This is a genomic window from Subtercola sp. YIM 133946 (assembly GCF_036553535.1).
GTDB lineage: Bacteria > Actinomycetota > Actinomycetes > Actinomycetales > Microbacteriaceae > Subtercola.
In genome coordinates, this window is the sequence record NZ_JAZHPE010000024.1 from 1 (window position 1) to 57,671 (window position 57,671).

The window sequence follows — 57,671 nt, forward strand, 5'->3', positions numbered from 1 at the left end:
ACCAGCGTGCAATGGGTCTCGCGTAGAACTGGCGCATCTGGAATCAGTGACGTGTACATCGACAACAGCAAGGTCGCGACAGTCGATCTGTACGCCGCGTCGGCGCAGTACCAACAGGTTGCTTTCTCGACAACCAGCCTCAGCGACTCGAACCACACCATCACCATCCGGGCCACCGGCACCCAGAACGCCGCCGCTAATGGTTCCTTGATCATTCTCGACGCTTTTCGCATCCCGAAGCCGACCGCACCCGCGGCATTAACATCTTTCAGCGCTACTGATACCGCGACAGGCGTTTCGCTGAAGTGGGCGGCATCAGTCGACCCTGACGTCATCAGCACCCAGATCTACCGGGCCGTCGGAACCTCCGGCACGTACGCGCTCATCACGACTCTCCCCGCGGGTACGACGTCGTACATCCACTCAAACGTCTCTGGCCCCTCCACCTATAAGTATTACGTCAAATCGGTCGACTACATTGGCAGAACGTCGAGTTCATCGACATCGAAAAGCGTAACGATACCCTCGGAGACACCCTACGACTACGAACGGGCTGCTGACTGCCCAACTGCAACGGCGACGGTAAGCACGGTCGCCGCCTTCAAGGCAGCTCTGCTAGCGGCCGCGCCGGGAGATGTCATTCGTGTTCTTCCCGGTACGTACAACGCTCAATTCGTCATCTCCGTCAAGGGAACAACCGCTAAGCCGGTCTGGGTCTGCGGTTCGAGCGGCACGATCATCAAAGGCTTCGGCGACGGAGGAGGAAACGGCTTCTACATCAACAAATCCTCAAACGTTGTTTTCGCCGGGTTCACGCTCACCAAAAATCTTCGGGGTGTGATGGTCGAGAACAGCACAAACATCACGGTCTCGAACAACTCGATTCTTGATGCCGGTCAAGAAGGGATACATCTCCGCAGGAATACAACGAATTCCACAGCGGGAGGTAACACCATCACCAACACCGGGCTGAAAGTCCCCGAGTATGGCGAGGCCGTCTACATCGGCTCCTACAACGGCGACTGGTGTACGTACACAAGTTGCGACCCCGATCAGTCCAACGGCAACATCGTCGTCGATAACACTATGAACAACAACACTGCCGAGGCCGTCGATGCGAAGGAAGGAACGTCAGGTGGCTTCATCCTGGGCAACACCATAGATTCGACGGGGTCCACGGCCACCGACAGATGGATTGTCATCCGTGGCAACGGCTGGTTCATCGCCGACAATCACGGCAGTACCACTGCGACCGCTACAGGGAGCGGAAATGGCATACTCATCGCTCAGCCCAACATCCCGGGCTACGGCGTAGACAACATCATCGTGCGAAACAGTGCCGAGCTTCATGGAACCGGATACGCCGTACAAGTCGACAAAGATGACAACATCGTCGGCTGCAACAACACGGTAAGCGGCACGGCGAAGGGTACGACTAATGTCACATGCCAGAAGTGATGGCAACAACGCAGTTAGACCCGAGAAAATCACTTCGCGGTGTTACCCCGCGACCGCGGCGTAGCCCAGCCGGCTAAGGTCGGCCCAGACCCTGGTATGTCCACCCGGCAGCACGCCACGCCGTCGCATCGAGACAATTGCGGCCGTCTATGATGACCGAGCCACTGGCGAGCTGCAGTGCCCGGGCCGGACTGAAAGCCCTGTAGAGTTTCCATTCGGTCACGACAACGACAGCTGCCGCTCCAGTGAACGCCTCTTCGAGGTCTGTGGTGTAGGCGAGCTGAGGGTGAGTTCTGCGGGCGTTATCGATGGCCTCAGGGTCGGTGGCAATGACGTCGGCGCCAAGCCCCTTGAGTTGCGCGGCTACATCGAGTGCGGGCGAATCCCGGATGTCATCGGAGTCCGGCTTGAACGCAAGACCAAGCACTGCGACACGCTTGTTGAAGACGTCACCGTCAAGAGCTGCGACAACAGAATCGACTACTTTCTGCCGGCGACGCAGGTTGATTGCATCGACCTCTTTCAAGAATGCCACCGACTCACCGCGCCCTAGTTCTTCGGCTCGAGCAGTAAAGGCGCGGATGTCTTTGGGCAGACAACCGCCACCGAACCCGACCCCTGCGTTCAGGAAGCGACGGCCTATGCGTGCGTCATATCCGATGGCGTCGGCAAGTTGTGTGACATCGGCTCCTGTCACCTCCGCAATCTCAGCCATGGCGTTGATGAAGGAGATCTTTGTAGCAAGGAACGCGTTCGCGGAGACCTTCACGAGTTCTGCCGTGGCGTAGTCCGTAACCACCAGCGGTGTGTCTTTCGACAGCGCTGTCGCGTACACCTCGTCGAGATGATCCTTGGCAAGCGCATGCTGCTCGCCCGACGGCAGTCCGTAGACGAGGCGGTCGGGGCTGATCGTATCGAGTACGGCGAACCCCTCTCTGAGAAATTCCGGATTCCACGCAAGCATCGCACCCGACCCCGCATCGGCAACCTTCGACGCAAGCCGCGCAGCCGTTCCGACTGGCACCGTCGACTTTCCCGCGACAAGGTCGCCCGCACTAAGGTACGGAATGAGACTGTCTACCGCAGCATCGACATAGGTCAGATCGGCGGCATGTTCACCCTTACGTTGCGGGGTGCCAACGGCTATGAAATGAACTTTAGCGCCCTTCACCGCAGACATATCGGTAGTGAAACTCAAACGTCCCGATTCGACGCCCGCCAGAAGAAGTTCGGGCAGACCCGGCTCGAAGAAGGGAGCCCGGCCTGCTGCCAGGGCCGCAACCTTGTTGGAGTCGACGTCGATGCCAACGACCTCATGGCCGAGCTCGGCCATTGCAGCTGCATGGACGGCACCCAGATACCCGCATCCGATGACAGAAATTTTCATATGTGGTTCCCCATGAGGTATAGATGACGTTCACTGCGACATGGTGAACGTCCTATTCATACCACAGCCGTGTAACCGGAAAATTTCACGATCGCTTGCCGCATGATGACAATGAAGTTCGATATTCTCGAGTAGTCGAGGTCAGAGAAGCTCTTGTCACTGTTCACTGCGGCCCGCACTCCGCCATCCGTCCTGGGGGCCAAGCTGACGCATTCAGCTTGTTCGGGCCGCGCAATTCAGGATGGGTAAGCTTGGGGAAGACGTTGGCTGATTCAAGAACGCAGAAAATGCTGCTGGTGGCGTCGACCGGCGGGCACCTCGCCCAATTAGTGCGGCTGGCACCAGGCCTCGGGGCGTCCGACGACTCCGTCTGGGTGACATTCGAGAACTCTCAGAGCATATCCCTGCTCGCTGGCAAGCGAGTCGTGTACGTGCCCTACGTTCGGCCACGCGATCTCAGAGGTGCGATTGGCGCGGCGCGAATCCTCCGGGAGGTCATGAAGTCTGAGCACTTCGACCTCGTGGTGAGTACCGGAGCGGCGATTGCTGTGTCGGCGCTTCCCATGGCGCGTCTACGCGGACTGAGAACCCTGTACATCGAGAGCGTTTCCAGGGTGCATGGCCCGTCCCTCAGCGGTCGAATCATTGCTCTGACGCACGCCGCGGAGTTGCGAACTCAACACCCATCTTGGGCTGATTCCCGATGGACGACACAGCCGAGCGTATTCAGCGCCTTCACTCGAGTACGACGGCAGAAAAAAATGAAGCCGACGATCTTCGTCACTCTCGGAACGATCGAGGGATATCGGTTCGACGCCATGATCGACCGCGTTCTGGCGACAGGGTTGGCTGACGAGTCGACCGTGTGGCAACTCGGCAGCACGACAGGCCGCACCGACCTCCCGGGCACAGTGCGCCAGGAGATGTCTTCTGACGAGTTCGAAAACTATGCCAGGGCCGCTGATGTGGTTCTGACCCACGCCGGCGTGGGAACAATGCTCGGACTCCTGGACATGGGGATCTATCCGGTGCTGATAACCAGACGCAAGCACCGTAATGAGCATGTCGATGATCACCAAACACAGATCGCCGCGTTGGCGAATGAGCTCGAGGTCGCTCTGGCTGTAGATGCGCTCGAGCTGGACAGAGATGGCGTCATCGAAGCTTCCGGTTGGACCATCGTGCCGAATCTCGCTCAGCTTCACACCTGATCGCCAGCGTTTGCACAAGTCAGCGTACTTGGGTTCATCCATGAATGTGCCTCCTGCAGTGCGTGCGACCCTTCAGGTCACGCTGATCGCTGGGTGCCTTGCCGCGCTGGTCTTTGCGGTCTTCATCCTCTATTTCCAAGCGCGGACGCCTTATGCAGGTCCTGGCATCTACGGTCATGACGACAGGGCCGTTGCATACTCGGGCAGCTGGAAGACCGCCGATCTCACCGACGTAGGCGGCGGCATCGTCTCCGAAAGTACTTCCGCAGCGTCGAAAGTGACGTTCACTTTCGCAGGACCTGCCGTGCAGTGGCTCACCCGTCAGACGCCGGGGGCAATGAGTGCCCGTGTGCAGATAGACGGAGGCTCTCCAGTGACTGTGTCGCTCGATCACGGAACAGTGGTCGAGGACTACGTAGGGTACCAGGCGACAGACTTGGGCGCCGGCAACCACACAATGACCATCTCGCCAGTCACCAAGGACGGCGGGGACGGTAAGAGCAACAAGACCGTCGGCATCTATGTTTCCGGGTTTCGAGTGCCGGCTGCGACGGCCCCTCCTGTTGTGACGGGGTTGCGCGAACAAAAGAGCGGGCGCGGAATCACGATGAGCTGGGATGCCCTTCCCGATTACGTGGCCGAGAGTTACGCCGTGTTCGCGGCTACGGGTGATGGGAGTTTCGAGCAGGTCGGCACAACGGGCCAAGGCGATACCGAGTACCTGTACGCTCGAAGCGCCACATCAGCGCAGACAGTCAGCCTTTACGTAGTCGGAACTGATTACCTCGGTAGAACTTCCCGGCCATCCGATACGGTGACCGCCACCGTTCCCGCCTCTCAGGTTCCTGACTACGAGTCGGTCAGTGACTGCCCGAATCCGACGACAACGGTGAGCACGAGTTCCGCATTGCAGAGGGCGCTCGGTGCGGCGAAGCCGGGGACCGTGATCAGGATTCAGCCGGGAACCTACAACCACGTGTTTACCGTGAAGACAGCCGGAACGGCAGACAAGCCGATATGGATCTGCGGCTCAGCGCGGGTGATCATCAACGGCGGCGCGTTGACGAGCGGCTACGGCATACACATCGACAGTTCCTCCTACGTCGTACTCACAGGGATGACCGTTGAGAATGCGCTCAAGGGCATCGTCGTCGACAACAGCCAGCACATCACGGTTTCGGACGTGACGGTGCACGACATCGGTCAAGAAGGTATTCACCTGCGCACTAACACCACCGACTCAGTTGTCGCGGGGAGCTCCGTGAGCAAGACGGGTCTGCATACCCCGATTTACGGTGAGGGGGTCTATGTCGGGAGCTACTACGGAAACTGGTGTGTCTACACCGACTGCCAGCCCGACCAGTCTGACCGTAACCTCATCGCCGACAACACCATCTTTGCAACGAAAGCCGAGGCAGTAGACGTCAAGGAGGGCTCGACGAACGGATCGATCGTGTGGAACACCGTGAATGCCGACGATTCCACATCGACTGACAGATGGATCGTTATCCGGTCGAACGGCTGGTTCGTGGCCGACAACGCGGGAAGCTCGGATCGAGGTGGGAGCGGTATCGTGGTCTACTCACCTCCGCCGTCGGGCTATGGCAAGGACAATGTCATCACGCGCAACGCGGCGGACTTCTCGGGCAAGCCTGGCAGCTACGCCGTCGAGGTGCGGAATGGAAACAACACCGTATCGTGTGACAACACAAGTGATGGCCAGCTGGAGGCGACGACGAACGTTCAGTGCTCTCCCTAGAACGTGTGCGCAGATGATGTGCCGTATTCTGTAAGCGACGAGGGGGCGATTTCCGGGGGGCCAATCTATGCGCACGCCGGCATCTGCGTCCAAACGACGATGAGAGTATTGGAGCATATGTGAGATATCTGGTCACAGGCGTAGCAGGATTCGTCGGGAGCAACATCGCGCGAAGCCTCCTTATGAACGGGCACGAGGTTGTTGGAATCGATGCCATGACCGACTACTACGATGTCGCGATCAAACGCCGGAATCTCGCCTCACTTCAGGTCGATTACTTCACATTCGTGGAAGACGATCTGAACTCGGCAGACGTGGAATCACTGCTCGACGGAGTCGACGTCATCTTCCACCAAGCAGGCCAGCCGGGTGTCAGGAAATCGTGGGGACGAGACTTCGACATCTACACCGAGGCGAACGTCAACGCGACACAGAAACTACTCGAGGGGGCACGAAACGCCAGTGGGTTGAAGCGGCTGGTCTACGCATCGTCATCATCCATCTACGGAGACGCCGAATCTTTCCCCACCAAAGAAACCGATCGTCCCGCGCCTCTCAGTCCGTACGGTGTCACGAAGCTGGCCGCAGAACATATGTGCACGCTTTACGCCAAGAACTTCGGTCTGCCTACCGTTTCGCTCCGCTATTTCACTGTGTACGGCCCAGGGCAGCGGCCCGACATGGCCTTTACTCGATTTGTGAAATCGGTAGTGCGAGATGAGGAGATCACCGTCTTCGGCAGCGGCGAGCAGATCAGAGACTTTACATTCATCGACGATGTCGTTCAGGCGAATCTTCTTGCAGGAGGCTCCGACTGCGAGCCAGGCTCGGTCTTCAATGTGGCCGGCGGCAGCAGTGTCTCAGTGAACGACGTTCTCGACATACTGGCGGAACTCAACGGTTCGCCACTGAGGGTAACCCGCACGGAGAAGGCTCTCGGGGACGTCTTCCGTACGGGTGGATCCACCGAAGCGATCACAGCAGCGCTGGGCTGGATGCCCAAGGTCGACGTGCGCGAGGGACTGAAGCGACATCTCGCCTGGGGCCGCGACGTCTTCTGATTCGAGAGGACGGTTCAGTGAGCGGGCCGCCGCCCCGTGACCCGAGGCGGGCCGGGACGGTTCGGGGAAGCGTCTCGATGGGTAGACAGAGCAGCGTCGTCGGGTTCCACCGAGTCGGCAAACGCCTTGTCGGCGCCGCTTTCCGCACCCGACTCGACGCGGTGGGACAGAGCACCTCCCAGACCGATGAGGATGAGGAATCCGATGAGGGGAATGATGATCCTGATTCCGTCGATCGAAGCGTAGCCACCCATCGCAACGAGCAGGCTCACTAGACCTCCGGCGACGGCGATATCGTGCCGCCGGAGGAGCATTGCAAACACCGCAGCGATGAGAGCGGCAAAGAGAATCAGACCGGGAATCCCGATACTGATGAGCAATTGAAAGTATGCGCTCTCAATCGGGAGCAACTGATAGTTGTAGGGAATTGCGGCCAGACCCGACGTTCCCGGGCCGGAACCTCGCCAGTGGAACGCGCTCGCTGTCGTGGTACTGATGTCGAGCAGGCCGTCACGGCCTGCGATGGAACCCGCACCTTCTGCACTCGTCGAGCGCTCGACGAATGTGTCGGAGCGGATTGCAAAGTACGCGAATACTCCGAAGAGAATGACGATCAGTCCGAGCCTGCCACGGCCGAATCGGCGCCCGCTTACCATCGCCAGAATGAGTACGACAGACACACCGATACCGGCAGCTACATAAGCGCCGCGTGAGACCGTCACCACCACGCCCAGACCAGCTACCAGGGCGACTACCGCGTAGATGCGGTTCCTCGATTGAATCCACTGCCCCACTGCAAGCGCCAGCGTGGTGGCGAAGAACAGTCCTGCTGTCAACGGGTGACCCAAGGAGACATCGGCTCTATACACAACCCAGTGCTGAATCGGCCCCAGCTTGAGAGCCCCATAGATGGCGTCGTAAATGGGGTTTGCTTGAATGAGGGATTGCAACAGCGCATACAGCGCCAGAATCGATCCTGTCCAGAGCCAGACTCGCGCTAGAGTCGCCGACTCTGCTCGCACGTCCCTCACCAGAATCGGAAGCGCGACGAAAAGGCCGAACGACAGAGTCCACGCGATGGAATTGGAGGTGTTGATCGAAAGGAAGGTCAGGATGACGAGCCAGGCCATCATGGCGATTACCGCGAATCGCAGGAGGCCTCGTCCTGTCGAATCGACGTCAGCAGGCTTGGCTGCGAATACCTTCCGAATCACCCAGACGACCATGAAAAGAGTCTCAGGCGGCACGACGTGCAGGGCTGGGATCACCAAGACCCGGTCAGGTACGAGCACCAAGCACAAGAATGCGAACGCCGGAAGCAAATCAATTCTGACCCAGAAGAGAAACGCCAGACCAACCAGAGCGAGAAAGAACAGGGCGATGCCGGCCCCGGCAGAGTCTCCGCCCCAGATGATCAGCGCCATGACGATGCCGAGCACAACAACGCCCCCGACGACGACCTTCCACCCGTTGGACGAATTCTGCAACAGTTGCTTCCCCTCTGTAGCCCCAACGACGCACCGTGACGCTGCCAGATCCGATAACCAAGTCTGCCATATCGCCCGTAACGAACCTCAACACCCGATATTTCGAACGTGTTTCGCCTTACGCCACATGACGGATAATTCTGAGGGAGTGCACCGCCTCAGCGTCGCGAGCAGAAATCTCCAACCGAAGGCCCTGATATCGTGAATGGAAAACACACTCGCGCGTCCCACGAATCACATGGAGCAGAATGGCGAGCACCACAGAACGCTTTGTCGATGTCACGTGCGTAATCCCGACCCATGGCAGACCACATTTCCTCGAATCTGCAGTCGAGTCGGTCGCCGCGCAGTCAGCCCTTCCCAGCAGGCTGGTGATCGTCTCAGACGACGTCGATCCGGAATCAGCGTCGTTCGTCGCCAGCCTGTCAACATCTATGGTGATCGACTCGCAGTTCGTTCGCAGAGAGGGTGTTCCGGGAGCTTCGGCGTCACGTAATCGCGGCGCCGCCGAGGCAACGACCGAGTACCTCGCATTCCTCGACGATGATGACCTGTGGACGCCCGACTATCTGGAAGCTGCTATGACAGTGTTCGAAGATAGGAGTGTCGATGCCGTCGTGTCCTCGCTCTACCGCTTCCGGGACGGTTCACGCCTGGATGAGAGCCATCCGCGCGAAGGTTTGAACGCCGAGGACGTCTTTCGATCAAGCCCGACAGTCACGGGAAGCAGTCTCGTCATCCGTCGCGAGTATTTCAACAAACTCGGGGGCTATGACCCTGGATTGCCGGTGCTCAATGACACGGACTTCTTCTTGCGTTTCCTCTCCTCCGGCGGCACTTACGCAGTCATCGACTCAGCCAACGTTGGGGTGCGAAAACACAGCCAGGGTCAGCTCACCGACAATTCGCCGCGTCGCATTGACGGAGGATGGCTCTTCCTGAAGAAGCATCAGGCAGACTTCCCGCGAGCCGCAGCGCGACCGCGTAAGTATTGGCAATATCGAATGATGTGGCGGTCCAAGGGGGCCTCAATAACGGTGAAGGCGAAGGCTCTCGCCGGTATGGCCGTCAACTGGTCCACTGCACCGAACAGTTGAAGCCCCACTTTCTCCAGATCTGCCCCTACACCTATTTTCCAGAGGAGCCGCGAACATCGTGACGAACCTTGTATCCGACCGAATCCAGTCCAAGGATGACCTTCGCGCGTTCCTGAAGGCCGACTACTTGGCTCAGTCGGCCGACAAACTTCGATTCGAGCAGCGCTTTCGGAAACCGACGCTGAGGTTCACCCGAGCGCTCAGAAGGATGGAGTACTACAACAGGCCATCGCGACGGATGTACGAGTTGCCTCTGCGAGCGCTTGCGGTGCTACGCCTGTCACGAATTTCAGTATCAACGGGCATCTCGATCCCGCCGGGAGCATTCGGCAAGGGTCTGGGATTGCCTCACTATGGAAGCATCGTGGTACACAGCAAGGCGCGTTTCGGGGACTTCTGCTGCATACAGAACGCCACCAACATCGGCATGCAGGATGGAGGGGTGCCGTCGGGTGGCGATTTCATCTACATTGCTCCCGGTGCCGTCATATTTGGCGATGTGCACATCGGCTCGAGATCTGTGATCGGGGCTAACGCGGTCTTGAACAAGAGCGTTCCGGACGGAACCACTTGGGCGGGTGTACCAGCGAGGCAGTTGTCGCAGACAGACTCCGCCCCGATGATGGTTCCTGCTGTTGCCGCTCTGATGGCCGCGGTGTCGAACACAGGCCAAGGTGATATCCGGCTGTGAAGCAACAGTTCATCTTCCTCGTGATCTCACGAGGAGCCGCCAGTGTCTTGAATGCACTGTCATTCGTCTGGCTCGGCCGTCTCGTGGGAGTCGAGCTTGTCGGAATTCTCGGCATCGTGACCAGTGTCACTGCGTTCATTTTCGTTCTCGCCGACTTCGGAATGGCGACCTACATTTCGCGTGAACGAGCGCGCGGCAATGATGACGTCGTCATCGGCGCGTTGCGCTTCAACGTCGCATCAACCGTCTCTGTGGGCGTCCTTCTCACCATTGCTCTCGCCACTTTCGCCGCCGCCAGCGCCCTGCCGTGGTCGACTGTGCTACTGGGTCTCGCGTCTGCCCTAGAAAAGAACACTGAGACTTCTTTGAGTGTGCCTATCGCCGACAAGAAGAAGTTCGTTCCGGCATTCAATGTGCTGCTGCGGCGCGGCTTCACGCTCATTGCGTTCGGCGTCTCACTGTGGATTGGCCTGGACCCCGTGCTGGCATTCTGTATCGGTACAGCTTCTGCTGCGGTCGTTGGTCAACTCAACATACGAACATGGATGCGGGGCAAGGTGAAGTCGACGACGAAGTGGTCGGCCGCTCAACTCCGCTCAGTCGCCGGGGCAGCATGGCCCTTCTGGATCAGCAACGTGACTGCCACCGCACGAACACTCGATATATCGATCGTCGGTTGGGTTGCTTCCCCGTATTCCGCTGGTCTCTATTCAGCCGCCTCGAAAATCATGAATCCCTTTCGACTGATTCCTTCGACACTGACAGCACTCATCGTGCCGTACGCAGCCCGGCAGGATTCCGCTACGGCACGCAAGACCTCACTCAAACTCGTTGCACTCTTCATGAGCAGCCTTGTCATCGTGATCCCCGCCTCCTTCTTCAGCAACTATCTCGTGGTCTTCCTTCTCGGTGAACCATTCAAGGGCGGCGGCCTCATCTTCGCCCTCATGCTGGTCGGGCTGCCATTCGTCGCGCTTGCGCCGCCCCTCGGTTCTGTGTTGCAGAGCCAGGGCGAAGAGAAATTCGTCAGCTTCAACGGCATCGTATTTGCGGCGGTCACCATACTCATGGTGGCGGTCGGAGCGCTCATCTCCGGCGGCGAGGGGGCCGCGCTGGGGCTCGGTATCTCATACGTGCTCAAGTGCGTTTCCCTTCTACGGCGAAGCCTCAAGGTGCTGCACTAACCTGCTGGACGATCAGGTGACCTTCTCCACAATCGGCGCGAGCTTTGCATCGAGGTATGGAGCTAGTGATTGTGAGTAGGTTGCGGAGAAATGGTGCTGATCGCGCCAGACCACGACGCCTCCGGTTTCGGTCGGTATCATGTTGCCGACGGTGAAGTACTCGTTCATATTGATCTCCGTCGACCCCGGCACCTTGGTCACTGCATTTTCGATGACGGCCCTAGCTGGCGTCTCGGCGGCGAGAGGACTTGCACAATCTGCTGGCGCTGCGCTCGAATCAAAGAGACAGCTGAAACTTGTCGGGCTGATCTGAGGGGTGTCGTGTAGCGCGACAACCTTCGTTCCGACAGCCTCGACCGGCGACCATGCGTCGGCGAAACCGTCAGCCGATGAGACAGTCGTCGCAGGGCCATCACCGAATCGGAACAAAGAATCGGTGGCGAAGTAAGAGGTCACGACAATATCGAACGTTGCGCTCGAGAGAATCGGTTCAATCTCTTTGTTCCACTCCGCACACGAGCTGACTGTCAGGGCATCGCTACCCCGTGTGCCCGATGACCACGCGCAGGATGACTTGAAGAAGGTCGTCAGGCTCCATCCCCGCTGGGTTGCTATTTGCGCTAGGGCTGGAAACCACGATGCTGAATGGGAATCGCCGACCAGAGCTAGCTTGAACTGTGAACTCTTCTCGCCGTATTCACATGTCTTTACGACTGCTTCACGAGGAGCGCTCTGGCACCTGCTGTCGTAGATCTCGGGGAGATCGTCCATAGCCAAGACGGGAGTGAGCAGAACAGGCAAGGTCTGCGTGCACCCTGTTGTCGAGGCAAGCGAAGGCAACGACGGCGCTCCGATACACCCAGGTTCGGAGGCGACGAACTGCTTCATCGTCGCGGTCATCGTTTGTGTCGTGAGGTTGAGCGCTAACAGGCCGGTAGATGCTACCGCTGCGACCGCGACTGTAGCGACGAGCGCGAACCCGAACGTTCGCAGCTTCGTGGCTCGAAGAAATGAACTGGATCGAATCGGATCTTCGACAACCACCTTCGTCGCGAACGCGAGCCCGAGAGAAAGGATCACGATGGTCAGCGCCGTTAGTAACGGAACCTCGATTCCGAGAAATCGGGAGAAGGCCAGCGGGAGAAGAACTACTAAAGGCCAGTGCCAAAGGTAGAGCGAGTACGAGATGTCGCCCAAGAACTGAACGGGCCTTCGGGCCATCAGCCAAGAGGGCGACCATCGGGCCGTCGAGGTGCCACCGGCGATGACAAGCGCGGTGCCCACGGCGGGCAGAAGGGCGAGGTACCCGGGGAATTCGGTATCTGCTGTGAAGGTGACCGCCGTGATGGCGATACACACTAGCCCGAGCCAAGAGACTGCTCCCCCGGCGCGCGGTCCTAATCTCCTCGTGGAAATGAGCGCCAGCAGGCCGCCAAGCCCAAATTCCCACGCTCGGGTGAACGTCGCAAAGTAAGCCACGGACGGGAGCACGTGGGTGACGACGACGCTAAGTCCAAACGATACGACCGTGACGACTGCCACAACGACGACGGCGGATCGCCTTGTGTTGCGTTTCAGGCGAGCGACGATCCCGAGGCTGAACAGCAGAATGAATGGCCAGATGATGTAGAACTGCTCTTCGACTGACAGCGACCAGTAATGCTGCACAGGCGAAGCAATGTTGTTGGCGGCAAGATAATCGACGCTGTCGACAGCCAGCTGCCAGTTCTCGAAGTAAAACCCAGAGGCAACGACCTCGCGAAACGTCGGCCCCCACACTGTCGGAGGTGCGATCAATAGCGTGGCGACGACAACGATCGCGAGCACGAGGAGTGAGGCGGGAAGAAGACGCCGGATGCGTTTCGCCCAGAACAATGTCACCGAGAAACGCGCGGATCCCGTCATCGAGCGGAAGAGATGACTCGTAATCAAGTAGCCGGAAATCACAAAGAACACGTCGACTCCGGCGTAACCGCCGGGGACGGCTCCATCCGGCCACAGGTGGTACACGACGACCAATGACACCGCAAGCGCACGAAGCGCTTGAATATCAGGTCGAAAGCCGCTCTGCTGCTTCGGTGCCGTCTGCGTCGTGGTTATAGACGGAGAGGTCGTTCTAGAACCCGCCGATTCGAAAGCCATCGGAGGCTCGTCACTCGCCTGTTTTCAGCGATGAGATCAGCCTGGTCATCACCGCGATGCTGTTCTCAGCGGAGAATTCGTTGAGCCACGACGTCGGTGAGTTTCGTGGCAGGGCCGCAGCCCGTAGCACCGCATCTCCAAACTCCTTCACCGTGTCTGCGCGGGCGAAATAGCCGCTGACACCAGGAACAACGGCGTCAGCGCTGCCGAACGCCGTCGAAGCGACAACCGTGGGTACCCCACGCGATGAGGCCTCAAGGAGCACGTTGCCGAAACCCTCGACAGCAGAAGGCAGGAGAACCACCGCGTCATCAGGCAGATCGTCAAACCAGTGCTCCACCCGACCTCGCAATTCGATCGGATACGGCCGCTCGATTCCAGCGATCGTCTCGGACAAGTCTCCGACGCCGAAATAGATCACTCGAATCGACGCGAGTTTCTCAGTCAGGCTGTCCGCGATCTCGATGGCTAGCCTAGGCCGCTTCTTGTCGACGATCCGGGCCGGTACGACAAGCGATACGCTCACGCCGTCTCCTACCGAGTCGGTCATCGTCCCGATACCCGACTTGGCGATTGCCGGATTCGGCACGACCCAGATCCTCTTTCGATCGAGCCGAGCGGCGTACTGAAAGACAGCGCCCACGCTGTGCGAGATGGCGATGAAGGCGTCAGCTCGGGGATACAGGGTTCTGAACGCCCTGTCTCTCGTCATGACGTGCGCCATACTGTGGTGTGCCTCGACGAAGGGTATGTTCCGTTCGCTGATAGCGACCCGCGGACGCTGGCTTTTCGGAAGCGTCCTGACGACTGCCAAGACCTGGAAATTGGCGCGCGTCATCATCCCGACGACAACGTCTGGCAGGCTCTGTTTGAGATGATTGCGTAGCGCGCTCATTTCGGCTCGCCGCCCGGCGCCCTCGGTTGAAGCACGAATTACATTCACTCCGTCGATCTGAGGTTCGGTCTGGCGGGCCCTGAGAAGCACAACCTCCGTCTCAAAGCCTTGATCGGCAAGACCTGCCGCCCACACCTTCGTGACGAATTCTGCACCCCCGCCCTGCAGCGAGGGCAATACGAATGAGACCTTCAACCAGTCACCTCAACTTCGCTGACCTCGCGGCCCAGCACGTACGGCACCAACAACGAGGCCTTCAACGCGGCGACCGATTCGACGGCCACGCCGACCTCAAGCCCCGAGGCTCGCTTGATGGCCTCAGCCGCGCTCTTTGCAGTGCGTTCGGTAATGCGGGTGCCATTGATCCCTTCGACCACGAGCCCATTCGGCTCACCGCCGGCGGTTGCCACGACAGGCACGCCTGAGGCAAGCGATTCGACCACGGCGCGGGGGAAGCCTTCGTGGTGCGACGTCATCAGCAGAAGGTCATGCGATCGCAGATAGTCCGAGACTTCACGTTTGCCGACAGGGCCGACGATGTTGATGCGGTCGGCCACGTCAAGGTTCTCGGCTAGTGCACGAGTAGCTTGATGCAGCGACCCTCCTCCGAGCATCGTCAGAGTGTACGTCGAGTCGGTCAGCGCCACTGCCCGAACCGCGAGCTCGGGATCTTTCGTCTCCTCGAATCTACCCACCCACAACACTTTGCCAGTCTGAACAGTCGGAGGTTTCGTCTCGCCAGGATAGAAGTACTCGTCGTCATACCACGTGGGCGAAAATCGAACATTGTCACCCCACCGCCCAAGACGCTCCGCGGCAGACCTGTTGAAGATGACGACATCGGATGAATTCTTGACCGCGCTTTTCTCGAGAAACCTGAATACTCGCGTGAAGCGCTTGAAATAAGACTCGTTGCCCAACGCAATGCTGTCTTCGCCGTCGTTGTGGAAGAACTGAACGTGTGTTGCTTTCCTGAAGAGGTTGCGCATGACGAACCCACTCGTGATCCGATGGCTCTGAATAACATCAGCTTGTATCTGCTTGCGATACTTCAGCACTCCCCACATCATGAGCGCAACATGAGGTATCTTTGGCCGCATCACTGTGTTGTCGCCCCGATACACCGGCAGGAAGTTCACCGGATGACCATCGATCTCTTCAGTGCGCCACACGCCGATTTCGGCGTCGCCCACAGCATCGAGTCCGATGATCGACAGCTCCATGTCGTCAGGATGGTACTTCACCAAGCCGCGGATGCACGTATCCACTCCGCCTGGCTTCGGCCTTCTCGGGTCGACGGGCTCTATGACGATGCGCTTCTCGTTCACGCTGACCTTTCGCGTTGTCCAAGGGAAAATCGGGCTCGTTGAGATCGAGGCGTCACTGACGTCAATATGCTCCGCTACTGCCGAGCACCGCGCGCGCGGTCTTCAAGAGAATCAGCAAGTCTCCGACCATCGACCAGTTCTCGACGTAGTACAGGTCGAGCCGAACTGAGTCCTCCCATGAAAGATCTGATCGCCCGCTGACCTGCCACAGGCCAGTGATACCCGGCTTCATGAGGAACCGCCGATGCACGTGGGTTTCATACAGTTCGACCTCGCGTTGAAGTGGGGGCCTCGGCCCGATGAGTGACATTTCACCCCGCAGAACGTTGAAGAGCTGAGGAAGCTCATCGAGGCTGTATCGACGCAGAATTTTACCAATAGGTGTAACCCGAGGGTCATCCTTCATCTTGAACAGCACAGCGTTGCCTTCGCTACGCTTCTCATCTTGAAGTGCGTCAAGGAGGTCTTCAGCGTTCGTCACCATCGACCGGAATTTCAACATGTAAAAGGTGGATCCGTTCAGACCGACGCGTTCCTGTCTAAAGAAGATGTCACCGGGTGTGCTGAGCCGAACAATGATCGCGATTCCTATGAGCACTGGAGATAACGCCAAGAGAAGCAACGCCGACGAGACTACGTCGAAGAAGCGTTTCTGGTATCGCTTGAATCCTTCGTACCTGGGCGTTTCCACATGAATGAGCGGTAGGCCTGCAACAGGCCGTGTGTGAATGCGCGGACCGCCGATGTCAGTCAGGCTGGGCGCAACCACAAGATGCTGTCTGCCTGGTTCGAGCGACCAGCTGAGCTCGCGGATCCGGTCGGGAGACAATTCGTCCGAACTGGTCACCACTATGGTGTCGGCACCTGTGGCCATGAGCGCCGCTTCAACCCTGCCCACATTTCCGGCGATCGGAATAGACGTTCCCTCAAGGTAGTCCGCGATCTTTCCACTCGGAACGCACGCGCCCACGACGTTGTAACCAGCCTCTGGATGCTTAGCCAACTCTCTGGCCGTATGAAGCACTGAAACCTCAGACCCCACAAGCAAGACCTGCGCACTGAAATCGCCCTTGCGGCGGTGTCGGGTCAACCAACGACGCCACACGTTGCGCGAGATCAAAAGGGCCGCGAGTCCGAGGGGAAGCGCTACGACAAAGAAGCCGCGGCTGAAGTCGATCTGAAACAGGAAGGCGATGATGGCGAATATGCCGAACAGCCTGAGGCTGGCGTCCACAACGATGCGGTACTCGGTGGTACCAGTTCCGATCACCCTGTCTTCGCGAGACCCATAAACACCGAGAACGGCGACCCAACCGAGGATCATCAGGATCGAAATGAACGAATAATTGACGACGATTGAATTCGGGTTGGTTGTCGAATTTCCGACGATGCTGACAGACGAACGAGACGATCCAAACCAAGACAACTGGGCGATGACGACCGCGGCAGTGATGATCAGCAGATCGGTGAGCCTGAGACGCGCGGCGTACTGTCGGCGCCAATTCTGAGCTTTGGCAGCGACGGCCGGTGTTGACCCGAGTCGCCTCTCGTCAGTCGTCATAGCCTTCACCCCCCCACGCGTACATCGATTCTCTAGGTCTGCCCGGCAGAAGCTGGACAAGCACTACCGAGACTACGGTGTCGTGACCTTGCCTTTTTTCTTACCCTTCGGCTGGTCGAATTCCTCCCCATAACCATAACCGTACCCGTAACCGTACCTCGCATAACCATACGAATCCGGACCCTTGGTTGGGAGCATCGTCAAGACGGCGCCGGCGATGCCAGATCCAACATTGAGGAGCGCGGCCACCGCACCCTTCAGTTGCCCGCGATGCACTCGGCCTGAGCCGACGATCAGCAGCGCCCCTCCAGTGTGCTTGGCAAGGATCGCGGCGTCGGTGACCGGAAGCAGTGGCGGGGCGTCGAACAGTACGAGGTCGAACTCCCGCTCGAGAGTCTCGATCAAATTGATCATTGCCGTCGATCCGAGCAATTCACTCGGGTTCGGTGGAATGCGCCCAGCCGGCAACACATAGAGGCTGTGGGTACCCCACCGCTGCATGACGTCACTCAATTCTGCGCGCCCGACCAGCACATCGGTGAGACCGACGCCGCCTTCTATGCCCAGATACTCCGACATCTTGGGTTTGCGCAGATCGGCATCGATGATTATCACTTTCGTACCAGCTGAAGCGGTGACGATTGCGAGGTTCACTGCCGTGGTGCTCTTGCCCTCGCCTGGTATGGAAGAGGTGATGACATAGCTCGTAGGACGATCTGACGCTACGAGAAACTGAAGATTCGTACGAAGCGTTCGGAAGGATTCTGCCCGCGGACTGCGAGGATCGTCTTGCACAACCAACGGGCGTTCGGTCGCCCTGGCGTCGAAAGCGATACCTCCGAGCAGCGGCGCCTCGGTGACGTTCTCGACATCGTGCTCGTTGCGCACTCGGGTATCGAGTGTCGATCGGAGCACGGAGATCGCCACGCCCAGCAAGAGACCGATGATTCCGCCAATGAGGAGGTTCAGCTTGGTGTTCGGTGCGTAAGGCGCCGCGGGCACGAGAGCCTGTTGGAGAACCGTGATCTTGACTGGGGAGACGCCTGTCGAGTCTGCCGGAACGAGATTGCTGACCGTCGTGGCGAAGCTGGCAGCAATCGCGTTGGCTATGTCTGCAGCACCCTCCGCAGTGTCATCTGACACGGCTATGTCGACGACAACGGTTCCCGTTGACGTGGTAACGCTGACCCGGCTCGCAAGCTGATCCGACGTGGTGGAGAGTTTCAGCTGATCGATGACGGGTTGAAGCACAACGGGTGTAGTGACGACGTCAGCAAACGACTTGACCTGGTTCTGGGCGAAGTTGCTGCCCTGGGTCAGCTCGGCGACTGTGCCGGCAGAAGATACGGATACGAATACCTTGCTTGACGCTTCGTATCTAGGTGTCGAGAGGATAGAAACTACTGACCCTACTGCGATGCCGACAAGCACCAATGTAACGATCACAATCCAGCCTTTGCGGAGAATCCGTATATAGTCGCGAAGCTCCAAGTGGACAGCCTTTCTTAGGACCTAACCCATTATGGTCACGGTTCATTGGGAACATACTGCCACACGATGATTGCGGGCCACTCGTCGCTAAGTTACGTGCGCATTACAGTCATGAAAGCGTTGTGTTGCAATTCAGCGCTTATTCACCGCCACTGTGTCAGAGATCAGCGTGAGGACTCGCTGAAGCTCGGACAAGGCGGGAAGCATCTGAGTTTTTGAGAGCTGGTACGTCTCGTCGTCACGCTTGTACGGGTCGACGACGTCGTCGTCACTCGCGTTCCGCAACACGGCTGATTGTCCTCGGCGCGAGGAAATCACCTTGAGCACTGCGTTCAGGGCGCGCTTGTCGTCGAGGCTGGTCTCGGCTAAGAGGATGATCTCAGCATCTGTGACCTCTGACGCCAAGTGCGCGAATTCGCGAAGTGTGAACGTCGAGCCGATCTTTCGCGGCACCATTTCGACGATCGCCCGACGGTGACTACGGGTCATCGCGATCAGCAAATCGCTTTCTGCCACAATCGACTCCGATAGATAACGGGACCGATGATGTGACGGATCGAGGCCGATGGAACGCGCGATCTGGGCCAGCTGCTCGGTGACAGGGTCTCCTTCGGCCGCAACGACGCCTGCGCTAGCAGCTGCGATGCCAGATGTGGCGCCTACGTTGGCCGACAACCATAACTCGGCGAGCGGCGAGCGGCAGATGTTTCCTGAGCAGACAAAAAGCACCGACATGCTCAAGACAGGAGCTCCTCTGAATCGAATCGGAATGACTAGCCATCCCTTAGCCTAGGCGTATTGCGCACTCGGCCCGTGGCTGGCGCCGCGGCCGCAACGCTAATCTGATGTCGACGGCGGGAGTGGGGATGTACCAGGTGAGTAGTTTCGTTGACTCGTCTTATTGCACCGCGCCGAATGTCGCTTGGGTCGATTCTGGTCGTGTGGTCGTCCTGCTCCTTGACAGCACCGCGCCGTCGGCCCCGTTCGTTCTCAATCCCTCCGGAGGTGAGATCTGGCGACGATTACAGCGCAACGCGACCATCTCAGATCTCGTTCGTGAGCTGGCATTGGAATACTCAGTCTCCGAAGACGCGATTGCACCTTCAGTTCGATCCTTCGTGACAGAGCTGCAGCACGGCGGACTGGTGACGGAAGCATGAACAACCCGGCGCCGATCACGAGGGCCCACGGAGACGAGCGTCTGCTGGTTCACGAGGCGGTCGCCCTCGGTCACGCCTTCGTCTCGAGCGTCGCTCAGGACCACGGAATTCGGGCGCTTCTTATCAAGGGGCCGATACTGAACCAGCTGAACCTGCGAGAACCACGCGCGTCATCTGATGTCGACGTGCTGGTCGATCCGGCTCGCAGGGATGAGTTTGTCTTGCTGCTCCGCCCGCTGTTGTGGGTGGAGCGCCCAGTGGATTATTCGGGCAAGGCGTTGCCGACCCATGCCATTCATCTCATCAACGAGTCTTGGCCATGCGACATCGACGTGCACGATCACTATCCTGGTTTGTTCGCCGACAAGCAGGCGGTGTTCGATCGCCTCTGGAACGACCGAACTCTGGCGACCGTCGCCAATCAGCAGGTGCCAACCCTGAGCCTGCTCGGTCACATCGTCATCGCCGCCCTGCATTCATTGCGCGATCCGACCGCTGGCCGAAGCGTTCGCGAACTCGCGTTCTTGAACGACCGTGTTATTCCGATGCTGAGCAACGAACAACGAACCGAGCTGCTGTCGCTGTGTAAACAGTTCCGCGCACTCGAGACAATGCGGCCCTTCCTGACGGGTCTCGGTTTCGCAGGTATAGCGCGAGACCTTACTGCGGTAGAGCGAAAGATGTGGCTGATTCGTATCTCCGACCAACAGCAGAGTTTTCGTTGGCTGCGGCGTTTTGCTGACACGCCGCTGACCGAAAGACCCGCCCTCGTACGTCAAGCGCTCTTTCCCCCAGGTACGGCGTTCCGCGCCCACCATCCAGCCACTCCTTCTGGAAAGGTGGCACTGCTCGAAGCCCGGATCAGCTTCATCGTGGCCAGAGTTGCAGCACTCAAACGCTCGTACTCCCTGTACCGAAGGAATCGAAGGCTCTGAGACAGATCCCGGTGCGAGTCACTCGGCGTCGAACGACGAATCGAACAGCTGCAGAGCGAGACAGTCGACCGACTCGGAAATGATTTCAGCGACGTCGCGATGCACTTCGTCGGACCGTTTGAAGGGGTCGGGAACGTCTTCATTCGCGCGGCTATGTGCAACGATGGCGCGGCGTCGCATCGACTCGTCGACGAAGCTGACGCGTTGTGCGAGCGTCGTGGGGACGCCTTTGAGACTCGACACTTCAGATGCAAGTGCCATGAACTCGCGAAGCAGGAATGTTCGTTTCAATAACGGCGGATAGCGCTTGATGAGGTCTACCTGCTGGTCTCGAGTCATGGTGAGAATGAGGTTGCCGTTCATCGCTATCGGCCTGGTCAACTTGCGACTCTGGAACCCGGTGGAGTCGCCACCGCGCGCCTGGAGTTGCCGGACCGAGCTCTCATCCATCGGCACCCCATCGATGGTGGCGAGACCCGCGCTGGAGACATGCACCATCTGAGACGCCGCGGATCCGGAGCTCTTGAGGGTACGGCGAAGCAGTCGTTCCGCCATCGGCGATCGACAGATGTTACCTGTGCAGACGAACAGTACCGAGAAGATGCCGGATGCATCTTCAGCTGGTTGCGGGGCCGCCGCTCTCCGAGCGAAGGGAGCGGTCCGTGCCGAATGAACGCCCATTGCCCGGTTTCCTATTCGCTACCAGTGCCAGTGCGGATAGGAACCACGTTGTTGATGACATCGGCAGTGTCCTCGGCGGAGATCGATCTGTTCGCGTGTTTCGTATCGGACTCTCCGTAGTACGAGCCGTAGTAGTAGCCGTAGCTGCGACCCAAGGCTCCGCGTGTGGGCACACGATTCAGGATGACTCCGAGGGTCTTCCCATTTGTCTTGCCGATATTGTCGAGTGCCTTCGCAAGTTCATCGGTCGTCGTCTTGCCCGCGGATACTACGACGAGCGCCCCGTCTCCCCGTGCGGCGAGAATTGCCGCGTCGGTGACCGGAATCAACGGGGGGGCATCGACGAAGACTATTGCGTCTTTCGACAGCTCGTGTAGGAGCACGTTCATACCTTCAGAGCCGAGCAGTTCGCTGGGATTCGGAGGAATCGAGCCTGCACCGAGAATCAGCAGGTTTCCGGTCTCGCCCCAGGGTTGGAGTACATCCTGAATCTCAGCCTTCCCGATGAGCAGGTCAGTTATGCCCACACCCGGCACCAATCCGAACGCCTTGGTCACAGATGGCCTTCGAAGGTCGCCGTCGACGACGATTACTTTCTCGCCTGCAGCAGCGAGAGTCACGGCCAAGTTCGCCGTGACAGTGGACTTACCGTCGTTGGGCATCGGGCTGGTCACGATGATGATCCTGGGTGGATTGTCCACATTCATGAACTGAAGGTTCGTACGGAGTTCTCGGAGTGCTTCTGGTAGAGCGTGACCGTCGCCCTTCTTGGAGTAGTCGGTGTTCGCAGCTGTCGGAACGATCCTGTTCTCGTCTGTCAGGCGCGAATCACGCGGCAGGGTGCCGATGACAGATAGACCGAACAGACGTTCGATGGCCTCGCTCGCGCGGATTCGCCGGTCAAGGATGTTCCGGATGATGGCGAATGCCACTCCGAGGAGAAACCCGATAGCGAGGCCCGCTGCTAAGGCGATGCGCACGTTCGGCGAAATAGGCTGCGATGGCATGACGGCTGATTCGACCGGCACCAGCGCAATGGTCGATGCATCGGCTCCCGAAGTCGGATCTGCTGCTTGGGCTGGTCCCTCGATAGTGGTGATCTGGGCGGCCAACGCAGTGATCCAACCGTCCGCCAGCGCCTTCGCCTTCTCCGGCGAATCGGCTTGGGCCGTGACGCTGAGCGTTGGCGTGTCTTTCGTGTTCACAACCGTCACGTGGCCCACGAGCTGCTCGGGCGTCGTGGTTAGGCCGAGTGTGTCGATAACTCGCTGCGCCACGGCACGTGACTCCCCAAGCGAGACGTAGGTGGTTGCCTTCGACTTTGACAGTGAATCTCCGACCGAGATGGAACCGATGCCTCCGCCCGCCGACGAGATCGCGACAATGCCACTCGAATCAGCTTGGTAGACCTTCGGCTGAGTAAAGGTCCAGCCCCAGCCGAGCAGTGCACCTAGGACCGTCAATGCGATGATCGCCACCCAATGCGAACGAAAGATACGAAGATAGTCCGACAGGTCCAAGAGAATCCCTCACGCTTCGATCACACCCACCGACGGCTACCCGATCGAGTGTCTCGCATAACCCCACACATCAGCGTCGAGGTCGGAGATACTCGGCCTCGACGCCATTATTCACAGTGGTCGACGCAACCGCAAACCTATGTCGCGATTAAGACGTTCGTCCACATCGACCACGCCTTCAGCGCCGGTCGAGGTGATACATACCTCGAGCACGGAGAGACCGGAGACACTCTTGGTACTGAGGCCGAGCGGTGGCTTGGGTGAGGTGAGGTACTTTGACTTGATTATCGACGGTGATGCCGTCGTAGGTATCGGTCACTGAACGCGCTTCCAGTCTGCGGAAATCAGGAGGTCGTCCCATTCGTGTGCGAAGACTACGTCGCTCGAAGGCGCGTGACTGGTCTTGCAACGCGGGGTCAGAAGCTGAACTCAACCCGCGCGCGGTCAGGCGCGAAATCGTCGGCGGCGCTGTCGAAGGCCAGCTGGAGGAGGCCGACGAACGGGGTCGCACGAAAGCTCAGCGTGCGATCGGAATCGATGGGGCAGTCGAGCGTTCCATGCAGGCTCGTCTCCGACGCGCTGAAGGTGAGGCTGATGTCGGAGCGGCTGATCGAGGGCTGGTCGGCGAGGAACGACACGAAGGCGCGCAGCGCCGTGCGCTGGGGTTCACTCAGGCGGCGGGAGAGGTGTTGGGGGTCGTCGAGTACCCCGACGAGGTCGTGAAGGGGCTCGGCAGACAGCCTCGCGACGAGGGAGGCTCGCAGACTGGTCTGCAGTTCGGCCGCTCGTTCGATGTCGGCCTCTGACAGGGCATCCCGAATTCGAAGTTCTCTGAAGAAGGGAAGCACGTCGGCGCGAAGGGCCTCGACGTCGTGGCCGAGAAACTCCTCGATGGCTTCGCGGCGGTCGCTGGTGTCTCGCAACTCCCGGGCCTTTGCGGCGCGCCCCCGGTCGGCCCTGAGTCCGGCGATGAGGTAGCCGGAGTAGATCGCGGCGCCGATTCCCAGGGCAAGGGAGGGGGTGACGGCGGTCACTAGCGCGATGACCACCGTGTGCCGCGTCGCCGCCGACTCCTGCATCATGACGATGGCGGCCATGGCGACTAAGGAGATCGCGGTGAAGACGACGATCTCGAGCGGGGGGCGGTACGGGCCGGCCACCATGAGTACCAGGGCGACGCAGATCGGGCCCCAGTCATCGCGGATGTGCGCCTCGGTGCCGAGCTGGCTCAGAGCATCGAAGAGGCTCGCGACGATGACGAGACCGAGAACGATCGCGTAGGTCTTGCGGGTGACGCGCCGGCGGTACGGCTCGGCGGCGATCACGAAGAAGACATAGGCGGCGAGCAGGATGACCAGGCCGACGATCTGCAGAACCGGCTGGTTGATCTGTGCACCGTTGCCGACAGCCAGGGCGACCGCGCTGGCCACGCTGACGAGGCCGACGACGGCGACGAAGATGCGCGCTGTGATGCCGCTCAGGGGGTCGATCTCCTGGGCGGTGTCTCGAGTGCGGTTGGCAGCGATGAAGGGGAAACCGGAATTCGGCATGGTCACGCGGTCAGGCCGTACTCGGCCCGGGGGATCGACATCAGAACGGCGGTTCCGGCACCCGGGGTCGACCAGACCTTGACCGTGCCGCCGAGCGACTCGATGCGCTGGTGCACCGAGACACGCAGGCCCATGCGCTGTTCGTCGACCAGCTTCGGGTCGAAGCCGCAGCCGGCATCGGAGACGACCACGTTGATCGAGTCGACGCCGGCGACCACCGCGAGTTCGGCGACGTCGATCTCGGCGTGCTTGCTGACGTTGACGAGAGCCTGGTCGATGGCTTTGACGACCTCGGCGATGGAACCGGGCTCGAGTTCGGCCAGGATGCCCGGGTCGCCGCTGATCGTGACGCGCAGCCCGCGGGCGCGAGCCGACTGCACGACGGGGGCGAGGCCCGAGGTGACGATGGCCCGGCCGCTGGCGCGCACCTTCAGCATGGCCTCGTCGACGAGCAGGCCGGGGTGGGCGAGGGCGGCGATGTCTCTGACCAGGAACGCGCGGTGGGCTTCGGTCAGCGAGCCGGGGGCGGTGAGGGTCAGTGCGTGCAGGTCGTTCAGAACGGTGTCGTGAAGGGCGGCTGACGCGCGAGACGCGATGCGGGAGCGTTCGATCATGCGTTCTTCTGCTTCGGCCGCCGCCTGCATGGTGGCTGCCCCTCGGGTGGACTGACGCCGGCCGAACCAGAGGGCAGCCAGCAGGAGGATGAGGCCGAGGCAGGTGGCGATGGCAGGAAAGTCGAGCGCGAACGGAATGCCGACCATCCGTGCGGCGACCTGTACGGCGAGGGAGGCGAGCACGAAGCCGCCGAGACAGCGGGCGATCGCCGAGCGGAGGGTGCGGCCGGCGACGCCGATGACGGTGAGGGCGATCTTGGGCAGGGAGAAGATGAGCGCGTCGGAGGTCCAGTTGAGGGTGACGTCGCCGCCGATCTCGTAGGTGAAGACGAACAGCCCGGCAGCCGCGACGATCATGAGGGTCGCGACGGCGAGGCGGTTGGTGAGCAGCAGTGTTCCGGCGACGGAGACCCCGGTGATGGCGAGGCCGGCCAGGGCGATGGCGATCTCGGCCTGGGGTATGACGATCTTGAACGCGACCACCAACACGAACGTGACGGCGAGAAACACGCTGCTCACCCAGACGGCCGCCTTCCCGAGGGCTCGACTGGTGACGACCCCCTCGACGTCGGTAGGTAGAACGAGAGACATGTAACCCTTCGGTGCTTTCGCCGTTACCCCCGAATAGGGCAGAAGTCACTGCGATCAGTTTAGGCGTGTCGTGCAGTGCGCGGCTATTTTTCGTGCGAGTGCTCGCGGGGGCCCCGCGGCGGGGCGAGGGCCCGAGGTGGGGCGAGGGCCCGAGGTGGGCGCGTTCGCGTCGTCAGACGTGTGATTCGGAGCGGCGGCGGCAGCGGTTTGGAGGCACGGGTGCCAGCCACGGGCGGCACGTGTGCCAGCCACGAGCGCTGCCACCCTCTGCCTTGCGACATGGTTGCGCGTCGAGACGACATAAGCCGCTCATTTCGAGCGCCGCATTCGGCGGGTGAGTTTTCATCGGTGAACGGGTTGGGATCACCCTGGCCCTGCTTTCACTCGATGGAGGAACCATGTCTGAAGAACTCGAAAAATCTGAGCGTCGACCGGGCGTCGAACGACGCACCCTGGTCAAGGGCGCGGCGTGGTCGCTGCCCGTCATCGCCGTCGCCGTGGGCACCCCGCTGGCCAGCGCGAGCCAGCCCTTCGACCTCGTGCCGGCGTTCTCTTCGTCATTGTCTCTGTCGGTCAAGGTGCTCACCGTCACTCTCGCCGAGGTGAACCTGTTCGGTTCGCTGACGATCACGAACAACGGCACAGCGGCGAGTCCCGCCAACGCCACCGTGCTGCTGACCTACAACTCGGCCCTCGTTCAGCTGACGATCTCGGGCGTCGGCGTGACGGTGGCCGGCACCGCGGGCAACCGCCTGCTGACGCTCCCCTCGATTCCGGCCGGGGGAACCCTGACGATCGATCTCAGCCCGAGCCTGCTGTCGTCGGGCATCCTGGCCCTCGGCGTGGGCGCGCACGCGTCGACCATCACGGCCGTCGTCACGGCCGCGGGCGACACGGTCAACAACACGGCCACGGGCAGCATCGGCATCACGGTTCTGCGGCTCAGCTAGGCCGGTGCCCGGGCCCCGCCCAGGCCCCTAGGCGGCCGCCGGCCCGTACGGCAGCACGTGGGCGGGGTCGAACTCGGCCCGCAGTGCGGCGAGGCGGGCGAACGTCTCGGGCGGCCAGGCCGCGGTGAACTGCGCCTGGTCGCGGAACGCCGAGGTCGCGAAGTTGATGTTCGTCTCTGGCGAGAGCCACGGGGTGAGAGCGGCGACGAGCGCGGCGTTGGCGGCGTCGATGGCGGGCGCCAGCGCCGGGCCTATCACCACGGCGACGGAGGCCATGGCGAGCGTGGCCGAGCGACCGCCCGCAGCCGACCCCTCGGGCACGTCGACCGCCACGGCCGAACCCAGGTGCCGCAGCTCGACGGCGACGAGAGGAATCGGTGCGCCGCCGCCCGCACCGGGGCCGATCTGCTCGAGCAGAGCATCCACGAAGGTCGAGTCGATGTGACCGAACAGCGCGCCCGTGGTCGCGGCGGGGGCCGGGTCGGGCGGGTCGTTGTGGATGCTCGGCACCTCGATCGGCCTCATCGGCCGCACTGAGTCGACCAGCGCCGGGGCCAGTGCGCGCAACGGGGCGAGCAGGGCCGCGCCCTCGTCGGCGTTGCCGGGGTAGGCGAAGCGCAGAGCGATCACGTTCTTGCCGCTGAGGAACGGCGGCAGCTCGGGCAGCGGCGGCAAGCGCATGACGGCGACGCTCGTCGAGACGTGGTCGTGGGCTGTGAGGGTGAAATCGGCCCAGCCGCGCAGCACCTGCTCGATGTGCTCTTCGGCGAAGATGATGTTGCCGGCGAACAGCTCGGGCAGGGCGACGAGCCGCACGGTGGCCCGTGTGACGATGCCGAGCCCGCCCTTGCCGCCGCGCAACGCCCAGAACAGCTCGGGATGCGACGACCGGTCGACCTCGACGACAGCGCCGGCGGGGGTCACCAGGGTGAACGCGACGCAGTAGTCCGAGCTCATGCCGTGGCTGCGGGCCAGCGGGCCGAGGCCTCCCCCGAGCAGGTAGCCCACCGCGCCGACGGTGGCTGCGGCGCCCGTAATGGCGGCGAGGTCGTGCTCGTCTGCGGCGGCGACGATCTCGCTCCACGGGGTGCCGGCGCCGAACGTGGCCGTCGACGCCTCGGGGTCGACGGTCACCCCCCTGAGGTGCCTGGTGCTCACGATGATTCCGTCGGTGATCGCGAACTCGTCGCCGTGCCCGGTGGCCAGCACTCGCACGGGCAGGCCGGCGGCCGCGGCGAAGGTCAGAGTGGCGGCCACGTCGTCGGCGCTGGTCGCGGCGACGACTGCCTCGGGAGTGTGCACCCAGCGCAGGTTGTAGCTGCGCACCTCGTCGGCGAAACCGGCGTCATCGGGCGTCAGCAGTGCGGTGCCGATGCTCTGGTGCAGGGGGGCGAAATCGGTCATCGTGACTCCAAGTCAGAGCGCTCCAGTGCGAACACGACAGAAGGTAGCACGCACGGCCGAGCCGGCGGAAGAACCCGGAGGGGGCACGCGTCGGCCGTCAGGTCAGGTAGCCGTCTTCGGCGGCCCGGCGAATGAGGCTCTCCCGGTCATCCGCCGGCCGGCCCTCGCGCCGGTAGCGCGCCCTGAACCGGTCGAGCGCACGACGCACGTCAGCGGGCTTCGCCGAGAGCTGCAGGGCCACCTCGACGGGCGAGTTGCCGTCGGCGTAGAGGTTGAGCATCTCGAGTTCGGTCGGCGTGAAGCGGTCGTCGTCGAACGACGACAGGATGCCCGCGGGGGCGTCGGCACCGCCGGCCGCCGCGCGTGCCGCCCCGATGACCTCGGCCGCGGGCCGCGACTTGGCGACGAACGCCGCCGCGCCGGCCGACAGGATGCGCTGCACGGTGTCATCGTCGTCGAGCGCGCTCATGACGACGACCGTGCATCCGGCGGCCCGGCAGAGACCGAGGCGCGCCTCGATCGAGATCGGCTCGGCGAGCTGGTAGTCCATGATGACGACGTCGGGCGGAAACGCCGGGTCGTGGATGAGCCTGGCCCAGGAGTCGGCCGAGATCACCAGGTCGAGGTCGGGGGCGTTGCTGACGACCCAGGTGCCGAGACCGTCGAGAACGAGGTGGTGGTCGTCGACGATCGCGAGGGAGATGCGGGGCTCTGCGTTCATGGTCGGCTTCAGTATATTGACGGCGTGCGGCCGCGTCAGCCGTGCAGCAGCAGGATGGTCGGCACGCCGACGACCAGGCCGATCAGGTACCCGGCCAGCACATCGGTGACGAAGTGCATGCCGAGAAGAACCCGGCTCGCGCCCATCGCGAGCGCGACGATCACGGCCAGCCACCACAGCTGCGGAACGAACGCGGTGTACACGATGCAGGCCGCCATCGTCGACGAGGCGTGCGAGCTCGGAAAGCTGAGCTTGCTCGGCGCTGTGGCGAACACCCTCACGGCGCTGGGCGCCCCGGCTCCGGGCCGCGGCCGGCGCACGACGCGCTTGATCACGATCGACAGCCCGTGCGCCACGACCACGGCGAGCACGCTGAGGAGCCAGGCGCCGGCGTGCGGCCAGTCGATGCCGGCGCCGAGCAGGCCGAGCAGGATCCAGCCGGCCGCGTGCTCGCCGAAGAAGCTGAGCGCCCGGCCCGCCGGAACCAGGGCGGCGGCGAGGCGGGTGCGCTGCACCGCGACGATGAAAGAGGTCTCCGTTGCCCGCAGGCGGCTCCCGGCGGTCACAGCGACGTCGGGATGACCCAGCCGTACTGCCGGGCGAGAACGCTCAGCAGGAACAGCGCGGCCCAGATGGCGCCGCAGACCAGCAGCCGGACATCCTTCAGCACCACGTCTTCTGGTGCGCCCGCCTCACCGCGCTCGATGTCGAACGCGTAGAGCAGCAGGGCGGTGCCGAACGGAAAGACCGAGGCGATCGAGCCCACGGAGGTTCCGCCGTTGATGTCGAAGGCCCAGAGGGCGTAACTGAGCATGGTGAGGGTGGCGGCGACGGTCCAGACGAAGCGCAGGTAACCGAGTGAGTACTGGTTCAGCGTCTTACGGGTGTGCGACTCCTCTTTGCCGACGCTCTCGACCTTCTCTGAGTAACGTTTGCCGGCCACCATGAACAGCGAACCCGACGAGACCACCAGCAGGAACCACTGCGTCACCGGAACCCCGACGATCGCGGCGCCGGCCAGCGCGCGTAGCACGAAACCGCTGGCCACGATGACGATGTCGATCACGGGCTGGTGCTTCAGCCAGATGCAGTACGAGATCTGGATGACCACATAGGCGCCCAGCACGGCCGCGAATGTGTAGAACCCGAGCAGCACCGACACCCCGGGCGGCACCACGAGCAGCACGATCGCCGTGGGCCAGGCGATCGAGATCGGGAACTCACCCGACGGAATCGGCCGGAACCGCTTCTTCGGGTGCAGCCGGTCGCTCTTGATGTCGAGCAGGTCGTTCACGATGTAGCCGCCCGACGACGTGAGCGAGAACGCCACGATGCCGAAGATCACCTCGAAGGGAACGCCGGGCTGCAGCAGAACCCCGGCGGCCAGCGGTGCGAGCACGAGCAGCGCGTTCTTCGCCCACTGCTTGGGTCTGAGCGCGCGGATGAACGGTGGTGCAGTCGCCATGAAACGGTCTCCCCGACTCGTGTTTCCCCTGAACATGGAACCGGTTCGGCTCACGGCGGGATGCGAGCCGTTATGACAAACTGGAGGTTCACAGCCAATCGTAGTTGTGTGGAAGGCGGCACGTGAAGACCAGCGCCCTGTACGTGCTCTTCGCCGCCATCTCGACCGCCGCGAACCTCGGCTCGCAGTTTCTCGTCGAGATCGCCGGCACCGCGCTGGGCATCGCCAGCTCGGTCTCTCTGGTCGCCTCTGTGATCGTCGGCACCGGCGTGGGCGTCGTCGCCAAGTACATCCTCGACAAGCGCTTCATCTTCAGGTACGAGGTGAAGAGCATGAAGCACCAGGCCCGAACGCTCGGCCTATACACGATCATGAGCGGCATCACGACCCTGATCTTCTGGGGCTTCGAGTTCGGCGCCTACTTCGCCTTCGGCACCGCGGCCGCGAAGTACACCGGTGCGATAATCGGCTTGGGCATCGGGTACGTCATCAAGTACTTCCTCGACAAGAACATCACGTTTCGAGAAGACAAGAGCGGGGTCAATTCACTGTGAGCGGGGTTTCGATACGCGCTGCGCGCTACTCAACCAGCGGAACGGGTGCGCGGTACTCAACCCGCGGAACGGGTGCGCGCTACTCAACCAGCGGGACGGGTGCGCGGTGAGCGCTGCGAGCCGTCAGAAGGTGTCGTCGTGGGGGCGGCTGAGCGACGCCGAACACGACGTCGTCGCCATCACGTCGGCGGCTGCCGCGCCAGAGATCCTGACGCGCACGGCACCGGGCATCACGCGCGGCATGGAGCGCAGCTACGGCGACGTTGCGTTGAACCCCGGCGGAACACTGTGGGACACCAGGGGCCTCAACCGCTTTCTGGCGTTCGACGCCGAGACGGGCATCCTGACCTGCGAACCGGGCGTGCTGCTGCGCGACATTCAGGCGACGTTCTCGCGGCAGGGGTGGATGCTCGCGGTGACGCCCGGCACCTCGGTCGTCACCGTGGCGGGCGCCGTCGCGAACGACGTGCACGGCAAGAACCACTCCACTCGCGGCACCTTCGCCGACCACGTCGTATCGATCACGCTGGTGCGCACCGACGGCAGCCAGATCGTGTGCGGGCCGACCGAGAACCGCGAATGGTTCGTGGCCACCTGCGGCGGACTCGGGCTGACCGGGCTGATCGTCGAGGTCTCGCTGCGGCTGAAACGCGTGCCGGGGCCGTGGCTGCTGGCCGAGAACATCGCGTACCAGTCGCTGCCCGAGTTCTTCTCGATCTCTGACGACTCCGAGGCCGAGTTCGAGCACGTCGTGTCGTGGATCGACATCACCACCGACGGCGGGCGGCGCGGCATCCTGTCGCGGGCGAACGTGACACCGTCGCCGCACCGGCCGCTGCCGCGAGACGCCACGGTGCTGGGCGGGGTGCGCGGCGGGCCGACGTTTCCGGTCGTGCCGCCGTTCTCGCTCGTGAACAAGGCGACCCTACCGGCACTCAATCGTGCCTACTACCGCATGCAGCACCTGTCGCTCGGGTCGTCGGTGGTGCACTACAAGCCGTTCTTCTATCCGCTCGACGCCATTCAAGACTGGAACAAGGCCTACGGCCCGCGCGGCTTCTTCCAGCACCAGTGCGTGCTGCCGCGCCCGGTGGGGGTCGAGGCCGTCGCCGAGATGCTGGGGCACGTGCGGGCGTCGGGGCAGGGGTCGTTCCTCGGGGTGCTCAAGACGATGGGCGACCGCGAGCCGATCGGTATGCTCAGTTACCCGCGGCCCGGGGTGAATCTGACCATCGACTTTCCGAACCTGGGCGAATCGACGCTGGCGCTGCTGGCGCGGCTCGACTCGGTGGTGTCGCAGGCGGGCGGGCGGCTGTACCTGGCCAAAGACGCGCGGATGCCCGTGCCGCTGTTTCAGGCGGGATACCCGCGCTGGCAGGAGTTCATGCAGTACAAAGACCCGGGCATGAGCTCGGAGATGTCGCGACGATTGTTGGGGAGCTAGATGTCTACTTCGGGTAAATCGGGGGCCGGTTCGCGGGCCGGTGCCGGTGGTCGGTCTGGTGCTGGTGCTCGTGCCGGCGCTTCGGGTTCGCGGGGCAACTCCGGGGTGTGGCCGACCGACGTGGTGGTGGTCGGCGCGACGAGCGCGATCGCCGAGCAGTGCACTCGGCTGTGGCTGGAGGGTGGGGCATCCACTGCCCTGCTGATCGGGCGGTCGGAGGAGGGCCTGGCGCGCATCGCGGCCGACCTCGGGGTGCGGTTTCCGGCTGCGGTGGTGACGACATCGGTCGTCGACCTGGTGTCGGCGTCGTCGATCTCGGCCACCGTCGAAGGGTTTGCGGGCGCCGGCTCGGCAGGGGCGGCCGCCGGCGCCGGGCTGACCGTTCTGGTCGCGCACGGTGCGATGACCGAGCAGGAGGTGTCGCAGGCTTCGCTCACGGCGGCGGCTGACGTTCTGACGGTGACCGGGGTGTCGCCCTCGCTCTGGATCGAGGCCTGCGCCGACACGATGACGGCCGGCACGATCGCGGTGCTCGGATCGGTCGCGGGCGACCGCGGGCGGCGCAAGAACTACATCTACGGTGCGGCAAAGGCCCTCATCGAGGCGATGACCGAGGGGCTGCAGCATCGCCTCGTCGGGTCGCCGCTGCGAGTGGTTCTGGTGAAGCCCGGCCCGACGGCGACGCCGATGACGGCCGCGCTGCCGCAAAAGGGCCTGGCGCCGGTGGCGGCGGTGGCCGGCGAGATCGTGGCAGGCGTCAACGCCGGGCGGCCCGTCGTCTATGCGCCGCTGAAGTGGAAGCTCATCATGGCGGTGGTGCGCACCATCCCCGCCCCCCTCTTCAACAAACTCGACTTCTGACCCCTCCCCCCCTCCCCTCCCCTCCCCCCTCCCCCTCCCCCCGCCCCCAAGCGGATGGATCACAAAAACCGTCCCAAGGCCCTCCGCTTCGGACGCTTATTGTGATCCACACTGACGGGGGTGGGGGCGGGGACGAGGCGAGGGGGCGGGGACGAGGCGAGGGGGGCGGGGACGAGGCGGGGGCTGAGGGGGGTGTGGATAAGTCTGGGGGCGGTGCGGCGCGTGCAGCAGGATGGGCGGATGCCACGACGCGTCCCCATCCCTATCGACCTCGGCCACGCGCCGTTCCACGTGCGCGCGGCGCAGGATGCCGGCCTGAGCGAGAAGCGACTCCGGTCGCACGACCTCGCGAGACCGTTCAGCGGCGTACGCAGCCTGACGAGCGCCGACGCGACGGTGGTCGACAGGTGCCGCGCGTTCATGCCACGCATTCGCGACGGAGAGTTCTTCAGCCACCTCACGGCAGCGGCGCTCTGGGACTGTCCGCTGCCCGGCAGGTACGCACCCACGGCCAAGGTACACGTCGCGATTCCCGCCCCGAACGGCGAGAGCCGTGCCCGCGGTGTCGTCGGCCACAAGATCAAGTACCCGAAGGTCGAAGTGTGGCGGCGTCATGGTCTTCCGGTCAGCGATCCGGCGACCACGTTCATCCACTGTGCGACGCTGCTCGGGCTCGACGACCTTGTAGCCGTCGGCGATCACCTCATCCTCTCGCCGCGCAGACAAGCACTGGGCGAACGGCGCCCGCACACATCTGCCGCGCACCTCTTCTCCCGCGTGAGCGCGTACCAGGGGCCGGGAAAGCGCCGAGCGACAGAGGCCCTGGCATTGATGCGGCAGGGGGCCGAGTCTCGCCCCGAAACCCTGCTGAGGCTTCTGATTCGACGAGCGGGGATGCCCGAACCACAGCTGAACGTCGACATCTGCGACCACAACGGCATCTGGATCGCCCGCGTCGACATGCTGTACCCGCAGGCGCGCCTGGTCGTGGAGTACGACGGCGAGCAACACCGCACCGACGACGTGGTCTACGAGAACGATGCCCGGCGTCACGCCCGCATCCGACGAGCCGGCTTCACCGAGCTGACCGTTCGAAAGCACGGGCTCTTCCGTGCCCCCGAGGAGTTTCTCGCCGACCTCGCCGACGCGCTCGCGGCGGCGGATGGATCACGAAAAGCGTCTTGACGCGAGGAGTTTGGGACGGTTTTTGTGATCCATGGGGTGGGGGCGGGCGGCGGGGCGGGCGGGGGGCGGGGGGTCAGGCCGGGGAGTTGCCCTCGAAGGCGGAGTCTTCGTACTCCTCGGTGAGGCCGTGCGGGGTCTTCTCCCAGTGGTGGGGGCTGAAGACGATCTGCCAGGCGGCGCGCCAGGCCGAGATCGAGTGCAGAATCCAGTAGGCGGGGTTCAGCAGCGCGAACATCGCCACCCGCCAGTTGTACCGGTTCCACGCGGCGATACCTGAGATCAGAATGATCATGCCGTTGGAGAAGAGCATGTTCACCGTTCCGCCGACGATCAGCCAGTCGGGCAGATTCAGCCCGATGAACTGCACCCCGATGTAGGTGAACACCGTGAAACCCAGCACGAGCGGGTAGAGCATGAACGCGATGGGGGTGCCGAGAATCAGCGCCACGAGCGACAGGGCGCCCAGGATGCCGTTGACTTTGAACCAGCGAATGGGATGCCTCGTGTTGACGGCCCCCGTCATGATGTAGCCTTTGATCCACCGTGTGCGCTGCCGGATCCACGCGCCCACCTCGGCACAGGCCTCCTCGGCGGTCGACGCCTTCACCACGCCGACGCGGTATCCGTGCGCGGCCACCCGCAGCCCGAGGTCGGCGTCTTCGGTGACGTTGTAGGGATCCCACGCGCCGAGCTGCCGCAGCACCTTGGTGTCGAAGTGGTTCGAGGTGCCGCCGAGCGGAATCGGCAGGTGCGACTGGTCGAGGCCGGGCAGCATCGAGTCGAACCATGCCGCGTACTCCACCGCGAACAGCCGGGTGAGCACGTTGTAGTCGGCGTTGAAGTAGATCAGCGCGCCCTGCAGGCAGACGAGCTTCTTCTGCTCGGGGTCGACATAGGTGCGCTCGAACTCGTCCTGCCTGAAGGCGGCGACGGTGTCGCGCAGCTGCGACGGGTTCGGGCGGTCTTCGGCGTCGTAGATGACGACGAACTCGCCCCGGGCGAAGGAGAGCCCGTAGTTGCAGGCGCGGGGTTTGGTCTGCGGCCCGCCGGGCGGCACGATGACCATGCGCACGTATTCGGGCGGCCGCATGGTGCGCACTGCGGCGATGGTGTCTTCGTCGTCTGCTTCGAGCAGCACCATGACCTCGAGCTTGGCCTTCGGGTAGTCGATGGCGCCGAGGTTCATCAGCAGCTTCGAGATGATGTTCGCCTCTTTGTAGGCGGGCACCAGAATCGTGTAGACGGGCAGCTCGTTGTCGGGAATGCGCGACGGCAGGGGCTTGAGCCCGCGCCGCACCCGCTCGAGCGCCACCTCGTCAGACCAGCGCTCTTTGTCGCGGTTGTTGAACGGCGCCCTGAACCCGGCCACTACCTTGAAGACGATGTTCATGGCGAAGAGGATGTTCGCTGCCGTCAGCACCACGATCAGCGTCGTCGTGAGGCTCAGCACGCAGCCCAGGATGACCAGCAGCACGAACACGCCCGGCACGATGAGCTGCCAGCGCCGCAGCCCCGACTTCGCCGACTCGTCGCTCGAATGCGTGGCGAGGGCGTCGGACGCCCCGAAGAGCAGCTGCGTTCGGCACGCCGCCTCGACGGCCTGGTTGAGATCCCAGTCGGTGGTGGTGCGCACCGTTATGTCGCTGACGCCCAGTTGCTCACGGGCCGACTCGATCAGCTCGAGTGTCGGCGGAACGGTGGTGGCGATGATCGCCCCCGACCCCGACCGCTTCCACGGCACCCAGCCCGCCTCGACGAGGTCTTCGGGGGGTACGACGGAGAGGAGCCCGGCCTCGGGCGGTTCCGCCAGGAGGTCGACGAGCGGCGCGTTCCACTGGGTCGCCAGGGCGTCGTACATCTCACGACGCGTCACCGCGCCCGAGAGGATGAGGTGCCGCCCGATGAGGCCGCCCTCGCGCTGCTGCAGGGCCAGAGCATCCGCGAGTTCGCTCTCGTCGATCAGGCCGGCGTCGATGAGGATCTCGCCGATGCGCCCCGGCCCGCGCTCGCCAGAGCCGTGGCGGCCGGTCGCGCCCGCCAGCCCGGGGGCGCCAGCACGTGAGGTGGTCTCGGTCAACTGTCTATCCGCTCGTAGATTCGGTACGAGCCCTGGTCGAAGACGACCCGGTACGACGCGCCGAATGACGGGTCTTTCTTGATGGAGTCGTAGACCAGGTCGGCGACACCCGTCTCAGAGAGCTCGGGGGCGTCGGCGGTCGACACGAAGACCCACTTGGCGTGAGTGGCGGGGTTGGCGATGGCCTGGGTGAACAGCTCGCCCGTGGATCGGTTGTAGTAGTCGACGAGCGGAATGCCGATCTCGGGCAGCAGGGCGCTGCCGGCGGCCGACTCGTCCATCAGCACGTCGCCGCCGTCGTAGTTGTCGCGCAGGTACGCCGCCGCCGCGGTCGCCCCGCTGGCGGCCTTCAGCTGCACGTAGCCGTCGGCCTCGGCGATCACCGACGAGCGCGTGGGGTCGGCGGCCCACCAGGAGGTCTGCAGAATGAGCGCCAGGCCGAGAACGGCGAGGGCGGGCATCCAGAACCGCTGTCTTCTGACCGAGTCGACGAAGACCGCGGCGAGCACGGCCAGCCACGGGATGACCGCGAGGGTGTATCTGCTGTTCCACCAGTTCTGGGGCAGCGAGTGGTCGTTGTTCATGTGCGTCTGGCCGAGAAAGAGGCTGAGCAGCGAGAAGGCGTAGGCGACGCCCATGATCCACACGACGAGGGCCTCGTTCGACAGGCCCCGGGTGTAGGCGAGAACGACGGCGCCGGCGAGGCCGAGCAGCACAGTGAGCAGGCCGGCGGTCTCGAGCACCGACCAGTTGTAGGTGTAGAGCGTGAGCCCGGCGTTGTGCGTGTAGGCGAGGAGGCCGGCGTCGGCGGTCGCCTTCTGGAGGTTCGACGCCGAGTACTGGCCGTTCGCGAACTCGAGCGGGTTGCCGTACACGGTGTAGTTGTAGACCAGCCACCACGCGATGGCCACACCGGGCAGCGCGGCGAAGGCCAGCCCCATCTTCACGCAGTACCGCCACAGCCGCTTCTTGCGCCACGACACCCACATGACGAGCAGCGTGCCCGCGAAAACGAGCACCCAGCCTTCATAGCGCGAGAGCGTGGCACCGGCGGCGGGCAGCCCGCAGAACACCATCATCTCGCCGGCCTGCAAATTGCGCTTGCTGGTCACCCAGTGCGCCAGGCCCGCGAAACAGCCCATCATGCAGACGATGAGCACCGGCTCGGTGAGTGCCGTCGTGTACATGTACAGGATGCTCGGGTTGGCGATGATCAGCAGAACACCGATGATGCGTGCCGCCCGGCCGAGGCCGATGCGGGCGGCGATGCGGTAGACGCCGGTGGCGGTGCCCATCAGGCAGATGAGGCCGAGCAGTCCGGCCGCGAGTCCGGTGTGCCAGAGCCACAGGTTCGTGACGAACGGAACGAGCACGAGGCTCGGCACCGGCAGCCACACGGTGCCGAGCTGGGTGAAGCCCGGCGCCATGCTGTCGAACAGGCGCCGCGAGATGGTGAGGTGGCTCTGAGCGTCGGCATAGGCGATGTTGAGGCCCGAGGAGGTGGTGATCGCGACCGCGACGACGCCCACGGCGAGGGCGGCGAAGGCGACCACCATCGTGCCCGGAACACGGCGGCCGGCGGTCGGTGCCCCGAGCGACTCCCAGCGGGCGATGAGCCAGGCGGCGAAGAGCGTGTGCTCGGTAGCCGGTGCCGCGGGCCTCGGCAGGCGCAGCTCGGAGCCCGCCGAGGGGTCAGACCACTCCTCTGCGGGCGTCTCGGGCTTCGTCAGTGAGGGCACGGCTACTTCTGGTCAGTGCTCGCGGGCGAATCGGGAGCGCCGGGTGCGGCCCGGTCGGCATGGTCGGCCTGGTCGGTGGCGGCGCCCTCGGCGACCAGCTGGGCATCCACGTACTTCTTCAGCTTCGACCGGCGGCGGCGGCGCACGATCTCGCCGATGACCCCAGCCAGAATCAGCACGATGGCGACGACGGCGATCCACACGGCGTAGCCGCGGTAGTCGTCGGTGACGGCGGTCTGTGGAACGATCGCGTTGCTCGAGATGAGCACCGGGTCGGCCTGGTTCGGCTGCGCCACGAGAATGTCGCCCGAAAGACCGAACCAGCCGTTCGGATTGCTCGTGGTGTAGCTCGCGGCCTGCACCTGCAGCGCGTCGACGTCGGCGGTCGCGGCACTCGGTGACCAGCCGCCGAGCATCAGCACGTTGCGGCCGCCGGTCTGAAAGGCCTGCAGCGCGGCGTAGGGCTCGGTGGTTCCGACGCCGAACGAGACGGCGTTCGAGTCGATCGCCTTGAAGCCGTCGAGTCGCAGCGGCGACTGCAGCGCATTCGAGTCGTCAGACGTGGCGCCGACGAACAGGCCCGACTGCGACGAGCCGATGAAGTCGCCCGGTGTCACCACCGTGACGGCGAGTTGGATGCTCGAGTTGCGCTGCACCGAGGCGACGATGCTGCCCGCACTCGACACCGCGGCGTCGGTCGACGCGCCGGTGTCGAACGCGACCGGCAGCACCCCGCCGAGCACCTGCGGGAAGCGCTCGAAGCCGGGATCGATGGTCTGGCCGCGAACCGCCGCCACGGTCGAGGCCTTCGCGTCGACGAACAGCTGGATCGGAATGAGGCTGGCCGGCCCCGAGCAGTTGCCGGTGACAGGCACCGCGCTGAGCTGGATCGACAGGCCGTTCGCCGACGTGAGCAGAGTGCCGTCGACCGGCAGCGTCATGTCGATCGGGGTGTCGTGGCCGAGCACCTGCGAACCGATGAGGAAGTTGTTCCAGTACACGTTCGCCGTGGCGATCACCGAATCGGGGATGTCGGAGTGCATGCCGACGAGGTGCACCGAGGCCGAGCTGATCGGGCCGCCGAATGACGCCTGCGGAACGTTCGTGAACGACGACGACTGGCCGTAGCCCGAGAGCGAGATCTGGCTCGGCGACCCGAAGTACTGCAGGTTCTGGGTGAGCGCCGGCGTGGCGCTGCCGGTCTGGCTGAGGCCGGTGGTGTCGGCCGAGTTCGCCAGGGCCAGGTAGGCCGAGCCGAGAGCCGCCCCGGCTTCGGCGAGCGCCGCATCGGGGCCGGTGATGGTGAGGGTCGGAACATCGGTGGCGCCGTCGGTCGAGAGCGCGGTGGTGGCGGCGTTCGAGCCGTCGGTCGCGGCCTGCAGCACGATGATGCGGCCACGAGACGGGGTGACGGCCGCGCGGCTGCCGGCGTCGCCCGCGGTCGAGAGCGTGATGTCGACGCTCGAGGGCAGCGCGTGGGCCAGCGCGGCGACGGTTGCCAGGCCCGCCTGTTCGAGGCCGCCCGAGGGGGCATCCGGAATCTCGACGGCGACAGCGGTGAGGCTCGGCGACAGGAAATCGGCCACGGTGGCGGGCGGCGTCGCGTCGCCGCCGTAACTCAGCACGAGGTCTGCGAGCGAGACGCTGGCACTCGACGGCACCGTGCAGACCGCGCTGTCGAGGGCTGAGGCGGTGGTGTAGGTGAGGCCGATGGTGAGCACGTCGTCGACCACATCGGATGCCGTGAGGGGCAGCGTCAGCGTGCCGGGCACCGTGGGGTCGAGGGTCTGCAGGGTGACGCCGTTCACGGTGGCGATGAGCGACCCGGCCGTCGCGGCGGCCGAGGATGTCGACGACCCGCCCGACGCGGGGGTGGCCGGGGTGACGGGGGTGATCGTTCCGGTGATGCTCGTGGGGGTGAGGCCGGCCGGGACGTTCAGGTTCACGAAGACGGCGCTGCCGTCGGCGGGAACGGTGGTGGTGGTGGGAAACGAGAGGGTGCCGGGCGCGTCAGCCGCGATACCGGAGAAGTCGGGAGCGCCGCCGAGGGTGCGCACGGAGTCTGACGCGCCGGTGGTCGCGGCGGTCGTCGCCGCGGCGGTCGCCGTGGTCGCGGCGGTCGCTGCCGAGGCCGTGGTCGCGGCCGAAGCCGAGGTCGCTGCGGCGAGCGGTGCGAGCGCCAGCAGCAGGGCCGCGCCGGTGAGCGACGCGAAGCGCAGGCCGCGACGCGGCGCGCGCTCGGAGTCACCCGGCGATGGTGCGGCGGTGCGGCGGGGTGAATTCGAGAAGACGCTCATTGACCATCCGAAGAGTTAGGTACCTGGCAACAGATTCCTGGCTGACACGGTTCAGTGCTGCGGGGTAGCGAAGATGCCTACGAGAATCTTTACCCCCCAACGGGTACCCCCTGCTTTCGAATACTACTGGCAAACCCTAGGCGCGATGATGCGATTCGCGACGAGGGGTCGAGGCGAAACGATGCTGTAACGCCTACGAAACGACGGCGGCCGTGCCGTGCCTGCTGAGCCGGGCGATGGTCTGCTCGTAGGTCGACGGAACCCCGTAGTAGAAGCCCTGGGCGTTTCGCACCCCCACGCCGCGCAGCACATCGGCGGTGGCGGCGCTCTCGATCCCCTCGACGATCGTCAGGTAGTCGAGGGCGTCGCTGAAGCCCTGCAGTGCTTTGACGACCTCGCGCTGGCGAATGTCGCCGGTGTCGTCGATGAGGCTGCGGTCGAGTTTCAGAATGTCCATCGGAATGCGAACGAGCGACCCGACCGACGAGTTCTCCGAGCCGTAGTCGTCGAGGGCGATGATGATTCCGAGGTCGCGCAGAACCTGGGCCTGGGCGCGCAGGTCGTCGGTGACGTGCCGCAGCGAGCGCTCGTTCAGCTCGAGACACAGCGAGATGGTGGGGTAGCGGCCGGCGATCTCCTTCGCGAACGCGCCGACGTGGTCATCGGTGATCTGCCCCACCTCGAGGTTCACGGCGATGGTCGAGATGGTGGGTTCGATGAGCTGGATGGCGCGGGCGCCGCTCATCGCCTTGGCCATCACCTGGCGGGTGAGCTGATCCATTCGGCCGAGGCTCTTCGCGCGTTCGACGAGGGCGCCGGGCGAGATGGCGCCGAGCTCGGGGTCGGTGTAGCGCACGAGCGCCTCGAAGGCCCAGATGCGGTTCTCGGCCATGTTCACGATCGGCTGGAACGCCACCGAGAGTCGCTCGTCGTCGATCGCCCCCGCGACGATGTCGTTGATGCGCGCCGAACGGTGCGGCGAGATGTTGATGGTGCTCTCGGCTGCGGGGCCACCCTGGTGGCGCGACTTCTTCACCGCGAGCATGCTGCGGTCGGCGTCGATGACCAGGGCAGAGGGGTCGGTCTCGCGGTGGGCCGAGTAGGCGAGCCCGACGCTGAGCAGCGGGCGCAGTTCGATCGGGGGCGTCTCGTCGACCACGAAGGGAGCGCTGGTCTGCGCGGTGATGTGCTCGGCGAGCTGCTTCGCCTCGGCCAGCGACTTCAGGGCGGTGAGGATGACGACGAACTCGTCGCCACCGACACGGGCCACGATGTCGTGCGGGCGGGCCGTCGCCTTCAGCCTCTCGGCCACGGTGACCAGCATCACGTCGCCCACGTGGTGGCCGTGCCGGTCGTTCAGCTTCTTGAAGCTGTCGAGGTCGATGAACAGCACCGCGATCGCGCCCGAATACGGCCGGTTCTCGTTCGCCGCCACGAGGGCCTGGCGAAAGGCGATGTAGTTCGGCAGGCTCGTGAGCGAGTCGCTGTTGGCGCGCAGCGTGAGGTCGGCCATGTCTTCGGTCACGCGGGCGGCCTCGGTGGCGAGGTGGGCGAGCGCCTCGAGCACCCGTTCGTCTTCGCGGGTGAAGGGGGCGCCGCCCAACTCGCGCGTGGCCACAACGAAACCCTGGGCATCCGGAGCCAGGCGCACGACGAAACCGATCTCGTTCGCGCCGGGCGGGTCGGTTCTGATCTCGATGCCGTCGGCGCTCACGGCCTGGTGGGCGCGCTGCTTCAGGATGCTCGCGAGATGGTCTGCGCCCGAATCGGTGACGGGTGCCGACCAGCCCGCGTCTGCGGGCGAGAGGCTGGCCGGGTCTGTCCAGGGCAGGGTGAGGGCGGCATCGGTGAGGCCTCTGAGGCGGCGCTGCAGGCCGTGCAGTTGGCGAAGGCGGGCGAAGGCGAAGATCACCGCCGCCACGATGAGCAGCATGATCGCGCCGCGGTGGTTCTGCTCGGCCGCAACCAGCAGGGGGTAGATGGTCATGTAGCCGAACGAGAGAACGGCCGAGAGCCCTGCGATGAAGACGAGGATCACCAGCAGGCGCCGCAGGCTGAGCTCGTCGAGCCCGAACGTCGCGTCTCGGCCCCAGCGGCCACGCTGGCGGGCGAACTCGACAGACAGAACGATGACGAGGTAGACGATCGTCGCGCCGACGGCCAACAGGATGGTCGCGGGCCCGACGGGCGCAGGGATGCGCATCACCAGGCTCCAGCCGAGGGCGCCCAGGGCGGCGAGGCCCGAGGCGTAGACCGAGACGATGATGTCGCGCGAGTTGAAGAGGGCGCCGCAGAAGAAGCCGAGAATCCACACGGCGAGCGAGACGAAGAGCTGGTCGCCGAGGTTGGCGGTGGCGAGCAGCGCGACGGCCGTGCTGACCGAGGGCAGGTTCGAGAGCCGGCCGACCGGCAGGCGGAAGTCGGTGACGAGGGCCGTGCTGATGAACAGGGCGGCGAGGTAGAGGAAGTCGGCGGGGGCGGTCGCTGCCGCGATCTGGGCGGCGATGGCGCCGCCGTTGGCCGCTGCGTCTGTGGCGGCGTTGGTGGCGGCTGTGGCGGCGGCGTTGGTGGCGGCTGTGGCGGCGTTGGCTGCTGCCGCAGCGCCGGGGGTGGTGGCGGCCGCGAGGGCGGCGAACTGCTGGATGGCCTGCACAACCCCGAGCACCACGATGGCCACGGCGATCACGGCCAGCGGAACGAAGAAGTACGACCCCGCGATGTGCCGCGACGCGGTGCGCGTCGGCCGCACGGTGGGCGTGGGCGATGGCCGCGCCGAGGCCGGGCGCGAGTCAGCGGTGCGCGGCGAGCGCGGGAGGACGGTGGTTGGGGTGGGCTGGTCCGCAGCCGCACGTGGGTCAGCGGTGCGCGGCGAGCGCGGGAGGACGGAGGTTGCGCTGGGCGTCGCCGATGATGAGGACCACCGGGGTGACGGGGTCGTAGACGACCGAGGTGTCGATGACCGGGGCGTCGCGGCCGGCGGAGCTGTCGATGACTGGGGTGTCGATGGCTGAGCTGTCGATGGCTGGGCTGTCGATGGCTGGGCTGTCGATGACTGGGGCGTCGATGGCGGGGGTGTCGGGGTGGCGGGGGGCGTGGCGTCGCTCAGGTGCTGGTCTGGCGGGGCCGCTGGGGCGGGGTCTTCCGCACGGCTCGACGGGGGCGCCACGACGGCGTCACCCCCGCCGCGTCGAAGGCGTCTGCCGATGCGCGAACGGCAGCTGAACAGTCATGCTCACAATGTATCGCGCATTGTGCGTCGAGCCGCGCGCATCGCGGGCCGACTCGGCCGCGTGCCGCGCTACGCCCCGACGCGGCCGGCGCGGCCGGCGCGGCTGAGGTGGTTGGTGCGGTCAGCGCAGCTGATGTGGCCGGTGTGGCTGACTCGGCTGACTCGGCTGATGTGGCTGATGTGGCTGATGTGGCCGACGTGGCCGGTGCGGCTGGCGTGGCCGGTGCGGCTGGCGTGGCCGGTGCGGTCGGCGTGGCCGGTGCGGTCGGCGAGAATGCAGCTGCTGGAGCGGGGGCGGCGGGGGCCCACCGGTCGCGCTGGGCGATCATCCGGCCGAGGAACAGGGCGACCACGACGGCCACGGCGCACCACGCGACGGCGACCAGGAGGGTGAGGAGGAGGATTGTCATCGCCAGCGAGTCTAGCTGAGCATCCCTCACTTAAGTCAAGGGCTGCACGAGTCATGCCGGGCGTGGCCGTCGAACACCTCTGCGTCGCGCTCGACCCCCGGGGTCAGCGGTCGCGACCGGGACGATCGCGGGTGCCGGCGCCGTAGACGATGATGTACACCACCGGAACGAGGATGAACCAGAGCCAGCTGAAGTTCCAGCTGAGGAACGCGCCCGTCAGGAAGAACAGGATGAGCGCGACCAGTGGGGCGAGCGACACCGCCACCGTGCCGGCGGTTCCGCCGAGCGGGCCCCTGCGCCCGCTGTCGGGTAGCGGCGGTGAGGGCGGGGGCGGGCCCACCGATGCGGGCGGGGGCGGCGTATGCGAACCCGGCCCTCCCCCGGGGTGGGAGCCGAAACCGGCGATGCCCGGCCCCGGCCCGGGCGCCCCGGCGGCGAGCGGGCCGGGCGGAGCGGGGGGTGCAGCGGGCAGGTCACCGAACACGGGCGCAAGATCTCCCCGCGTCACGGCCGATCGCACGACTGCACAGCGCTTCACGAACTCCTGCTCGTCGATGCGGCCCTCACGCAGGTTGGCGTTCAGCTGCGCGACGGCCTCGTCGCGCTCGGCGTTCGCCAGTCGGAGGTTGGCGGTCTGAGGATCGCTGAAGTCGGTCATGCCACCATTGTGGCGCGACCCGCGCACCGCCGCCAGCGGTACACCCGCCCCGGGCGACTCGACCGACCGCAAGAGCTTCGTCAGCCGCGGGGGCAGGAGGCGGCACCGAGGGTGAGGCCGCGCCAGCCCGCCCGAGCGGGAAGTGCGTCAGCCGCCGACGAGGGCGGGCGCGACGGAGGTCGACGAGGAGGCGGCGGCCGAGGCATCCGCAGCTCGACGAGCGAAGATCTCGGCGATCTGCACGGCGTTGAGTGCGGCACCCTTGCGCAGGTTGTCGTTGCTGATGAAGAGCGCGATGCCGCGGCCACCGGGAACACCCTCGTCGGCACGGATGCGACCCACGAAGCTCGGGTCTTTGCCGGCCGCTTCGAGCGGCGTCGGAACATCGACGAGCGACACACCGGGTGCCGTAGCCAGCAGTTCGGCGACGCGCTCAGGGCTGATCGGGCGGGCGAACTCGGCGTTCACCGAGAGGGAGTGGCCGGTGAAGACGGGAACGCGCACGCAGGTTCCGCTGACGAGAAGGTCGGGCAGCTCGAGGATCTTGCGGCTCTCGTTGCGCAGCTTCTTCTCTTCGTCGGTCTCGTTGAGACCGTCGTCGACGAGATTGCCGGCGAACGGAATGACGTCGAACGCGATCGGCGCCACGTACTTCACGGGCGCCGGCAGGGTGACGGCCGAACCGTCGTGTACGAGACCGAGCAGGTTACCCGAGGCGACCGCGGCCTCGGCCTGCGTGGCGAGCTCCTCGGCGCCGGCGAGCCCGCTGCCCGAGACGGCCTGGTAGGTGCTCACGATGAGCCGCTCGAGCCCGGCCTCGGCGTCGAGCACCTTCAAGACGGGCATGGCGGCCATGGTGGTGCAGTTGGGGTTGGCGATGATGCCCTTGGCGGCCTGGTCGATGGCGTGCGGGTTGACCTCGCTCACCACGAGGGGAACCTCCGGGTCCATGCGCCAGGCGCTCGAGTTGTCGATGACTGTGACGCCGGCCGCGGCGAACTTCGGCGCGAGGGCCTTCGAGCCGGTGGCGCCGGCCGAGAAGAGGGCGATGTCGAGGCCGGCGGGGTCAGCCGTGGCGGCGTCTTCGACGGTGATCTCCGCACCGCGGAACGTCAGCGTCGTGCCTGCAGAACGAGCGCTGGAGAAGAAGCGGATGCTCGCAATCGGAAAGTCGCGCTCATCGAGCAGCTGGCGCATGACCTTGCCGACCTGACCGGTGGCCCCGACGACGCCGACGTTGAGGCCGACGGGCGCGGTGCCGGCACTGGCGTGGGCGCTGGCGTCTACGGTGTCCTGGTCGTTGCTGTTGCTGCTCTGCGCTGAATTGCCCACTGCACTCTTCCTTTTGCTCGAACGTTCACTTTACCAAGCATCCCGGTAGCGCTGCCCTGTGTTGCGGCGGGCCCGACGACGGGCAGATGGCGGGCCCGACGGTGTGCTGCGGGTCGGGCGGTGGGTGGCGGGCCCGGCAGAGCGCTGCCGGTGGGGGCGACGGATGCTCGGCCCGGGTTAGTGTGCCTCATGAGCGAAATCGGCGCGGAGCCACCGCAGCATCCCGAGCCCCACCCCGCGGTGACACGGCCGCCCGAAGACCGCCCCGCTACAGCATCGGCCCTGCAAGCAGACGCCGTCGCACGGCCACCCCAAGTGCAGCCCGCCACGGCACCTCCGCCGCAGGCACACCCCGCCGCACCGCCACCCCACGCGCAGCCCGCCAATACACCGCCGCCGCAAGCAGACGCCGTCGCACCGCCGACCCACGCGCAGCCCACCACAGCACCGCCGCCGCAAGCAGACGCCATCGCACCGCCAACCCACGCGCAGCCCACCACAACACCGCCGCCGCAAGCACACCCCGCCGCGGCAGCGTGGCCTCCCGACGCGAGTGGGGTCGAGGGGGCGGGTGCGGTGCCGACTCCCACCGCGCAGGGTGCCGCGGGGACGGGCACGAGCACCGGGGGCGCTGCCCTCACGGAGGCACCCACGGCGGTGCCGGGGTACCTGGTGCGGTGGGGCATCCCGAGCAGTGTCGTGGGGCTGGCGGCGTTCGTCGTTGCGCTGGCAGTCGGGGTGGCGCTGTACGTCTTCGGCGTGATTCCGAATGCGAGCGCGGCCCAGTTCGTTACGAACGTGCTCGGCTACGGGGCGATGTTCGGCGTGGTGGTGCTCGTGGTTCGGCGGCGCGGATCGGGTTCGCTGGGCGCCGACATCGGGCTGCGCATCCGGTGGGTCGACCTGCTGCTCGGGCTCGCCGCCGCGATCGCCGCCAAGCTCATCGCGGTCTTCTTCGCGGTCGCGGCGCAGCGGCTGGCGGGCGACACGCCGGTGCAGGGCAATCTGACGCTCGACTCCGACACGTTCTGGATCGTGCTGAACGCCCTGCTCTTCGCCTGCCTTCTGGGGCCGTTCGTCGAGGAGGTGTTCTTTCGCGGGCTGGTGCTGCGGGGCATCCGCAACCGCGTGCTTCGCACCGCGCCGGGGTCGGTGGATGCGGCCGGCTATGCGCTCGACCCGGCCCGGCTGCGGCTGGCGAACACGGTGGCGATTCTGGTGAGCTCTGTGGTGTTCATGGCGCTGCACCTGTACGAGTCGTCGTCGTGGGCGTCGGCGCTGGCTCTCGGCGGGGCGACCCTGTTTCTGGGGCTGGTGAACGCGCGGCTGGCGGTGTCGACGGGGCGGCTCGGCGCGGGCATCGTCGCGCACATCCTGTTCAATGCGTCGAGTGTGCTGGCGCTGCTCGCGGTCGGCGGCTGAGCGTCAGGTTCCCGTCGCCGGCAACCCGTCGATTGTGCGCAAAGGGTCGCTATGGGGCGTTATTCCGTGCTTTTGCGCAAACCGAGGGCCATTGGCGGGATGGTGCCTAGCGGCCCGTGCCGCCGTGCACGACCGCCTCGGTGTCGGAGTCAAGGCCGAACGCAGTGTGCACCACGCGCACGGCGTCGTTCACCGTGTCGGCCCGGGTGACCACCGAGATGCGGATCTCGCTCGTCGAGATCATCTCGATGTTGATGCCGGCCTCATAGAGCGCCGTGAACAGCTTCGCCGAGACGCCCGCGTTCGTGCGCATCCCGGCGCCGACGAGCGCGAGCTTGCCGATCTGGTCGTCGTACTGCAGTGACGCGAACCCCACTTCCGGCTGCGACGAGGTCAGCGTGGTGAGCACCTGCTGCCCCTCTGACTTCGGCAGCGTGAACGAGATGTCGGTGAGCCCCGTGGCCGCGGCCGACACGTTCTGCACGATCATGTCGATGTTCGCGCCGGTCTTGGCGACGATGTTGAAGATCTGCGCGGCCTTACCCGGAATGTCGGGCACGCCCACGACGGTGATCTTCGCTTCACTGAGGTCGGCGGCGACGCCGGCGATGAGAGGCTCTTCCACGGATTTCTCGCTGTTCTCTTCAGAGGTGATCTGGCCGGAGGCCTGGCTTGCGCCGCCCACGCCACGGTTCGGGATGACCAGCAGGGCGGCCGTGTTCGACGAGGCCGGGGCGCCCGAACCCGCGCCGACGGCATCCGCTCCCCCGCCGAGCCCACCGGCACCGGCCTCGTTGTACACGATGGTGCCGTCGTTGTTGTTGAACGACGACCGCACGTGGAGGGTCACGCCGTGGCGCCGGGCATATTCCACTGCGCGAATATAGAGCACCTTCGCCCCGTTCGCGGCCAGCTCGAGCATCTCCTCGCTCGTGATGCGGTCGATCTTGTGCGCACGCGGAACCACCCGCGGGTCGGCCGTGAAGATTCCGTCGACGTCGGTGTAGATCTCGCAGACGTCGGCGCTCAACGCGGCGGCGAGGGCAACGGCGGTCGTGTCTGATCCACCGCGGCCGAGGGTGGTGATGTCGCCGGTGCCGCGGTTGAAGCCCTGAAAGCCGGCGACGATCGCGATGGCCCCCTCGTCGAGAGCCGCACGAACGCGGGTGGGAGTGACGTCGACGATGCGGGCCTGGCCGTGCCGGGCATCCGTGATCATGCCGGCCTGGCTACCCGTGAACGAGCGGGCGTCGTGGCCCATGCTCTTGATCGACATGGCCAGCAGCGCCATCGAGATGCGCTCGCCGGCGGTCAGCAGCATGTCGAGCTCGCGCGGAGCCGGAATGGGCGTGACCTGGTGGGCGAGGTCGAGCAGTTCGTCGGTGGAGTCGCCCATCGCGCTCACGGCCACCACCACCTCGTTGCCCGCCTTGCGGGTCTCGACGATGCGCTTGGCCACGCGCTTGATGCTCTCGGCGTCGGCGACGGATGATCCGCCGAACTTTTGCACGATCAAGGCCACGGGCGTACTCCTGGGGTTGCTTCGGGATGCGTCGCTCGCGGGTCGGTGCCGACGAGACGACTACTCATTCTAGGTGAGGCGGGCTGGGGCGGGGCTGCGTGTTACGGGTCGTCGGGTGCGGGGGGCGGGTTCGGTGCGGGATGCCCGAACGACACATTCGCGAAACGTTGGCCTCCTAGGCTGCAGCAGTATCGCGGTCGCGCCATGGACAACCTGAGTCGCGCGATGGACAACCTGAGGAGAACCGCCGTGAGTGGAGCAGCACCTGTCATTCGTAATGTCGCCGACCTTCCGGGGTTTCTGATCAGCCCCGACGACACGGTCGTGCTCGCGGAGCTCGCCGGCCCCGCGCAGGGCAGCTCCACCAGCGTCTTCCTCGAGATCTGGCGGCCGGGCGGGGCGCAGCCGCTCAACTCGCACGCCGAGTCGGCCGAGATCTTCATCGTGCTGGCGGGCACGGCCGAGGCGCGCTCCGACGACGCCGTCGTGCCGCTCGTGCCGGGCGACGTGCTGACGTTGCAGCCCGGGTCGGAGCACCGCATCGTGAACGCATCGGCGACCGAGAAGCTCTACACGATCACCATCATGGCGAACGACGGCGGTTTCTCGGAGCTGGTGACGGGTGGCACGCGGGTGCCCCTGGCGGCAGACGACCTCGGGGCCCTGGTACGGAGCCTCGGCGCGGCCTGACCCGCTGAGTGCCGGGGGCAGGGGTGCGGCGTCGGACGCGCCGGGTCAGCATGAAATACGGCTCAGCAGGCCCGCATACGACCTGACGCGACGTATTTCATGATGCAACACCGAGAAACGGCTTGAAGGTGGCTCAGGAGCGAGCGTTAGCGACCGCGAGAAGGGCAAGGTCGGCGCCGCGGGAGCCGATCAGGCAGAGCCCGGTGGGGAGGGTTCCGACGCGTCCGTAGGGAAGGGTGAGGGCGGGAAGGCCCGAGAGCGACGCGAGGCAGGTGAGGCGCAGGGTCGCCGCGCGCACGCGGTCGATCTCGGCGGGGTCTGCCGAGAGCGACGGGGCAGCAGATGACGTCGAGGGCAGGGCGAGTGCGGTACCGGGAGCAACGACGGATTCGAGCACGGAGGTCGCCCGGGCGAGGATGCTGCGGGCATCCGCCGCCGCCTGCTCGGTGATCGTGCTGGCGGCGGCGAACCGCGCTGCGATGGCCGGGTCGAGAGCGGTGGGGTTCGCCGTGACGAAGTCGGCGTCTCCGGCCCAGGCCTCGAACTGCTGCACGAGCCGGAACGCGTCGAACCAGCGCTCGAGGTCGCCGGGGTCGAGGGCTGTACTGGGTTCGGCGGTCTGTACCGGCAGCCCCGCGTTGAGCGCGAGGGCACGGAGGGCGGCCTCGAACGTGAGCCGCGTGGCGGGGTCGGCCAACGCCACCAGTGCCGGGTCGATGAGGATGCGCGTGATGGGGGTGGGGGCGGCGGTGCCGGTCGGGGTGGGGGTCGTGGGCGTGGTGTCAGTGGTAGGCGCGGTGTCGGTCGTGAGCGCGGTGTCGGTCGTGGAGCCGCCGACCGGAGACACTGAGGAGGATGCGACGCTGCCGTCACCGGCGGGCTGCGCGCCGGTGGCCGCCGCGCCGTGGGCGCCGACGGAGGTCTGAGCAGGGGTGGCCGGCGGGAAGGGGGCCCCGGGCATCCGGTCGCCCGTGGCGAGGAGGGCGGCGACGCCGCGCTCGAGGGTGACGAGGTCACGGGCGAGCAGGCCGACGGTGTCGAAGCTCGGGGCGAGGCCGATGAGTTGGGCGCGCGAGACGGCGTTGTGGGTGGTGCGGAGGCCGAAGAGTCCGGTGTAGGAGCCGGGTACGCGGATGGAGCCGGCGGTGTCGGTTCCGAGGCCGAGGTCGGCGAGGCCCATCGCGACGGCGGAGGCCGGGCCGCTGGTCGACCCGCCCGAGATGTGGCCGGGAGCCGCCGGGTTGGGTGGGGTGCCGTAGTGCACGTTGGTTCCGGCGATGGAGAAGGCGAGCTCGTCGGTCTGGGCGAGGCCCGTGATCTCGGCGCCGGCGTCGATGAGGGCCTGCACGGCCGGTGCGGTCTCGGTCTCGGGGCGTCGGCCGGCGGCGAACGCGGGAGTGCCGGCGCCGATGATCTCGCCGGTGATGGCGAAGAGGTCTTTGACGGCGACGCGGACGCCCGCCAGCGGCCCCACCTCGGCAGCGTTGTTCGGGTGTGCCGCCGACGCGATCAACGGACGCCGCTCGGCAGGCGTCGCCCAGATGGCCCGCTCGTCGGCGCGCGAGAGCTCCCGGGTGCCGAACTGCACACCGGGCACGGTCGAGACGTGGGCGACGGTGACGGCCCATGGGGCGGCCGGGTTCGGGCGCTGCCACAGCTGTGTCTGCGAGCCGGTTCCGTTGTCGTTGCGCACCGTTTCGGCGACGATGACGGCCGTGTTCTCATCGATCGGGCGCAGGTGCATGCGCCGCAGGTAGCGCTGCGGCACCGGCGGGCGCCCCGCGCGGAACGCCGCGATCTCGTCGTGCCCGACCAACGCCGACCCCGCCTCACTGCGCACGGTGAGGCGGCTCTGCGCGAACAGCACGTCGAGCTCCGCGATGTCGTTCGTCATCAGAGCGCGCTCATACCGCCAGAAGGCGGCGAGCAGGGTGGGGTCGCCGAGCCAGGTGGGGGTGTCGGATGCTCGGCCGGCGGCGATCGCGACAGGCAGTGACTCGGCGGCGGCGGGCACGGTGGTCTCTGCGTCGGCGGTGGGATCGGGTGCGGCGAAGGGCGGGGGCGTCGCGGCGCTCGGGGCGGAGGGGTGGTCGCTCATCGGGCTCGATTCGGGGTCGGCGAGGTGGGCAGGCTGGGGCGGCTGGGGTGACGGCGGGTTCGGCGCGGTGTCGGACAGTGCGGCATCCGGAGTCGCCGGCGTGGGGTTGGGCGCCGGATCCCGGGGCGTGGGTTCGGGGGTGGGCGCGGCATCCGCGGGCGCGGGCTCGGGGGTGGGTGCGGCATCCGCGGGCGCGGGCTCGGGGGTGAGTGCGGCATCCGCAGGCGCGGGCTCAGGGGTGGGCGCGGCATCCGGAGACGGAGACGGCGCAGACGGAGGCGCGGGCGGTGAGGCGGGCGGCGTGGTGCGCGGCACCAGGGGCGGGCCCGGCTCGATGGGCCGGCCCGGGGTGGGGGGACGCCAACGCATGGCCCGGGCGGCCCTTACCGCTCGACCAGGCGGCGGCCCTCGAAGGCGCGGCCGAGGGTGACCTCGTCGGCGTATTCGAGGTCTCCGCCGACGGGGAGGCCGGAGGCGAGGCGGGTGACGCGAATCTCGAGCGTGGTGAGCAGCCGCGAGAGGTAGGCGGCCGTGGCCTCGCCCTCGAGGTTCGGGTCGGTGGCGATGATGACCTCTTCGACGGTGGCGTCGGCGAGGCGCTGCATGAGCTCGCGGATGCGCAGGTTGTCGGGGCCGATTCCGTCGATGGGGCTGATGGCTCCGCCGAGCACGTGGTAGCGGCCGCGGAACTCGCGGGTTCGTTCGATGGCGACCACGTCTTTCGCCTCTTCGACCACGCAGATGACGTTCAGCGAGCGGCGCGGGTCGCGGCAGATCGAGCAGAGGTCTTGTTCGGCGACGTTGCCGCAGATGGAGCAGAAGTGCACCTTGTCGCGAATCTCGAGCAGCACCTCCGCGAGACGCGTGACGTCGAACGTCTCGGTCTGCAGAATGTGGAACGCGATGCGCTGCGCCGACTTCGGCCCGATGCCGGGCAGCCGGCCGAGCTCGTCGATCAGTTCTTGAACGATGCCTTCGTACATGGGCTAGCCCTCCCGGCTCTGGGTGCCGGGGGCGGCGGTTCCGCGGGGGGCGACGGGGCGCTCCTCGATGAAGCTCGCCCCCAGGATCTCGCGCACGACGGCCTCGCCGTAGCGTTGCTTCTCGCCGAACTGGGGCGTGGGGCGGGTGGGGGTGGCGGCGCGGGTGGCGGGTGGGGTGGGCTGCTGGGCCGCGCTAGGCGTGGTCGGCGTGGGCTGTTGGGTGGCGGCCGGGGTGGGCTGCTGGGCCGCGGGCGGGGCGGGCTGCTGGACCGCAGCGCGGGATGCCGCGGTCGGCGCAGAATCCGCACCGCCGGTGGCGCTCGAGACGCCCGGCTGCGCTCCGGTGGCAGCACTCGTCGCGGTGGGCGCGATCGAGGCTGGGTCGACCCAGACGGCGCCGCCGGTGGCGGGCGCTGCGGCCGGGGGCGTTCCGGCGACGGATGCCGCTGCGATGGGCGTGGCAGGGTTCTCGGCGACGGATGCCCGGGGCTGGGCGGCCACAGACGAAGAGGCAGACGAACCGCCGCTGCCCGGGCTCGAGCGGCGCAGGTCAGACGGATCGAAGTCGGTCGGCCCGTCGGCAACCGGAACGTCGTCGCCGGGCACGAACCAGCCCTCGCCCTCCTCGTATTCGGCGATCGACCCCTCGGGGATGTCATCGGGCAGATCGTCGGGAACATCGGCGGCGGCAGGGATGTCGACTGTGATGGAGCCGGCGCGCACTGGATCGTCACCCGGCTCGGGTGCCGACGTGGGGATGGTGACGGTCGGCCACGACGTGGTGGGGGCTGCCGTGGTGAGGGATGCCGTGGTGAGGGATGCCGTGGTGGGGGATGTGGGGGCGGCCGGGGCGGTGCCGCCCGTCGCCGACCTCGTACTGGCTCGCGGCGACTGCGTGCGCTGTGAGGTGCGGGTGGGATCCGCCTGGGGGCTGCTGACCGCGGTGGGGGCGGATGCCGCTGGAGCGGACGCAGGCGTAGCCGGGCTCGGGTCGGCGGGGAGAGCCTGCGAATCGGAAGCGGACCTGGGCGCTGCTGACGGAGAGGAGGTCGCCGCGGGCGGGGCGGGCGACGCGGCAGGGGCGGGCGGGGCGGGCGACGCGGCAGGAGCGGGCGGGGCCGGTGGCGCGGCAGGGGCGGGCTGCGCGGCGGAGTCGGTGCGGGCGGTGGAGCCTGAGGCGTCGACGCGGGCGATGTACTTCACGCGGAGGCCGATGATGTCGAGGATGGCCTGGCGGAGGTACTCACTGACGCCCTGGCCGGGGGCCTGCTGCTGCTTGAAGCTGGCGACGTCGTTCTCGCTGGGGAAGCTGAGGGTGAGCACGTCGCCGTCGAGGGCGCGCACCGAGGCGGTGTAGACGACCATCCACGCGCTGCGTTTGGTCTTCTGCACGGCCTCGAGGATCTCGGGCCAGGCGTCTTTGAGCTGCTGGGCGGTGACCGATGCGGGAGTTGTCGAGGTGGCGGGTTGAGTGGGAGCGGACGTGGCCGGCGCGGATGGCGAGGGAACTGCGGTAGGAGTTGAAGAACCAGACGCGGCCGAGAGCGCGGAAGACGGCGACGACCCCGGCGCCCCAGCGGACGACGACGACGCGAGCACCGCCGAGGATGACGACGACCCGGGCGCCACAGACGGCGACGACGACCCCGGCGCCACAAACGACGACGTCGGAGCGAGCGCCGGAGCGGACGACGCCGCAGCAGCGGACGACGCCGCAGCAGCGGACGACGCCGCAGCAGCAGCGGGCGACGCTGAAGACGACGACGCGGCGGGCGGCGCAGATGTCGCACCCGCCGCGAGCGACGTCGCGGACGACGCAGCGGGCGCCCCCGATGGCCAGGCCGCAGCAGGCGGCGCCGCGGGCGACTCGATCACGCGCGACGGAGTTGCCGCCGCGACCGGGTCGACCCCGGCACCCACACCGACGCGACGCTCGAGGCGCTCGACGCGGGCGAGAGCGCCGCGCGCCGAGTCGTCGCTGGCCGGAACGAGCACGCGCGCGATCATGAGTTCGAGGTGCAGGCGGGGGGAGGTGGCTCCGGTCATCTCGGTGAGCGCAGCGTTCACGATGTCGGCCGTGCGCGAGAGCTCGGCCGACCCGAAGAGGCCTGCCTGCTGCTGCATCTGCAGGATGTCGTCGCTGGGCATCCCGCGCAGCACGGCGGCGGCACCCTCGGCGGAGTTCGACGCGGCGACGATGATGACGTCGCGGAGGCGTTCGAGCAGGTCTTCGACGAAGCGGCGGGGGTCTTGGCCGGTCTGGATGACGCGGTCGACGGCCGCGAAGGCGGCTGCGGCGTCGTGGTTGCCCAGGGCGTCGATGACCTCGCCGAGCAGCGAGGCGTGCGTGTAGCCGAGCAGGGCGACGGCGCGCTCGTACTCGATGCGGTTGCTCTCGGAGCCCGCGATGAGCTGGTCGAGCAGGGAGAGGGTGTCACGCGCAGATCCGCCGCCGGCGCGAACGACGAGCGGGAGCACGCCGGGAGCGACGGCGACGCCCTCGATCTCGCAGAGCGCCTGCACGTACTCGAGCAGCTGGGCCGGCGGGATGAGGCGGAAGGGGTAGTGATGGGTGCGCGACCGGATGGTGCCGATGACCTTGTCGGGCTCGGTCGTGGCGAAGATGAACTTGATGTGCTCTGGCGGCTCTTCGACGATCTTCAGCAGCGCGTTGAAGCCCTGCGGCGTGACCATGTGCGCCTCGTCGAGAATGAAGATCTTGTAACGGTCTCGGGCAGGCGCGAAGACGGCGCGTTCACGGAGGTCACGGGCATCGTCGACCCCGTTGTGCGATGCAGCGTCGATCTCGACGACGTCGAGCGAGCCCGAACCGTCGCGCGAGAGTTCGACGCAGCTGGGGCAAACACCGCAGGGCGTGTCGGTGGGGCCCTCGGCGCAGTTCAGGCAACGGGCCAGGATGCGCGCAGAAGTGGTCTTGCCGCAGCCGCGCGGGCCCGAGAAGAGGTAGGCGTGGTTGACCCGGTTGGTGCGCAGCGCAGTCATCAGGGGCTCAGTCACCTGAGACTGGCCGATCATCTCGCCGAAAGTCTCAGGCCTGTAGCGTCGGTAGAGGGCTGTGACCATGGCACCAATCGTATCCGTCGCCACCGACACTGCCGCCCGTCGCCGGCGAACCTGTGCAGAGCCGAGGTGTGGGGGCGGGTGGGGTGGGCACGGGGGTCGCGCGCGGGGGTCGGGCGCCCCCGGAAACGGGTCGCGGCAGCGGCGGCGCCGAGGTCGCGCGCGGTCGGGCGGCCCGGGCCGCGGGTCGCGGTAGCGCGGTGCCGGGGGCGTCTCGTGCGGGTCGGGCGCCTCGAGAGACGGGTCGCGACAGCGTGGCGCGCCGCTCCCGCCCCGGGGTGCTGGGTCGCGAGGCGGGTGCGAACGGCCGCTAGAGCCCCGCGGGCACCACCCGAGACGCGGCCGGCGCGGGCTGCGCAGCCGGCGCAGCGTTCGCGGCGTTCGCGGCGTTCGCGGCCGAGAGTCCTTCGCCGAGCGCCTTCAGCAGGCGCGGCGAATCGAGCACCGGCAACATCACCTCGACCAGCACGAGCTTGTCGGTGGTGCGCGTGGCGAGGGCCAGGGCATCCGTCAGCTCTGTGGGCGTGCGAACGGTTGCGGTGACGGCACGGTCGGCGGCGCCGAAGGCCCCGGGGAGCTGGGTGAAGTTCCAGGGCGTGACGCTCTGGTACGCGGCATGGGGGCTCTGGATGGCGCGCTCGATCGTATACCCGCCGTTGTTCAGCACGAAGACCACGGGGGCCAGGCCGCGGTGCAGCAGCGTGGCGAGCTCCTGCACGGTGAGCTGCGCCGATCCGTCGCCGATCAGCAGAACGGCGCGACGCCCGGGCTCGGCGAGGCACACGCCGAGGGTCGCCGGCAGAGTGAAACCGATCGACGACCAGACCGGCTGCCCGAGCAGGTCGCAGTCGTCGGGCAGCGTGAGGTCGATGGCGCCGAAGAAGGCGGTGCCGGCCTCGGCGATGACGGTCGTGCCCGGGGTCAGAAAGCTCTGGATGCCCTGCCAGAAGGCCTCGTGGGTGAGGGTCTCGGCGGCCGGCGTGGGGGCCGTAGGCGTGTCGGCGGGCGCGGCGGTGGGCGCGGCGGGCGCAATGGACGCGGCGGCCGTCGCTGGCGCGGCCGCCGGCGTAGACACGACGGCGTCGGGCACCGGGCTCGCGCCGCCCAGAGAGATGGGGGCGACCGGGTCGAGCCGGGCATCCTGCAGCACCTCGTCGACGATTCGCAGGGCGTCGCCGAGGTGCACCCCGAAGAACGTCGATTCGCCGACCCGCGCCCAGGTCAGCGAGAGTTCGACGGCCGCGTCGGGGTCGAAACGGTGACTGAAGAAGCCGGTGAGCAGGTCGCTCATGACGGCTCCGGCGAGGATGAGCAGGGGTGCCGCGTCGATGCTGCGGCGGGCCGCCTCGACGCGCGTATGAGCGCCGAGGTAGGTGCCGACGCTTGCGGGGTGCGACTCGTCGAGAATCGCTTTCGATCCGCTCTGGGTCGCGATGTAGACGCCGGGTGCGTCGGCGATCGAACGGATGATCGGCTCGACAGAGGCGCGATGCACCTTCGGTCCCACCAGAAGGCTGACGTTCGATGCCGAATACACCGCCTGGCGCAGAGCCTCGGTGAATCGGGCGAGCTGCCGCGGGTCGCTCGAGAACGCCACGAGCGGCTGCGAGAGGTTCGCCGACGACACGAGCGCGACCGCCACGTCTGACGGCACCCCCAGGTAGACCGGCTTCGACTCGGTGAGGGCGGTCAGCAGCACGCTGTCGATGTCGGCGGGAGCGCTGTGAGCCTTGAGCACGACACACG

The 57,671-nt window shown here is 65.6% G+C and carries 44 protein-coding genes (1 of these 44 running past the window's edge); 16 read left to right on the plus strand and 28 right to left on the minus strand.

Features of this window, described 5'->3' with window-relative positions; genetic code table 11:
- The coding region (locus V3W46_RS09520; protein ID WP_331782868.1) for a right-handed parallel beta-helix repeat-containing protein at nucleotides 1-1,458 on the plus strand (1,458 nt) is incomplete at its 5' end.
- Between the two features lie 73 nt (nucleotides 1,459-1,531).
- Here the strand turns inward: V3W46_RS09520 and V3W46_RS09525 are convergent.
- Nucleotides 1,532-2,845 (minus strand): UDP-glucose dehydrogenase family protein, encoded by a 1,314-nt coding sequence (locus V3W46_RS09525; RefSeq protein WP_331782869.1) that lies wholly within the window; start codon nucleotides 2,843-2,845, stop codon nucleotides 1,532-1,534.
- 287 nt (nucleotides 2,846-3,132) lie between these two features.
- On the opposite strand from V3W46_RS09525, the gene V3W46_RS09530 reads away from it, so the two are divergent.
- From V3W46_RS09530 to V3W46_RS09540, 3 genes are all read left to right on the plus strand, one after another.
- Nucleotides 3,133-4,056, plus strand: coding sequence for a glycosyltransferase (locus tag V3W46_RS09530; protein ID WP_331782870.1), 924 nt, complete (start codon nucleotides 3,133-3,135; stop codon nucleotides 4,054-4,056).
- Between the two features lie 40 nt (nucleotides 4,057-4,096).
- Nucleotides 4,097-5,815, plus strand: a complete 1,719-nt coding sequence (locus V3W46_RS09535) for a right-handed parallel beta-helix repeat-containing protein (RefSeq protein WP_331782871.1) — start codon at nucleotides 4,097-4,099, stop codon at nucleotides 5,813-5,815.
- A 119-nt stretch (nucleotides 5,816-5,934) separates the two neighbouring features.
- Nucleotides 5,935-6,876 (plus strand): NAD-dependent epimerase/dehydratase family protein, encoded by a 942-nt coding sequence (locus tag V3W46_RS09540; protein WP_331782872.1) that lies wholly within the window; start codon nucleotides 5,935-5,937, stop codon nucleotides 6,874-6,876.
- A gap of 14 nt (nucleotides 6,877-6,890) precedes the next feature.
- Here the strand turns inward: V3W46_RS09540 and V3W46_RS09545 are convergent, their stop codons facing one another.
- Nucleotides 6,891-8,363 (minus strand): O-antigen ligase family protein, encoded by a 1,473-nt coding sequence (locus V3W46_RS09545; protein WP_331782873.1) that lies wholly within the window; start codon nucleotides 8,361-8,363, stop codon nucleotides 6,891-6,893.
- Nucleotides 8,364-8,611: 248 nt separating this feature from the next.
- On the opposite strand from V3W46_RS09545, the gene V3W46_RS09550 reads away from it, so the two are divergent.
- From V3W46_RS09550 to V3W46_RS09560, 3 genes are read left to right on the plus strand one after another with little or no spacing between them, the layout of a single operon-like run.
- Nucleotides 8,612-9,460, plus strand: a complete 849-nt coding sequence (locus V3W46_RS09550; protein ID WP_331782874.1) for a glycosyltransferase family 2 protein — start codon at nucleotides 8,612-8,614, stop codon at nucleotides 9,458-9,460.
- A gap of 58 nt (nucleotides 9,461-9,518) precedes the next feature.
- On the plus strand, nucleotides 9,519-10,151 hold the full coding sequence (locus V3W46_RS09555; RefSeq protein ID WP_331782875.1) for a serine O-acetyltransferase: 633 nt from the start codon (nucleotides 9,519-9,521) through the stop codon (nucleotides 10,149-10,151).
- Entirely contained in the window at nucleotides 10,148-11,335 is a 1,188-nt protein-coding gene (locus V3W46_RS09560) for an oligosaccharide flippase family protein (RefSeq protein WP_331782876.1), read from the plus strand. The genes V3W46_RS09555 and V3W46_RS09560 overlap by 4 nt, the downstream gene beginning before the upstream one ends.
- A 12-nt stretch (nucleotides 11,336-11,347) precedes the next feature.
- Here the strand turns inward: V3W46_RS09560 and V3W46_RS09565 are convergent, their stop codons facing one another.
- The 6 genes from V3W46_RS09565 to V3W46_RS09590 all read right to left on the minus strand — a co-directional run bounded on the left by V3W46_RS09565 (nucleotide 11,348) and on the right by V3W46_RS09590 (nucleotide 19,487).
- Complete coding sequence (locus V3W46_RS09565; protein WP_331782877.1) at nucleotides 11,348-13,477, minus strand: acyltransferase family protein; 2,130 nt, start codon at nucleotides 13,475-13,477, stop codon at nucleotides 11,348-11,350.
- Nucleotides 13,478-13,487: 10 nt separating this feature from the next.
- Nucleotides 13,488-14,567 (minus strand): glycosyltransferase, encoded by a 1,080-nt coding sequence (locus V3W46_RS09570; RefSeq protein WP_331782878.1) that lies wholly within the window; start codon nucleotides 14,565-14,567, stop codon nucleotides 13,488-13,490.
- Entirely contained in the window at nucleotides 14,564-15,595 is a 1,032-nt protein-coding gene (locus tag V3W46_RS09575; RefSeq protein ID WP_331782879.1) for a glycosyltransferase, read from the minus strand. The genes V3W46_RS09570 and V3W46_RS09575 overlap by 4 nt, the downstream gene beginning before the upstream one ends.
- A gap of 166 nt (nucleotides 15,596-15,761) precedes the next feature.
- Nucleotides 15,762-17,261, minus strand: coding sequence for a sugar transferase (locus tag V3W46_RS09580; protein WP_331782880.1), 1,500 nt, complete (start codon nucleotides 17,259-17,261; stop codon nucleotides 15,762-15,764).
- A gap of 72 nt (nucleotides 17,262-17,333) precedes the next feature.
- Nucleotides 17,334-18,752 carry a polysaccharide biosynthesis tyrosine autokinase gene (locus V3W46_RS09585; protein ID WP_331782881.1) on the minus strand — a complete coding sequence of 473 codons (1,419 nt, stop codon included), beginning with the start codon at nucleotides 18,750-18,752 and terminating at the stop codon, nucleotides 17,334-17,336.
- A gap of 132 nt (nucleotides 18,753-18,884) precedes the next feature.
- The gene (locus V3W46_RS09590) at nucleotides 18,885-19,487 is read right to left on the minus strand and encodes an arsenate reductase/protein-tyrosine-phosphatase family protein (protein WP_331782915.1); all 603 of its coding nucleotides are present in this window, start codon (nucleotides 19,485-19,487) and stop codon (nucleotides 18,885-18,887) included.
- Between the two features lie 206 nt (nucleotides 19,488-19,693).
- Here V3W46_RS09590 and V3W46_RS09595 point away from each other — a divergent pair, with 206 nt between their 5' ends.
- Nucleotides 19,694-19,912: a PqqD family protein gene (locus V3W46_RS09595; protein WP_331782882.1), complete on the plus strand. Its 219-nt coding sequence runs from the start codon at nucleotides 19,694-19,696 to the stop codon at nucleotides 19,910-19,912.
- Nucleotides 19,909-20,847, plus strand: a complete 939-nt coding sequence (locus tag V3W46_RS09600; RefSeq protein WP_331782883.1) for a nucleotidyltransferase family protein — start codon at nucleotides 19,909-19,911, stop codon at nucleotides 20,845-20,847. Before V3W46_RS09595 ends, V3W46_RS09600 begins: the two co-directional genes overlap by 4 nt.
- Before the next feature lie 18 nt (nucleotides 20,848-20,865).
- On the opposite strand, the gene V3W46_RS09605 is transcribed toward V3W46_RS09600, so the two are convergent.
- The 4 genes from V3W46_RS09605 to V3W46_RS09620 form a co-directional block, all read right to left on the minus strand.
- Entirely contained in the window at nucleotides 20,866-21,528 is a 663-nt protein-coding gene (locus tag V3W46_RS09605; protein ID WP_331782884.1) for an arsenate reductase/protein-tyrosine-phosphatase family protein, read from the minus strand.
- Nucleotides 21,529-21,539: 11 nt separating this feature from the next.
- Nucleotides 21,540-23,048: a polysaccharide biosynthesis tyrosine autokinase gene (locus V3W46_RS09610; RefSeq protein WP_331782885.1), complete on the minus strand. Its 1,509-nt coding sequence runs from the start codon at nucleotides 23,046-23,048 to the stop codon at nucleotides 21,540-21,542.
- A 416-nt stretch (nucleotides 23,049-23,464) separates the two neighbouring features.
- Nucleotides 23,465-24,598 (minus strand): hypothetical protein, encoded by a 1,134-nt coding sequence (locus tag V3W46_RS09615; protein ID WP_331782886.1) that lies wholly within the window; start codon nucleotides 24,596-24,598, stop codon nucleotides 23,465-23,467.
- A gap of 2 nt (nucleotides 24,599-24,600) precedes the next feature.
- On the minus strand, nucleotides 24,601-25,803 hold the full coding sequence (locus V3W46_RS09620; RefSeq protein ID WP_331782887.1) for a sensor histidine kinase: 1,203 nt from the start codon (nucleotides 25,801-25,803) through the stop codon (nucleotides 24,601-24,603).
- A 398-nt stretch (nucleotides 25,804-26,201) separates the two neighbouring features.
- On the opposite strand from V3W46_RS09620, the gene V3W46_RS09625 reads away from it, so the two are divergent.
- A complete protein-coding gene (locus tag V3W46_RS09625) occupies nucleotides 26,202-26,753 on the plus strand; it encodes a hypothetical protein (RefSeq protein WP_331782888.1) in 552 nt (183 codons plus the stop codon).
- Nucleotides 26,754-26,780: 27 nt separating this feature from the next.
- Here V3W46_RS09625 and V3W46_RS09630 read toward each other — a convergent pair whose 3' ends face one another.
- From V3W46_RS09630 to V3W46_RS09645, 4 genes are all read right to left on the minus strand, one after another.
- On the minus strand, nucleotides 26,781-28,157 hold the full coding sequence (locus tag V3W46_RS09630) for an FAD-binding oxidoreductase (protein ID WP_331782889.1): 1,377 nt from the start codon (nucleotides 28,155-28,157) through the stop codon (nucleotides 26,781-26,783).
- 97 nt (nucleotides 28,158-28,254) lie between these two features.
- The gene (locus V3W46_RS09635) at nucleotides 28,255-28,878 is read right to left on the minus strand and encodes a response regulator (protein ID WP_331782890.1); all 624 of its coding nucleotides are present in this window, start codon (nucleotides 28,876-28,878) and stop codon (nucleotides 28,255-28,257) included.
- Nucleotides 28,879-28,913: 35 nt separating this feature from the next.
- Nucleotides 28,914-29,444, minus strand: coding sequence for a phosphatase PAP2 family protein (locus tag V3W46_RS09640; RefSeq protein WP_331782891.1), 531 nt, complete (start codon nucleotides 29,442-29,444; stop codon nucleotides 28,914-28,916).
- Nucleotides 29,441-30,343, minus strand: a complete 903-nt coding sequence (locus tag V3W46_RS09645) for a decaprenyl-phosphate phosphoribosyltransferase (RefSeq protein ID WP_331782892.1) — start codon at nucleotides 30,341-30,343, stop codon at nucleotides 29,441-29,443. The genes V3W46_RS09640 and V3W46_RS09645 overlap by 4 nt, the downstream gene beginning before the upstream one ends.
- A 122-nt stretch (nucleotides 30,344-30,465) precedes the next feature.
- On the opposite strand from V3W46_RS09645, the gene V3W46_RS09650 reads away from it, so the two are divergent.
- The 4 genes from V3W46_RS09650 (at nucleotide 30,466) to V3W46_RS09665 (ending at nucleotide 34,387) form a co-directional block, all read left to right on the plus strand.
- Entirely contained in the window at nucleotides 30,466-30,897 is a 432-nt protein-coding gene (locus V3W46_RS09650; RefSeq protein ID WP_331782893.1) for a GtrA family protein, read from the plus strand.
- A gap of 106 nt (nucleotides 30,898-31,003) precedes the next feature.
- The gene (locus V3W46_RS09655; RefSeq protein ID WP_331782894.1) at nucleotides 31,004-32,341 is read left to right on the plus strand and encodes an FAD-binding oxidoreductase; all 1,338 of its coding nucleotides are present in this window, start codon (nucleotides 31,004-31,006) and stop codon (nucleotides 32,339-32,341) included.
- Nucleotides 32,342-33,202, plus strand: a complete 861-nt coding sequence (locus tag V3W46_RS09660) for an SDR family NAD(P)-dependent oxidoreductase (RefSeq protein ID WP_331782895.1) — start codon at nucleotides 32,342-32,344, stop codon at nucleotides 33,200-33,202.
- Nucleotides 33,203-33,442: 240 nt separating this feature from the next.
- On the plus strand, nucleotides 33,443-34,387 hold the full coding sequence (locus V3W46_RS09665; protein WP_331782896.1) for a DUF559 domain-containing protein: 945 nt from the start codon (nucleotides 33,443-33,445) through the stop codon (nucleotides 34,385-34,387).
- A gap of 73 nt (nucleotides 34,388-34,460) precedes the next feature.
- Here V3W46_RS09665 and V3W46_RS09670 read toward each other — a convergent pair whose 3' ends face one another.
- The 7 genes from V3W46_RS09670 to V3W46_RS09700 all read right to left on the minus strand — a co-directional run bounded on the left by V3W46_RS09670 (nucleotide 34,461) and on the right by V3W46_RS09700 (nucleotide 46,129).
- On the minus strand, nucleotides 34,461-36,464 hold the full coding sequence (locus V3W46_RS09670; RefSeq protein ID WP_331782897.1) for a glycosyltransferase: 2,004 nt from the start codon (nucleotides 36,462-36,464) through the stop codon (nucleotides 34,461-34,463).
- Nucleotides 36,461-38,203: an ArnT family glycosyltransferase gene (locus tag V3W46_RS09675; RefSeq protein ID WP_331782898.1), complete on the minus strand. Its 1,743-nt coding sequence runs from the start codon at nucleotides 38,201-38,203 to the stop codon at nucleotides 36,461-36,463. Before V3W46_RS09675 ends, V3W46_RS09670 begins: the two co-directional genes overlap by 4 nt.
- A gap of 2 nt (nucleotides 38,204-38,205) precedes the next feature.
- Nucleotides 38,206-40,500, minus strand: coding sequence for a hypothetical protein (locus V3W46_RS09680; protein ID WP_331782899.1), 2,295 nt, complete (start codon nucleotides 40,498-40,500; stop codon nucleotides 38,206-38,208).
- A gap of 193 nt (nucleotides 40,501-40,693) precedes the next feature.
- Complete coding sequence (locus tag V3W46_RS09685) at nucleotides 40,694-43,249, minus strand: putative bifunctional diguanylate cyclase/phosphodiesterase (protein ID WP_331782900.1); 2,556 nt, start codon at nucleotides 43,247-43,249, stop codon at nucleotides 40,694-40,696.
- A 549-nt stretch (nucleotides 43,250-43,798) separates the two neighbouring features.
- Nucleotides 43,799-44,038, minus strand: a complete 240-nt coding sequence (locus tag V3W46_RS09690) for a hypothetical protein (protein ID WP_331782901.1) — start codon at nucleotides 44,036-44,038, stop codon at nucleotides 43,799-43,801.
- A 204-nt stretch (nucleotides 44,039-44,242) separates the two neighbouring features.
- Nucleotides 44,243-44,797: a DUF1707 SHOCT-like domain-containing protein gene (locus V3W46_RS09695; protein ID WP_331782902.1), complete on the minus strand. Its 555-nt coding sequence runs from the start codon at nucleotides 44,795-44,797 to the stop codon at nucleotides 44,243-44,245.
- A 147-nt stretch (nucleotides 44,798-44,944) separates the two neighbouring features.
- On the minus strand, nucleotides 44,945-46,129 hold the full coding sequence (locus V3W46_RS09700) for an aspartate-semialdehyde dehydrogenase (protein WP_331782903.1): 1,185 nt from the start codon (nucleotides 46,127-46,129) through the stop codon (nucleotides 44,945-44,947).
- Nucleotides 46,130-46,705: 576 nt separating this feature from the next.
- On the opposite strand from V3W46_RS09700, the gene V3W46_RS09705 reads away from it, so the two are divergent.
- Nucleotides 46,706-47,551: a CPBP family intramembrane glutamic endopeptidase gene (locus V3W46_RS09705; RefSeq protein WP_331782904.1), complete on the plus strand. Its 846-nt coding sequence runs from the start codon at nucleotides 46,706-46,708 to the stop codon at nucleotides 47,549-47,551.
- 106 nt (nucleotides 47,552-47,657) lie between these two features.
- Here the strand turns inward: V3W46_RS09705 and V3W46_RS09710 are convergent, their stop codons facing one another.
- A complete protein-coding gene (locus V3W46_RS09710; protein ID WP_331782905.1) occupies nucleotides 47,658-49,073 on the minus strand; it encodes an aspartate kinase in 1,416 nt (471 codons plus the stop codon).
- Nucleotides 49,074-49,322: 249 nt separating this feature from the next.
- Here V3W46_RS09710 and V3W46_RS09715 point away from each other — a divergent pair, with 249 nt between their 5' ends.
- Nucleotides 49,323-49,763, plus strand: a complete 441-nt coding sequence (locus tag V3W46_RS09715; protein ID WP_331782906.1) for a cupin domain-containing protein — start codon at nucleotides 49,323-49,325, stop codon at nucleotides 49,761-49,763.
- 133 nt (nucleotides 49,764-49,896) lie between these two features.
- Here the strand turns inward: V3W46_RS09715 and V3W46_RS09720 are convergent, their stop codons facing one another.
- From V3W46_RS09720 to V3W46_RS09735, 4 genes are all read right to left on the minus strand, one after another.
- Nucleotides 49,897-52,230 carry an AtzH-like domain-containing protein gene (locus tag V3W46_RS09720; RefSeq protein ID WP_331782907.1) on the minus strand — a complete coding sequence of 778 codons (2,334 nt, stop codon included), beginning with the start codon at nucleotides 52,228-52,230 and terminating at the stop codon, nucleotides 49,897-49,899.
- Between the two features lie 14 nt (nucleotides 52,231-52,244).
- Entirely contained in the window at nucleotides 52,245-52,844 is a 600-nt protein-coding gene (gene recR / locus V3W46_RS09725; protein WP_331782908.1) for a recombination mediator RecR, read from the minus strand.
- A gap of 3 nt (nucleotides 52,845-52,847) precedes the next feature.
- Nucleotides 52,848-55,928, minus strand: coding sequence for a DNA polymerase III subunit gamma and tau (locus V3W46_RS09730; RefSeq protein WP_331782909.1), 3,081 nt, complete (start codon nucleotides 55,926-55,928; stop codon nucleotides 52,848-52,850).
- Nucleotides 55,929-56,235: 307 nt separating this feature from the next.
- Nucleotides 56,236-57,671: the 3' portion of an alpha-keto acid decarboxylase family protein gene (locus V3W46_RS09735; RefSeq protein WP_331782910.1), read on the minus strand. 673 nt of this gene lie beyond the right edge of the window; 1,436 of the gene's 2,109 nt are visible here — the last part of the coding sequence; the start codon falls outside the window, past its right edge — the gene reads right to left on this strand; it ends in the stop codon at nucleotides 56,236-56,238.

Bases quoted from the DNA above. Each gene is read 5' to 3' on its own strand.
- V3W46_RS09525 (WP_331782869.1), bottom strand. From the start codon at position 2,845: ATGAAAATTTCTGTCATCGGATGCGGGTATCTGGGTGCCGTCCATGCA.
- V3W46_RS09530 (WP_331782870.1), top strand. From the start codon at position 3,133: ATGCTGCTGGTGGCGTCGACCGGCGGGCACCTCGCCCAATTAGTGCGG.
- V3W46_RS09535 (WP_331782871.1), top strand. From the start codon at position 4,097: ATGAATGTGCCTCCTGCAGTGCGTGCGACCCTTCAGGTCACGCTGATC.
- V3W46_RS09550 (WP_331782874.1), top strand. From the start codon at position 8,612: ATGGCGAGCACCACAGAACGCTTTGTCGATGTCACGTGCGTAATCCCG.
- V3W46_RS09565 (WP_331782877.1), bottom strand. From the start codon at position 13,477: ATGGCTTTCGAATCGGCGGGTTCTAGAACGACCTCTCCGTCTATAACC.
- V3W46_RS09575 (WP_331782879.1), bottom strand. From the start codon at position 15,595: ATGGAGCTGTCGATCATCGGACTCGATGCTGTGGGCGACGCCGAAATC.
- V3W46_RS09580 (WP_331782880.1), bottom strand. From the start codon at position 17,261: ATGACGACTGACGAGAGGCGACTCGGGTCAACACCGGCCGTCGCTGCC.
- V3W46_RS09590 (WP_331782915.1), bottom strand. From the start codon at position 19,487: ATGTCGGTGCTTTTTGTCTGCTCAGGAAACATCTGCCGCTCGCCGCTC.
- V3W46_RS09600 (WP_331782883.1), top strand. From the start codon at position 19,909: ATGAACAACCCGGCGCCGATCACGAGGGCCCACGGAGACGAGCGTCTG.
- V3W46_RS09605 (WP_331782884.1), bottom strand. From the start codon at position 21,528: ATGGGCGTTCATTCGGCACGGACCGCTCCCTTCGCTCGGAGAGCGGCG.
- V3W46_RS09615 (WP_331782886.1), bottom strand. From the start codon at position 24,598: ATGCCGAATTCCGGTTTCCCCTTCATCGCTGCCAACCGCACTCGAGAC.
- V3W46_RS09620 (WP_331782887.1), bottom strand. From the start codon at position 25,803: ATGTCTCTCGTTCTACCTACCGACGTCGAGGGGGTCGTCACCAGTCGA.
- V3W46_RS09625 (WP_331782888.1), top strand. From the start codon at position 26,202: ATGTCTGAAGAACTCGAAAAATCTGAGCGTCGACCGGGCGTCGAACGA.
- V3W46_RS09630 (WP_331782889.1), bottom strand. From the start codon at position 28,157: ATGACCGATTTCGCCCCCCTGCACCAGAGCATCGGCACCGCACTGCTG.
- V3W46_RS09635 (WP_331782890.1), bottom strand. From the start codon at position 28,878: ATGAACGCAGAGCCCCGCATCTCCCTCGCGATCGTCGACGACCACCAC.
- V3W46_RS09645 (WP_331782892.1), bottom strand. From the start codon at position 30,343: ATGGCGACTGCACCACCGTTCATCCGCGCGCTCAGACCCAAGCAGTGG.
- V3W46_RS09660 (WP_331782895.1), top strand. From the start codon at position 32,342: ATGTCTACTTCGGGTAAATCGGGGGCCGGTTCGCGGGCCGGTGCCGGT.
- V3W46_RS09665 (WP_331782896.1), top strand. From the start codon at position 33,443: ATGCCACGACGCGTCCCCATCCCTATCGACCTCGGCCACGCGCCGTTC.
- V3W46_RS09680 (WP_331782899.1), bottom strand. From the start codon at position 40,500: ATGAGCGTCTTCTCGAATTCACCCCGCCGCACCGCCGCACCATCGCCG.
- V3W46_RS09695 (WP_331782902.1), bottom strand. From the start codon at position 44,797: ATGACCGACTTCAGCGATCCTCAGACCGCCAACCTCCGACTGGCGAAC.
- V3W46_RS09720 (WP_331782907.1), bottom strand. From the start codon at position 52,230: ATGCGTTGGCGTCCCCCCACCCCGGGCCGGCCCATCGAGCCGGGCCCG.
- recR (WP_331782908.1), bottom strand. From the start codon at position 52,844: ATGTACGAAGGCATCGTTCAAGAACTGATCGACGAGCTCGGCCGGCTG.
- V3W46_RS09730 (WP_331782909.1), bottom strand. From the start codon at position 55,928: ATGGTCACAGCCCTCTACCGACGCTACAGGCCTGAGACTTTCGGCGAG.